The 57396-nt window shown below is 63.2% G+C and carries 54 protein-coding genes and 2 pseudogenes (1 of these 56 only partly in view); 34 read left to right on the top strand and 22 right to left on the bottom strand.

Annotated elements, in window-relative coordinates; translation table 11 throughout:
- Together JQ627_RS32525 and JQ627_RS32520 are read right to left on the bottom strand one after the other, a co-directional pair.
- Positions 1-659 carry the 5' portion of a type II secretion system F family protein gene (locus JQ627_RS32525; RefSeq protein ID WP_212488442.1) on the bottom strand. Its footprint begins 550 nt before the window's first position, so 659 of the gene's 1209 nt are visible here — the first part of the coding sequence; its start codon is at positions 657-659; the stop codon falls past the left edge of the window.
- Between the two features lie 4 nt (positions 660-663).
- On the bottom strand, positions 664-2340 hold the full coding sequence (locus tag JQ627_RS32520) for a GspE/PulE family protein (protein WP_212488441.1): 1677 nt from the start codon (positions 2338-2340) through the stop codon (positions 664-666).
- Between the two features lie 377 nt (positions 2341-2717).
- On the opposite strand from JQ627_RS32520, the gene gspD reads away from it, so the two are divergent.
- Complete coding sequence (gene gspD, locus JQ627_RS32515; RefSeq protein ID WP_409363831.1) at positions 2718-5021, top strand: type II secretion system secretin GspD; 2304 nt, start codon at positions 2718-2720, stop codon at positions 5019-5021.
- Entirely contained in the window at positions 4993-5571 is a 579-nt protein-coding gene (locus JQ627_RS32510; RefSeq protein WP_212488440.1) for a tetratricopeptide repeat protein, read from the top strand. Before gspD ends, JQ627_RS32510 begins: the two co-directional genes overlap by 29 nt.
- A 50-nt stretch (positions 5572-5621) precedes the next feature.
- On the opposite strand, the pseudogene opgC reads toward JQ627_RS32510, so the two are convergent.
- Positions 5622-5769, bottom strand: a pseudogene (gene opgC, locus JQ627_RS39845) (OpgC domain-containing protein); the annotation flags it as partial.
- A gap of 195 nt (positions 5770-5964) precedes the next feature.
- Between opgC and JQ627_RS32505 the strand changes: the two are divergent.
- The 6 genes and pseudogenes from JQ627_RS32505 to JQ627_RS32480 all read left to right on the top strand — a co-directional run.
- Positions 5965-6371 (top strand): annotated as a pseudogene (locus JQ627_RS32505) (Ku protein); the annotation flags it as partial.
- 103 nt (positions 6372-6474) lie between these two features.
- Positions 6475-6873 carry a hypothetical protein gene (locus JQ627_RS32500; RefSeq protein WP_212488439.1) on the top strand — a complete coding sequence of 133 codons (399 nt, stop codon included), beginning with the start codon at positions 6475-6477 and terminating at the stop codon, positions 6871-6873.
- 271 nt (positions 6874-7144) lie between these two features.
- Positions 7145-7459, top strand: coding sequence for a protein-S-isoprenylcysteine O-methyltransferase (locus tag JQ627_RS39290; RefSeq protein WP_312015825.1), 315 nt, complete (start codon positions 7145-7147; stop codon positions 7457-7459).
- Between the two features lie 136 nt (positions 7460-7595).
- Positions 7596-7787 (top strand): hypothetical protein, encoded by a 192-nt coding sequence (locus JQ627_RS32490; RefSeq protein WP_080586686.1) that lies wholly within the window; start codon positions 7596-7598, stop codon positions 7785-7787.
- Positions 7788-7988: 201 nt separating this feature from the next.
- Entirely contained in the window at positions 7989-8582 is a 594-nt protein-coding gene (locus JQ627_RS32485; RefSeq protein WP_249143589.1) for a hypothetical protein, read from the top strand.
- 107 nt (positions 8583-8689) lie between these two features.
- Positions 8690-8923 carry a hypothetical protein gene (locus JQ627_RS32480; RefSeq protein WP_212488437.1) on the top strand — a complete coding sequence of 78 codons (234 nt, stop codon included), beginning with the start codon at positions 8690-8692 and terminating at the stop codon, positions 8921-8923.
- A 145-nt stretch (positions 8924-9068) separates the two neighbouring features.
- On the opposite strand, the gene JQ627_RS39285 is transcribed toward JQ627_RS32480, so the two are convergent.
- Complete coding sequence (locus JQ627_RS39285) at positions 9069-9236, bottom strand: hypothetical protein (RefSeq protein ID WP_312015824.1); 168 nt, start codon at positions 9234-9236, stop codon at positions 9069-9071.
- 774 nt (positions 9237-10010) lie between these two features.
- On the opposite strand from JQ627_RS39285, the gene JQ627_RS32470 reads away from it, so the two are divergent.
- Positions 10011-10298, top strand: coding sequence for a hypothetical protein (locus tag JQ627_RS32470; RefSeq protein ID WP_212488436.1), 288 nt, complete (start codon positions 10011-10013; stop codon positions 10296-10298).
- A 1324-nt stretch (positions 10299-11622) separates the two neighbouring features.
- Here JQ627_RS32470 and JQ627_RS32465 read toward each other — a convergent pair.
- Positions 11623-11856, bottom strand: a complete 234-nt coding sequence (locus JQ627_RS32465; RefSeq protein ID WP_212488435.1) for a hypothetical protein — start codon at positions 11854-11856, stop codon at positions 11623-11625.
- Positions 11857-11974: 118 nt separating this feature from the next.
- On the opposite strand from JQ627_RS32465, the gene JQ627_RS39840 reads away from it, so the two are divergent.
- Positions 11975-12274, top strand: a complete 300-nt coding sequence (locus JQ627_RS39840) for a LuxR C-terminal-related transcriptional regulator (protein WP_409363830.1) — start codon at positions 11975-11977, stop codon at positions 12272-12274.
- A 211-nt stretch (positions 12275-12485) separates the two neighbouring features.
- Here the strand turns inward: JQ627_RS39840 and JQ627_RS32455 are convergent, their stop codons facing one another.
- The 7 genes from JQ627_RS32455 to JQ627_RS32430 form a co-directional block, all read right to left on the bottom strand.
- A complete protein-coding gene (locus JQ627_RS32455) occupies positions 12486-12677 on the bottom strand; it encodes a hypothetical protein (protein ID WP_212488433.1) in 192 nt (63 codons plus the stop codon).
- A gap of 117 nt (positions 12678-12794) precedes the next feature.
- Positions 12795-13175, bottom strand: a complete 381-nt coding sequence (locus JQ627_RS39280; protein ID WP_249143587.1) for a response regulator transcription factor — start codon at positions 13173-13175, stop codon at positions 12795-12797.
- Positions 13172-13528, bottom strand: a complete 357-nt coding sequence (locus tag JQ627_RS39275; protein ID WP_249143597.1) for a hypothetical protein — start codon at positions 13526-13528, stop codon at positions 13172-13174. Before JQ627_RS39275 ends, JQ627_RS39280 begins: the two co-directional genes overlap by 4 nt.
- 1179 nt (positions 13529-14707) lie before the next feature.
- Positions 14708-15664 carry a hypothetical protein gene (locus JQ627_RS32445; protein ID WP_212488432.1) on the bottom strand — a complete coding sequence of 319 codons (957 nt, stop codon included), beginning with the start codon at positions 15662-15664 and terminating at the stop codon, positions 14708-14710.
- 453 nt (positions 15665-16117) lie between these two features.
- Positions 16118-17110 (bottom strand): alpha/beta hydrolase, encoded by a 993-nt coding sequence (locus JQ627_RS32440; protein ID WP_212488476.1) that lies wholly within the window; start codon positions 17108-17110, stop codon positions 16118-16120.
- Positions 17111-17375: 265 nt separating this feature from the next.
- The gene (locus tag JQ627_RS32435; protein WP_212488431.1) at positions 17376-18626 is read right to left on the bottom strand and encodes a Bcr/CflA family efflux MFS transporter; all 1251 of its coding nucleotides are present in this window, start codon (positions 18624-18626) and stop codon (positions 17376-17378) included.
- 84 nt (positions 18627-18710) lie between these two features.
- Entirely contained in the window at positions 18711-20057 is a 1347-nt protein-coding gene (locus JQ627_RS32430) for a glycosyltransferase (protein WP_212488430.1), read from the bottom strand.
- 389 nt (positions 20058-20446) lie between these two features.
- Between JQ627_RS32430 and JQ627_RS32425 the strand changes: the two genes are divergently transcribed.
- From JQ627_RS32425 to JQ627_RS32400, 6 genes are all read left to right on the top strand, one after another.
- Positions 20447-21397 (top strand): c-type cytochrome, encoded by a 951-nt coding sequence (locus JQ627_RS32425; RefSeq protein WP_212488429.1) that lies wholly within the window; start codon positions 20447-20449, stop codon positions 21395-21397.
- 367 nt (positions 21398-21764) lie between these two features.
- Positions 21765-22490: a response regulator gene (locus tag JQ627_RS32420; protein WP_212488428.1), complete on the top strand. Its 726-nt coding sequence runs from the start codon at positions 21765-21767 to the stop codon at positions 22488-22490.
- Positions 22491-22644: 154 nt separating this feature from the next.
- A complete protein-coding gene (locus JQ627_RS32415; RefSeq protein ID WP_212488427.1) occupies positions 22645-23217 on the top strand; it encodes a DUF1127 domain-containing protein in 573 nt (190 codons plus the stop codon).
- A 150-nt stretch (positions 23218-23367) separates the two neighbouring features.
- Entirely contained in the window at positions 23368-24399 is a 1032-nt protein-coding gene (locus JQ627_RS32410; RefSeq protein ID WP_249143571.1) for a cytochrome-c peroxidase, read from the top strand.
- Positions 24396-26897, top strand: a complete 2502-nt coding sequence (locus JQ627_RS32405) for a two-component system VirA-like sensor kinase (RefSeq protein ID WP_212488426.1) — start codon at positions 24396-24398, stop codon at positions 26895-26897. The genes JQ627_RS32410 and JQ627_RS32405 overlap by 4 nt, the downstream gene beginning before the upstream one ends.
- Positions 26898-27035: 138 nt before the next feature.
- Positions 27036-27320, top strand: coding sequence for a hypothetical protein (locus JQ627_RS32400; RefSeq protein WP_212488425.1), 285 nt, complete (start codon positions 27036-27038; stop codon positions 27318-27320).
- Positions 27321-27374: 54 nt separating this feature from the next.
- Here the strand turns inward: JQ627_RS32400 and JQ627_RS32395 are convergent, their stop codons facing one another.
- Positions 27375-28262: a VOC family protein gene (locus JQ627_RS32395; protein WP_212488424.1), complete on the bottom strand. Its 888-nt coding sequence runs from the start codon at positions 28260-28262 to the stop codon at positions 27375-27377.
- A gap of 171 nt (positions 28263-28433) precedes the next feature.
- Between JQ627_RS32395 and JQ627_RS32390 the strand changes: the two genes are divergently transcribed.
- The 13 genes from JQ627_RS32390 to JQ627_RS32330 all read left to right on the top strand — a co-directional run bounded on the left by JQ627_RS32390 (position 28434) and on the right by JQ627_RS32330 (position 39011).
- Complete coding sequence (locus JQ627_RS32390; RefSeq protein WP_212488423.1) at positions 28434-29621, top strand: CaiB/BaiF CoA-transferase family protein; 1188 nt, start codon at positions 28434-28436, stop codon at positions 29619-29621.
- A gap of 89 nt (positions 29622-29710) precedes the next feature.
- The gene (locus tag JQ627_RS32385; RefSeq protein WP_212488422.1) at positions 29711-29899 is read left to right on the top strand and encodes a hypothetical protein; all 189 of its coding nucleotides are present in this window, start codon (positions 29711-29713) and stop codon (positions 29897-29899) included.
- Positions 29900-29933: 34 nt separating this feature from the next.
- A complete protein-coding gene (locus tag JQ627_RS32380; protein WP_212488421.1) occupies positions 29934-30101 on the top strand; it encodes a DUF2934 domain-containing protein in 168 nt (55 codons plus the stop codon).
- A gap of 197 nt (positions 30102-30298) precedes the next feature.
- The gene (locus JQ627_RS32375) at positions 30299-30601 is read left to right on the top strand and encodes a hypothetical protein (RefSeq protein ID WP_212488420.1); all 303 of its coding nucleotides are present in this window, start codon (positions 30299-30301) and stop codon (positions 30599-30601) included.
- A gap of 80 nt (positions 30602-30681) precedes the next feature.
- Positions 30682-31290: a cysteine hydrolase family protein gene (locus tag JQ627_RS32370; RefSeq protein ID WP_212488419.1), complete on the top strand. Its 609-nt coding sequence runs from the start codon at positions 30682-30684 to the stop codon at positions 31288-31290.
- Between the two features lie 86 nt (positions 31291-31376).
- Positions 31377-32453, top strand: coding sequence for a flavodoxin family protein (locus tag JQ627_RS32365; RefSeq protein ID WP_212488418.1), 1077 nt, complete (start codon positions 31377-31379; stop codon positions 32451-32453).
- A gap of 19 nt (positions 32454-32472) precedes the next feature.
- A complete protein-coding gene (locus JQ627_RS32360) occupies positions 32473-32646 on the top strand; it encodes a hypothetical protein (RefSeq protein ID WP_212488417.1) in 174 nt (57 codons plus the stop codon).
- A 28-nt stretch (positions 32647-32674) separates the two neighbouring features.
- Positions 32675-32890, top strand: coding sequence for a hypothetical protein (locus tag JQ627_RS32355; RefSeq protein ID WP_212488416.1), 216 nt, complete (start codon positions 32675-32677; stop codon positions 32888-32890).
- 161 nt (positions 32891-33051) lie between these two features.
- Positions 33052-34107, top strand: coding sequence for a LacI family DNA-binding transcriptional regulator (locus JQ627_RS32350; protein ID WP_249143570.1), 1056 nt, complete (start codon positions 33052-33054; stop codon positions 34105-34107).
- A gap of 212 nt (positions 34108-34319) precedes the next feature.
- The gene (locus tag JQ627_RS32345; protein ID WP_212488414.1) at positions 34320-35678 is read left to right on the top strand and encodes an ABC transporter substrate-binding protein; all 1359 of its coding nucleotides are present in this window, start codon (positions 34320-34322) and stop codon (positions 35676-35678) included.
- 93 nt (positions 35679-35771) lie between these two features.
- Positions 35772-36704, top strand: coding sequence for a dihydrodipicolinate synthase family protein (locus tag JQ627_RS32340; protein ID WP_212488413.1), 933 nt, complete (start codon positions 35772-35774; stop codon positions 36702-36704).
- A gap of 278 nt (positions 36705-36982) precedes the next feature.
- Entirely contained in the window at positions 36983-37345 is a 363-nt protein-coding gene (locus tag JQ627_RS32335) for a copper resistance CopC family protein (protein WP_212488412.1), read from the top strand.
- A 10-nt stretch (positions 37346-37355) separates the two neighbouring features.
- Positions 37356-39011 (top strand): copper resistance D family protein, encoded by a 1656-nt coding sequence (locus JQ627_RS32330; RefSeq protein WP_212488411.1) that lies wholly within the window; start codon positions 37356-37358, stop codon positions 39009-39011.
- A gap of 12 nt (positions 39012-39023) precedes the next feature.
- Here the strand turns inward: JQ627_RS32330 and JQ627_RS32325 are convergent, their stop codons facing one another.
- The 8 genes from JQ627_RS32325 to JQ627_RS32290 form a co-directional block, all read right to left on the bottom strand.
- The gene (locus tag JQ627_RS32325) at positions 39024-39704 is read right to left on the bottom strand and encodes an SDR family NAD(P)-dependent oxidoreductase (RefSeq protein WP_212488410.1); all 681 of its coding nucleotides are present in this window, start codon (positions 39702-39704) and stop codon (positions 39024-39026) included.
- Between the two features lie 4 nt (positions 39705-39708).
- Positions 39709-40923, bottom strand: coding sequence for an exo-alpha-sialidase (locus JQ627_RS32320; RefSeq protein ID WP_212488409.1), 1215 nt, complete (start codon positions 40921-40923; stop codon positions 39709-39711).
- Entirely contained in the window at positions 40920-42347 is a 1428-nt protein-coding gene (locus tag JQ627_RS32315) for a sodium:solute symporter family protein (protein WP_212488408.1), read from the bottom strand. Before JQ627_RS32315 ends, JQ627_RS32320 begins: the two co-directional genes overlap by 4 nt.
- 290 nt (positions 42348-42637) lie before the next feature.
- Positions 42638-43786 carry an amidohydrolase gene (locus JQ627_RS32310; RefSeq protein WP_212488407.1) on the bottom strand — a complete coding sequence of 383 codons (1149 nt, stop codon included), beginning with the start codon at positions 43784-43786 and terminating at the stop codon, positions 42638-42640.
- A 135-nt stretch (positions 43787-43921) separates the two neighbouring features.
- A complete protein-coding gene (locus tag JQ627_RS32305; RefSeq protein WP_212488406.1) occupies positions 43922-45010 on the bottom strand; it encodes a mandelate racemase/muconate lactonizing enzyme family protein in 1089 nt (362 codons plus the stop codon).
- Positions 45011-45173: 163 nt separating this feature from the next.
- Positions 45174-46013, bottom strand: coding sequence for an alpha/beta fold hydrolase (locus tag JQ627_RS32300; RefSeq protein ID WP_212488405.1), 840 nt, complete (start codon positions 46011-46013; stop codon positions 45174-45176).
- A 10-nt stretch (positions 46014-46023) separates the two neighbouring features.
- Positions 46024-47217: a M20/M25/M40 family metallo-hydrolase gene (locus tag JQ627_RS32295; RefSeq protein ID WP_212488404.1), complete on the bottom strand. Its 1194-nt coding sequence runs from the start codon at positions 47215-47217 to the stop codon at positions 46024-46026.
- Positions 47218-47283: 66 nt separating this feature from the next.
- Positions 47284-48528 (bottom strand): MFS transporter, encoded by a 1245-nt coding sequence (locus tag JQ627_RS32290; RefSeq protein WP_212488403.1) that lies wholly within the window; start codon positions 48526-48528, stop codon positions 47284-47286.
- A gap of 133 nt (positions 48529-48661) precedes the next feature.
- On the opposite strand from JQ627_RS32290, the gene JQ627_RS32285 reads away from it, so the two are divergent.
- The 3 genes from JQ627_RS32285 to JQ627_RS32275 all read left to right on the top strand — a co-directional run bounded on the left by JQ627_RS32285 (position 48662) and on the right by JQ627_RS32275 (position 53781).
- On the top strand, positions 48662-48946 hold the full coding sequence (locus tag JQ627_RS32285) for a hypothetical protein (protein ID WP_212488402.1): 285 nt from the start codon (positions 48662-48664) through the stop codon (positions 48944-48946).
- 409 nt (positions 48947-49355) lie between these two features.
- Complete coding sequence (locus JQ627_RS32280; RefSeq protein WP_212488401.1) at positions 49356-50597, top strand: efflux RND transporter periplasmic adaptor subunit; 1242 nt, start codon at positions 49356-49358, stop codon at positions 50595-50597.
- A gap of 1 nt (position 50598) precedes the next feature.
- On the top strand, positions 50599-53781 hold the full coding sequence (locus tag JQ627_RS32275; RefSeq protein ID WP_212488400.1) for an efflux RND transporter permease subunit: 3183 nt from the start codon (positions 50599-50601) through the stop codon (positions 53779-53781).
- Between the two features lie 94 nt (positions 53782-53875).
- Here JQ627_RS32275 and JQ627_RS32270 read toward each other — a convergent pair whose 3' ends face one another.
- Positions 53876-54745 (bottom strand): LysR family transcriptional regulator, encoded by an 870-nt coding sequence (locus JQ627_RS32270; protein WP_212488399.1) that lies wholly within the window; start codon positions 54743-54745, stop codon positions 53876-53878.
- Between the two features lie 107 nt (positions 54746-54852).
- Here JQ627_RS32270 and JQ627_RS32265 point away from each other — a divergent pair, with 107 nt between their 5' ends.
- Entirely contained in the window at positions 54853-55956 is a 1104-nt protein-coding gene (locus tag JQ627_RS32265) for an HlyD family secretion protein (protein ID WP_212488398.1), read from the top strand.
- 17 nt (positions 55957-55973) lie between these two features.
- Entirely contained in the window at positions 55974-57080 is a 1107-nt protein-coding gene (locus JQ627_RS32260; RefSeq protein ID WP_249143583.1) for an FUSC family protein, read from the top strand.
- Positions 57081-57396 lie beyond the last annotated feature (316 nt).

Here is a 57396-nt window from a genome sequence, read left to right as displayed (position 1 = left end):
GCACGGAGGAAATCCGACACCGCGATGAAGCTGGCGAGCGCCGTATCCGACTTGTCGCCGAAATCGCCGAGCACGCTGGAGAACTGCGGCAGCACGAACAGCAGGAAGAACAGCATCACGCCGGATGCAGCGACCAGCACGAACGCAGGGTACTGCATCGCATCGGTCAGCTTCCGCCGCATCTGTTCGGAACGGGCGCGCTCGGTCCCCAGCATCTCCAGCACGGAATCGAGCGTGCCGGAGATCTCGCCGACGCGTACCAGCGCAACGTACATCGGCTGAAACAGGATAGGGTGATTGGCGACTGCGTCGGCAAAGCTCTCGCCCGTGAGCAGGGCCGCGCGAATCTTGGCGACCACCGGGCGCATCCGCCCGACATCGGCGTCGCCGGACAGGAGCTCCAGGGCATCGTCGAGTCGCGCGCCGGCCTTGAGCAGCAGTGCCAGATCGTGCGTGAAGGTCGTGACCTCCGCAGAGCTCGGTCCGCCGAACACGCTGCGGCTCGATGCGGCAGACGTGCGCTTGTCCTCGATGGTTTCGATCGGCAGGAGCTTGAGATACTCGATTCGGCGCGCGACTTCGGCCATGGTTGGTGCGGAGATCGTGCCGTTCACGATCTCGCCGGCTTGGGTCAGAGCTCGATAGCGAAAATTTGGCACGGCGTCACCGGGCGGTCGCAACGCGGAGGATTTCGGCGGGCGAGGTCGATCCCGCGCGGCACTTGGCGATGCCGTCGTCGAGCATCGTGGTCATGCCCTCGCGGATCGCCATGGCGTCGATCTTCAGCCCGTCGGTTCGCTCTCCGATCAGTTCACGTAGTTCGTTGGACAATTCGAGCAGTTCGAAGATGCCAAGGCGGCCGCGATAGCCGGTTCCGCTGCAGCGCTCGCAACCGCATGGCTCCTGAATGGTCTCGCCGGCACGGAAACCGAGCGCGGCGAGCCTCGGATCCTCGGTGATGTCGGCCGTTGCAAGCGGTCGCGCCGCCTTGCATCGCTCGCACAATTGGCGGACCAGACGCTGCGCGATCACGCCGCGCAGCACCGAACGGAGCAGATAGCCCTCGACGCCGAGGTCGAGCAGGCGCGGCACCGCGGCAGCCGCCGTCTCGGTGTGCAGCGTCGTCAACACCAGATGCCCGGTCAGGGCCGCATGCACCGCGACATGCGCGGTCTCGGAATCGCGGATTTCGCCGACCATGATGACGTCGGGGTCCTGACGAACGAAGGACCGGAGGGCGGTGGCGAAGGTCAGGCCGATCGCCGGCTTGATCTGGGACTGGTTGACGCCGGGAATCTCGTATTCGACTGGATCCTCGATCGTAAGAATCTTGCGACTCGGCTCGTTGAGGATCGACAGGATCGTCGCGAGCGTCGTGGTCTTGCCGCTGCCGGTCGGCCCTGTGATCACGATCATGCCGTGCGGAAGCTTCAACAGCCGCCGCAGCTTGCCTTCGTCGGGCTCCGAGAAGCCGAGCTTTTCAACCACCAGCAAGCCGCGATCCTTCGGCAGGATACGGAGGACGGCGGATTCGCCGTGCTGGGTCGGCATGATCGCGACGCGGATATCGATCTCGGTACGCCCGGCCCGCAGTCGGGCTGCGCCGTCCTGCGGCAGGCGGCGCTCGGCAATATTGAGATTGGCGATGATCTTGATACGGGAGACCACGGCCTGGGGCAGGACGCCCGACAGCGCCACGACCGGCCGCAGCAGGCCGTCGATTCGCAAGCGGACCGTGAGCCCACCGGCAGACGGCTCGATATGGATGTCGCTGGCGCGAAGTTCGACCGCTTTCTCGATCAGGTCGTTGACTGCACGGACCACCGGCGCGCCGCTGGCGAGATCGCGCAGGCTTTCGATATCGTCTTCGCGCGGGAGTGCCGTGGCCGCTTCGGCGGCCTGGGCCTCTTCGGCGCTGAAGCTCTTGTTCAGAACGATGGCGACATCTTCCGATGACGCCACCTTCATCGTGATGCCGGCACCGAGCACGATCTCAGCGGCTCGCTGGGTTGCCTGGTCGGTTGGGTCGGCGACAGCGAGGGTCGTGGTTCCATCCGCTGCCCGGCACGGATAGACCATGGTCTCGCGCAGGAAGCGCGGCGAGAAGGATCCGACCAGCGTCTCAGCCGCCGTCATCTCCTGGAGGGTGATGCGATCGAGCGCGAAGAAGCGCGCGGCCGTCTCGGCAAAATCCGCCGGCGAGAGGCTGGTGACCTCCCACAGCTTCAATTGGCGATGGTCGATGCCCTGTCCGCTGCGATCGGCCGGCCCGTCGGCCGGCATAAGCTGGTTGTTCTGACGGAGATAATCCACGAACCGAGCGGACAGATCGTTGGCCATTCCGTTGTCCCGCCACTCTATCCTGGATCAGCGCGCGCTTTAGCGTTGGGCTCCCGTCAACTGCATGCTTATCGATCCGAAGTGTGACAGCTGTGCGAAGTCGCATCGTCCGTCCTGCTCAACAAACTTTGAGACGGCATCGCAGGTACGGGCGATTTCACGAGCGGTGTGATGCGAAGTGCAGGCCACGAACGGCAAGGTCGCGAACGACAATCATGTAAACAATTTATTTCTGTCATGATCGATCGCTAAGAGTCCGCCAAGGCAGGATCGATCGTCAAAAGCAATCGAACAACAGCCAGCCAGAGCGAAGGGCTTTCATGCAACGCGTAGGCACAATGGGCCGCCGCCCGATCATTCGTGGCGGCCTTGGAGCCATGTTCGTCTTGTCATCGCTTGTGTTGCTGGCGTCCTGTAACTCTGCGACAGTCGGCGATGCAGGCGTCGACGCGGCGCAGCTCGACGTCTCGGACAAAGTGCGTTCGCTGGACCTTCTGCCGCGCCAGACCCAGCCGGTGAACGCATTGGCGGCAACGACCGGCGGCCAGGGCGGCAGCAACGTTCGCGCGGCGATGTATGAGGGAAGTGAAGTCACGGCCGTGGCGGATGATCGGCTGCGGCCGACGCCGAACGGCAATGGCTTCGACCTGAATTTCGAGAACACGCCGGTGGCGACCGTCGCCAAGGTCGTGCTCGGCGATATCCTGCACGTCGGATACACGATCGACCCGCGCGTACAGGGCACGGTGAGCCTGGTATCGGTTCGCCCGGTGCCAAAATCCGACATGGTCTTCGTGCTGGAGAATGCGCTCCGCCTCAGTGGTGTCGTGCTGCTGCATGACACCACGGGCTATCGCCTGACGCCGCTCGGTGACGCGGTCGGTGGTGGCCGCGTCGACGAAGCGGCGGCCAATCCCGAGCCAGGGTTCGGGATCTCGGTCGTTCCCTTGCAATATGTCTCGGCGCAGACCCTGATGAAGCTGACCGACAGCTTTGCCACGCGGGCCGGTGCGATCCGCGCCGACACGACGCGAAATCTGCTTCTGATCCAGGGCACCGGCGCGGAACGCCGCACCGCCGTCGACACGGTGCTCAGCTTCGATGTCGACTGGATGCGTGGCCAATCCGTCGGCATCTTCCCGATCTCGAGCGGCTCTCCGGCGCCGGTTATAGCCGAGCTGGAGAAGATCGTCGATTCCGGAGAAAATGGCCTCAGCCAGAATGTCATCAAGTTCATGCCGATCACGCGCCTCAACGCGGTGATGGTGGTGACGAAGAAGCCGGAGATGCTGCGCACGGCCGCGACGTGGATCAAACGTCTCGATCGCAACGACACCGCGCGAACCACGGTTCACGTCTACCGCGTCAAGTACGGCGATGCGCGCCAGATCGCGCGGGTTCTGACCGACATGTTCCTCGGCGGATCGTCCGGCAATTTGCTCGACAGTGCAGACAGCCAGGTCGCGCCGGGGTCCGGTACCGTGGCGACCTCGAGTGTCGCCGACCGTTTGTCGCTCAACGGCAATTCGAGCTCGAACATGGGTGGCTTTGCGTCTCGCGGCAATTCGGCGACAGGCGCGACGGGGCAGGGCATTGGTGCCGCGGGGCAAGCGAACGCTGCCAATCAGGGCCAGGGCAGTAACGCCGCGCTCGACAGCGGTCGCGGCGCCGGCAATGGCCAGCCAGTGATGCAGGACGTGCGGATCACGCCCGACACCGTGAACAACAGTCTCCTGATCTATGCCGACCAAGCCAACTATCGCATCATCGAGGCGACGCTGCTCCAGGTCGACGTGCCGCAGCTCCAGGTCGCCATCGATGCGACGATCGCCGAGGTCACGCTGAACAACACGCTGTCCTATGGCGTGCAGACCTATCTCACAAGCAGGAACCTCGGACTGAAGCCGAACACCGGTTCGGTCCTCAATACGAATGCCACTACTGCTCCCGCAACCGTTACGGACGCAACGACTGGTGCCGCCTCTGTCGCAGGCTCGGTCACCAATGCCTTCATCAACCGGGCCTTTCCGGGTTTCAATTTCCTGATCGGTTCCGAAACGCAGCCGAGCCTCATCCTGGATGCGCTGCACGCCGTCACCAGCGTCAAGGTGCTTTCCAATCCTTCGCTCGTCGTGATCAACAACCAGGTCGCGACCTTGCAGGTCGGCGACGTCGTTCCGGTGTCAACCGGCAGCGCGACGGTCCTGACCACGAGCAACACGGTGGTCAACACCATCGACTATCGAAACACCGGCATCATCCTGAAGGTCTCGCCGCGCGTCAGCGTGAACGGCTCGGTGCGGCTCGACATCGAGCAGGAGATTAGCAATGTGCCCGCGACCAGCGCGAACAGTCTGACGCCGACGGTTTCGGAGCGGCGTGTCAAGAGCCAGATCTCGGTCGTCAATGGTCAGACCGTGCTGTTAGCCGGCCTGATCAGCGAGCAGCAGAGCGGCTCCCGTAACGCTATTCCGGTGCTGGACCAGATCCCGGGGCTTGGCGATGCCTTCGGGCATCAGAGCAACGCCACCCAGCGCACCGAGCTGATCATCTTCATCCGCCCGCAGATCATTCGCGACGGTTCCGACGCCCATGTCGTCGCCGAGGAACTTCGATCGAGACTGCGCGGCAGCATCGCCACGACATCGACTAATGCGCCTATTACCACCAGCTTCCACTGAGCCGGACGGGCCGGCGATCCCTGCGTTTGCGCCGCGGGCGCCGCTCTGTGTCCTGCTTGCGCTTGTGCTTCTTGCGGCGACGACGTCCATCGCAAGCGCCGATAGTGTCGCGCCTGGACCGGCCGCCTTCCATCGCGGCGACTATGCGCGCGCCGCCCGGAAGCTTTCACCGTCCGCCGAGCGCGGCAACGCGAGAGCCTTCGGCCGGCTCGGTTTCAGGTACGAGCATGGCTTCGGCGTCCCGCAGAATTATGACGCCGCCGCCGATCTCTATTGCCGCGGGGCTGAGCAGGGAGACCCGTTCGCGCAAGCCATGCTTGGCCTGATGTATGACAAGGGGCACGGCGTTCCCGAGGATTTCGTGCTCGCCTACAAATGGCTCAACCTGGCGGCTGCCCGCGCAGGCGGGCGACAGCGAGAGGCCTATCTTAGGTTCCGGGACGCGGTCGCATCAAAGCTCTCCCGCAACGAGATCGTCGCCGGCCAGAAGCTTGCATTGAGATGGGTAGCCGTGCGCTCCGTGCCGGAGCCACGCCCGACTGGCCGGTAGCGACTGCCGTGGCAATCACGTAAAACTCTCGGCCGCGGCCGCATCGCTGAACCGAAGTTCCCGCCCGTGACGAGATTCATCAGGTTATTCGGGATATGATCGAGATAGATCTCCCAATTGGCGATGCCATGAAACAGCCAGTTGCAGATCGCGTCCTTTTGGCAGTAGATAATGCAGGGTGACCACATACACCCCCATCCCACGTTTGGCTGTGATGCGTGCGTGTCGGCGATCAGAGACGCACGTGTCTTTCCCCCGTTCGGCGAAACGTGTCGTTGGCATCCCTTGCCGGCAGCCGCCGTGCTGCATTCGATATTGATGGGCCCGCCTCTGCTGTCGGAACCGCGCCCTGCCCTTCGTCTTGAATCTGTCCGAACTGGAGTTCTGCGTACCATGGCCCCGCGCGCCAACTGGAAAGGCTTCTTGCGTCTGTCGCCGGTGGCACTCTACCCGGCGACATCGGAATCCGAAAAGATCTCGTTCAATCAGCTCAATCGAGCGACCGGCCACCGGATCAAGCACGTGAAAGTCGATGCCGACACCGGCGACGAGGTGGCGAGCGAGGACATCGTCAAGGGCTACGAGTCGAAAAGGGGCAATACATCGAGGTCACCAAGGAGGAGCTCGACGAGTTGGCCCTTGAGGCGACCCGCACCATCGAGATCGATGAGTTCGTTGACAAAGCCGACATCGACCCGCGCTACCCGATCCGACCCTACTATCTCACGCCAGACGGCAAGATCGGTCACGACGCCTTCGCCGTGATCCGCGAGACTATCCGCGAAATGGACAAGGTCGCGCCCTGAGCCCGGTCGGAACCAAATTCCCGTCACGTTCTTGCGCGTTGGATCATCCATACTCAAGGTCGGCCTGCATCCGAAGGCAACACGCTTTCGCGCGACGATGGAACGCGTCGCCAAGTCGCGCGCGATCTTCTGGGGCGATTATCAGGCCCTCGTCGACCCGTTGAACTTCTACAAAAGCCGGCCAATGGCCGAAATGGGTTTGTCGACGGAAAACGAAGCGACCGTCAGGATCGTGAGATTCAGCCGAATGCCCGACGACGACATCTATCGACGCATCCGTTTCCACTTCTTCCGCTTGCACAACCAGTTCGTCAGTGGAAATGATAAGCGAACATCGTACGATTACTTCATGCTCACATGCGGACCTGTTTCAGCCAAATCCCAGACGCTCGCCCCGGATGGCGCCGTGTCGATGATCGCTGAGGAAGGAGGACTTATTGCGAGCGCGGCGCTGCCAGAAGGCGATCTGCCAGGTCGCCCGGGCGCGGCGGCCTAATTCAAATGATGCCCACGATCTCGAGAATCATTTTCGTTGCCTGGCGATCGGCTGGTATCTCATACGCTACAAGTACGCGCGGCGTTCCCGTCGTGCGAGGATTGTGCGGAGCGCGCGCGGCCCCCTGGAAACTGCGCTCTTGCTGATATCTCTTTCGGGACTTGGACTTGTCCCGCTCGCTTACGTGACGACAGGAATACCTCATTTCGCAGCTCACAGCTTTATCCCTCGCTGGCTTGGCTAGGGTCTCTTTGCGATCGCGGCTTTGGGCGTGTTCCACCTGGCGCACCGTGCACTCGGCCGGAATTGGTCGGTAAGTCTCGACGTGCGGGAGAACCATGAGCTCGTGACGGAAGGGTTTTACCGGAGAGTTCGGCACCCGATATATTCGGCATTTTGGCTGTGGGCTGTCGCCCAGGCATTGCTGCTGCCTAATTGGATTGCCGGTTTCGCGGGCTTGGCCGGGTTCGGGATCTTGATCTTTGGCCGCGTCGCAGGAGAAGGGCGAATAATGCTGCAGACGTTCGCCGACAGCTATCGCGAGTATATGGCGCGGATCGGCAGGATTTTCCCATCAATCCGTTAAAAGCGTGCCCCGTCTGCAACATTTGCCAGAAAAGAGATCGCGCGACTGCCTCATGGGCCTCTATTTGTTGCGTGGGTAGAACGTCCGGCTAGGCTCAGAATCGGTAAGGCTAGTAGGCAACTTCAGGGGAGATTTGATGCTGAAATTCGTAATTGCGGGTGCTGCGTCTTTGGCTTTGGTGGGAGCGGCAGTTGCTGCCGATCTGCCTCGTCCGCAACCCGTCGTCCAGACCGCGCCGGTTGGTAAATATCCCGTCGGCAAAACTCCAGTCGGCAAATACCCGATCGGCAAGGCTCCGGCGCCGGCTCCGTTAGTCACCAAGGGTTAAGCCTGCGGATTCAAGCGCCTTCGGCCCGTCGGGGTCGGAGGCGTTCACCTCCGATAAGCGGACTAGTTGTTGCTTGGGCTGTGTTGGGCCCAAGAGGGGGCGGACGTGGCAAGAGTGATCTGGGAATACCGCGATCTGCGATTGATTGTCGGAATCGCAATCTTTGCGGCTTCCGTGGGAAGCGCTGGTGCGCAGCAACTCATGGCGCGCGCTGATCTTCAGCAGCGACCGGACACTGCCCCCAAGGTTTCAATTAACTCCGCTACGAAAACGGCCGCGGCTGCGCCAAGCAGCCCGCCAACCACGTCGGATGCAAAGCCGGCCCGGGGATCTTCAGTTAAAGGACCCTACTACGTTGATTTTCGTGCCCGCACTGCTGCATCCTACGGACACGCATTTGTCTGGTACGGCAAGACGAGCCAAAGGGCGGTCGAAGTTGCCGGCCTGCATCCAGCAGGTGACACGGTGCCGTACGTATTGGGACATCTCATGTTTGTGCCTTCTGAAACCGGCGCGAGCTACGGTGACCTCGATGAGCAATATTTGACAGCCAGCTATCGAGTCTACTTGAATGAGGCTGACGCCAAAAAGGTATTTGCTTACATCAAGCGTCTTCAGGCGAACTCGCCGGTGTGGAACGCGGGAACAACCAACTGCACCAATTTCATCGGTCGCATAGCGAGTTTTATGGGTTTGAAGGCTCCATTCCATTTGTTGAAGCCTGAAGAATACATAAACAAACTCAGAGCGCTAAACGGTGGACGTCAAACGGTGCAATTGGCTGGCGACCGGTAGACCCGGGATACTCATTCAGGCGCTATGACTAGCCGCTCCTCGCAAACCGACGTGACCACCTCCAGTAGCGCAACGACGCGCTCCGGATGGTGCTCCGGAGCCGACCCTTGGCACTGCGCAGGGTGGCGGACCCATTGCTCGACAAGCTTGCTTGCATTCACGAGTTGATTGATCGGCTGGATGAGAAGCCCGCGCAGGTCATTGATCGTCGTGACGTGCCGCTAGAAGAGCTCAGTGACGCTGAGCTGTACCGCATCGCGTTTGGTGGCGAGTTTCATGACGAGGCGCCGAAGATGCCGCTGATCCCGCCGGCAAACGTCAGGTCGGACGATCCGAGTTAAGCCCGCCCAGGTCGTCGCCTGACAAGCGCAGGCGACTGAGCAGCCGGATCACCTGAGTGGCCTGCCATTTTCCGCCTCGCGCGGTCGCGACTCCGCGGTCATTCAGGATCACCGAAATGCGCTTGGCGGGCAGGCCGCGCAGCGGCTAGATAATCGAGCGAAAGTACTCCGCGTGCACATCAGCCTCCGCTTTGCGCGCCTCTCCAATTCCGGCATTCCCGAGCTTCTGCCCGCGGGCCTTAGCCGCAGCGAGCGCCTTTCTGGTCCGCTGAGCGATCCGCTCGTGCTCTTTCTCGGCGACCGCAGCATGAATGTGCAGTATGAAGGGTCCACGTCGGGCCCGAGCTCGGTAACGATGAAGGGGATCCGCTGGACCATCAGACCGCTGATGAAGTGTACGTCGCGGCTTAAGCAGTCCAGCTTGGCGATGATGATCGGCGCCGCGCCCGCTTTTCCACCCTTGCCGAGCTTGCGGGCGAACTTCATGGCTGCTGCGAGCTCACGACGGCGCTCCAGCGCATCCGCGCCTCGGCCAGTCTCCACCTCACGGTATTCGGCCTCTCTTCTAAAATCACCATTCAGCCGGGCGATCTTCAATAGTTCAGACGTATCAACTTCATTCGACATGGGGCTGGCTTCTGCGTTGAACCGGCACCCTATGAAGCGCTGTTTTGCCCGACCGCACAAGCTGCAATTTCGGTAAATCAAAATCTTTTGCGGTCCAGCCATATAAAAAAAAGCGAGTCCACGGGTTAGACACGACGTGAGCTGATGGCCGTCGCTTCAGTTAACGCAGTGCGGCGATATGTCAGAAGTTGGGGCTAGATCCGAATTAGCTGGCCAATCGAAAGAATTACGCGATTGCGCCTCAGCGGCAGCGGCCTTGTTGGCGAAGTCCAGCCAACGCAAATGTTAGCAGTATCGTTGGACCCCTTGATCTGTATCAAGTCTGCTCTACTGAACGTTGGCGCAAAATTGCGAATGGATACCAGTTACGGCTTCATTGCGAGACGCCAGGGGGCACGTTACGTGATTGGGCGGCTTTCCCCAAGAATCTCGTTCACCCATCGCCTTTAAGGAGATCGACATGGAGCAGATTCTAATTAATCTCGTTGCAGGCGCCGTTGGCGGCTTTGGCGCTGGCAAATCATCTCCCACATTTGATCTGGGCACGGCTGGAAACGTAATCTCAGGTCTGGTCGGAGGCGGGCTACTCGGGCAGATCGCTACCCTGTTGTTGCCTTCTGTACTGGCAGCAGCACAATCAGGCAATCTCAGTGTGAGCGGTATTGTTTCTCAAGCGGTCGCAGGCGGCGCAGGCGGCGCCATACTGACCGCGATCGTCGGTGCCATAAAGAACAAGGCGGCGGCCTGACTTTCAGCGTAACAACCGTTCCAGATGGCGCAGAAAAATTTACCTACTACGATCAGCCCGGAGCTGGGAGGCAGATCGGCGCGATCAGTTGCCATGCCCCCAGAGCTCTGGAAGGACAATGTACATGGTCGGCAAGTTGCTAAATCGGCGCGCATGATCCAAAGCAAGCTCGCGGCCAGCGTTGGCACCAGTGGTCCGACCTCACAATCCATTGGCAGGGATGGGCGAAGGCAACATGGTTTGATTGGCTTGGCCGGTCCCGGAGCGAGATGCCGCAATCGATGCCCGTAAGAGCCAAGCAACAGCAAGTAACCGCTCTGTACCTGCGCTTCGCGCGATGTTCGCTTTTAGAAAATCCTTCTCCTAAGCGCAAGCTGGATTTCGCGGAGTGAACCGCGAACCAATTGTGGCGATGGGAAATAATTCTCTACGAATGGTGGGCAGAAGCTAACTGCGCGCAGAACGTCTTGATGGCAGCCCGCTGTGCCTCCAGGTCGAGACCACTGCGGCCTTGCTTCAGTTTCAAAACGCGGACGTAGGAAACTGCAGGTCGCATGAAAGAGTTATCCTCCCGAGTAATATACCGGATGGACCCGCAATTCGGAATCCGCTTTCGGAAATGCAATTCGTCGTGCAATGACTCGCGGCTCGTCGCCGAGCACGATGACGCGTTTGCAAGCGTGGGGCTGCAAGATCAGACCAGCCCAAGATTTCTGACCAAAGGGGTGGGGGAGGGAAAAGTGTGTCACGCCTTCTCTCCATGCCGGTGCGACGCAGTTGAGACCGGTAGTCTCTGCGCAGGCGGCGATCATGGACTATGGTGGCCATCGACCTCGCCCACGTCACCAACATCGACGTGGCCCGTCTGCACCTCGTTGAGGAGGCCTGCCACGTCGGCGTCGGGCGCGGCCGACGACGAGATTGTACCAGGAGACAATTGCCTCGTCGCACGAACATCGACCTTACTAGCATTGCGTGGATGACCAGCGCCTCCGCGCCTCGATAACGGTCCCGGCCCCCAAATCTCAGCCCCCAAGTCCGGGACCGTTGTTTTGGATACTGGAATTGATCAAGTGGATTGGTAATCGCGCCTTCGGTTTTCTGCTCGCCATCTTGGCATGCTGGCGCGCGGCACTGGCCTGTCCGCGCTGCGCACGCGAAGCCTCCCGAGAAAATGCCAAGCGTGGACGATCTCTAGGATGTTCTCACTTGACCTGTGAACAATGCGGAAAGACCAGTGACATCGCAGGATGGCGGCTGCAGGGACTTTCGGCCGAAGCTTCGGAGCCGCTTATCCGATGAGTTCTGTGCGCAGCTTGCGAGGTCAGAGCGGCAATCGTCCCTGATCCTCGGACCAGTCGATGATGTCGAAGAACATTCCCCGATTGAGCATTTCGGCTTCAAGATTACCCGCGTGCTGCTTCCAATCCGCCGTCTCCCGAACCCGGAAGCGGGGAGCCTGCCCGGCCGCCTTTTGCGCGTCGTCAGATGCCAAGGCTCCGCGAACGCTCTCGTACATCATGGTGAGGCTGTCGTTTGTGAACGCGCGATAATCCATACATAGCCCGAAAGGCCTTCGCCGGGCTGAGGTCAGCGACGCCTCCCAATGTGTGAGTTTTAGGTGTCGATGCGCTGGTCGAGGTGATAATGGCGCGGAGCCCGTTAACGGGCCGTGCATGCTCCCGCGGAGCATTGCCTCCATGAACGGTCGCGGCAGAATGACTATAGTGAGGCCAACACGCGATGACTTGGCGATGTCTGAGATACTTCTGACACCTCGCGAGAAAAAATTATTGAGGCGTCTCGCTGCCGGGAAGACGGATAGAGAAATTGCTGCAAAGCTCGGCGGAACTGCCAAGCAGATCGCGGAGCAACGAGTTCGTCTCCTCGGCAAACTTCGGATAGCGTCCGAGGCTGAGATTACGGCGGCGGCCCATCGTCTGCCGGAATGGCGGACCTATCGAGGCATTACCTAATTGCTGAGGATCAGGACGGAGCAGGCGGCGACGGTGAAAACGCCCGCCGCAATAGCTGCCACCCGCACGATCAACTCGCTGCTCTCCTGCGGCCGTTCAAGGCATTCAGCTATTGAGCGGCTCTCGTAACCGCGAGCCCCGGCAGCGCCGACCAAGTAAGAATGAGTCATCAAGGCCGCTGGCAGAAAAGACTATGTGGAGCGTAGGCACCCTAGACGATTTCGACGCCCGGCTCACTGCCGGGGCCTACCCAATCCAAATTATCCTTCCTCATTCGAATGCCACGCACTATGGCACCTTCGACGATGAGCCAGACATTGGGCGACAGGCCTTCCCCGATGACGACTGTGGCATCCTGATCAGGAAGCCTTTGCAGCGTCTCCACAAGCTCTCGCACCTTCATGGCCGTCATCCAGCACGCGGAACTCTTGCTATTCTTTTTCGACTTCTGCGAGCTAGCAATTGGCCGTTGGTACAACCTCGCGACAGCCTACGGCTTCCTGCCCCCTTACACCGCCTCTCAATGAGGCTCTTCGCAGCCGGGTGGGGTGCAATGAAGCAACGTCAGCCGCGAAGAGCTACCCCGCTCTGGGTGTGGTTCGCACTCGCTCTCGTGGCTTGTGGCATCGCGGCTTATGCGACCGGCTACCTTAGTCTTCGGAAATGACGAGGGATCCGGTCGCCGTAAGGCGGGTGACAACGCCGTCAGTCCAGTCCGGTGGATGCCCATCCGCTCGGCAAGTGCCACGAGTTCGGCCAATGACTGAACCTGCGTTTTCTCCATCACCCGTGAGCGATGCGCCTTGATAGTACGTTCTGTACAGCCCAGCACGTACCCTATCTGCTTGTTGAGCTTGCCCCGAGCTACAAGTTCGAATACTTGCCGCTCTCGCGGCGTCAATGCAGCCAGACGAGCGCGATCCGCATCCAACTTGCCCTTTTTGGCACGCGTGACTTCGTAACGTGCGAACGCACCATCAATTGCGCGAAAGAGGTCGTCGGACAATGTTTGATCAGAAAGTCTTCCGCGCCCGCCTTGATGGCCTGCGCCGTGGTCTGGATGTCGAGACGGCCGGTAAGAAATATAATCGGCAACGTCGAACCGAGTTCGTCCAATCGAGCTCGCAAGGTCGCGAGATCGAGGCGCCGATCTTGGTCTCGATCGGTCGGGCTCAAAGGCAGGGTTCGTTGGAGGCCAACAGGCCAGCGTGCAGGTGGCGTGTCAGACGGGCCGCCACCGATGTTGCGCATCAACAATATACGCCCCAAGGCTGCGGTGGAGTTCCACCAGATCGGGACGGCGCTCCTCGCGGCGTTGATCGAGCGCCGGTCGGAGGTCGATCTGGAAGTCTTAGAGCGGGGCCGTGCCCTATTTGGTCGCGACGCAGGCGTCGAAGGTGCTGCGACTGACGCACCACCTGCCTTGCGCGCACTAATTTGCCAAGGCTTCCGCGCGCAGGGTTTTCGAGAAAAAATGGACGCTCACAGGACGTCGTGGGGAGCAGAGTAGGAGCCGCAGTAGGCAAAGTTTTGCCCACGCCCCCCGTTACTTCCCCCATTCTGTAACGCTTAATTACGAGAAAAGTAACGCTCAATTCCTCGAAAAGTAACGCTGAATTTGGGCGTAGTGATCTCGAAACGTTCGTTACAGAACTCGGAATTGAACGTTACATTTCGCGAATTTGGCGTTACCTCCGCTGAGTGATCTTTTTAGGTCAGTCGGTCTGCGATGTGGACGGGCGCGCTTGTCACGGTAGCGGCTGTTGCGGAGGCGTCAGTCATCCTGACGATTTGGATTAGCTTGAATTGGTTGCGCTACCCGTGCGCGACGGAAGGTGCTGCTCGTCCCTACCTTGCCCGTAAAAGAATGGGGCTACGAGATGCCTCGGAGTACCCGAGATCTAGCGTCCCCGTTTGCCTTAAGCCTCTCTCCTCATTTGCGCGGCGTGGCGCGCGTGGGGCAGGGGACCAGGTCGTGAACTGCCGTAGAACCCGGAGCCTCCTGGAGTTCTGTTCCCGCCGACGTGGAGGCGGCTGCCATACGGAGGACGATTTGAGCCGGCTCAACTGCCACGGGGATCGAGTACGCTTGGGCGTTCGTTGTTGAGGTGATCATCGCACGGGTGCTGCCAGTTTCGTTTCGGGGCAACGGCCTCAAGATCACCACGGCGGGCTCGTTTGGCGCTTCTTGATGATGCAGCACAAAGATGCTACACAATCGCCGTGTCGACCTGATTTTCTTCAGTCTTTTCAGTTGTGTAGCTGTGGTAGCCACGGGCCGAAATCTGGCTGGGTACCCTCCCGCCCCAGCCAGCTGATATTGCCCGTCAAATCGCCTTCTCCGTTGCTTGTTTGGAACTGGCGCAGTCCGCTGCCTGTTGAAGGGATATCGGGCAGCGACGGCGGCACGGTGAGGCCGCTGGCGATTGATGATCAACTCGGCGTTTGCGGCTTGCTGCTGTTTGATGATGGGACGCCTGAGGCTTGCCGTTCCTTCGCTTCGTAATATTCAGCCGAGAACTTGATGGACCATCGCGCGAAGAACGAACGCAATTCCTGAGTGGGCTTCTCGACGCCGAGATGTTCTGCGACATGGGCCTCACGCAACCACCTCACCGCCGAAGTGAGGCCGGCGGTGCGCTCGAGCCTCTCGACCGCCGCAGTCCCGGCGATCTCTGCCTGCCGATAGCGAAGGCCGACCTTTCTGATCACATGCACGCGCTTGATGATGTCGTAGCCCTTGAAGACGAGCTGAACGAGCGGGTGCTTTCTAGCCTGCGGCCAGGCTGCCGGATAGACCGGTAGCACCAGAAGCTTGCTCTTCGCGATGACCGTTGCGAGCGGATGCAGGAGTTGCATCCAGGCTGGCCAGGACGTGACCTTGGCAAACAATATCGCGTGCATCGCCGTTGCCGCCGCGAAAGAGATCGGCAGCCAAAGCACCGCGCACAGGATCACGAGCAATGCGGCGGTCGGCGTGAGATGTCGGCATGTTCTGAACACCCATGCCATGCCGCCTTCAAAGGCATCATGCACCGCTTGCTCGAACGCCCGATAGCTGATCTTCCGCCGGAACCACAACCAGTTTCGGCGAATCGACCGACCCCACTGCCGACGCTTCGCCGCGGAGAGGGGAAGGAAGCGCACCGCGCCATCGATGACAGTCACGATGACATCGCCGACAACCCTGGCCGCGAACAGTGGAAGCCAGACAATCTGCATTGCAAAAGGGAAGGCGTAGTCAAGCATCCGCATCAAGATCGAAAGAACGAAACGCAGGATCTTGTTCGTGGCGAGCGCGACGACAACGAGCGGGATGATGATCACATCGTCCAGCGCGCCGCGAAAGCGGCTTTCCTCGGTCCATGCCGGGTGACGACCATCGGTCACGGTGCAACGTCCGGGCTGAGTGCCCGCTCAAATTAGCATATTGCGAGCTCAAGAGGTGGCTTTGCTCAAGCACAGCCCAGTTCGCATGACCCGCGTTAACCCTGTCTCTGATCTTGTCCCGTAGCCGCGCCGGCCGGTTCACTTCTGCCGCCAAGCCGCCTCATTGGCTGTCTGCAATTGGTCTCCGATTACCGGGGGCTTATTTTCGGCAGGCTTTGAACGAGGCTTCTCGTTCGGAAAGCGTGAAATCAGATGAAAGCGGCTCTGATCCTCGTTGGCTTGGGTACGCTCGCGGTGATGGAGCTCGAGACATCGCCGCGCATGACAAAGCCTGTGAACGAGCCGCCCGTTCAGGCGCCCGTCGGGTTGCACGCCTCACGCGATACGTTGACGACGGCAGACCGGCTCGAAATCCCGCACATGCAATTTGAAGCGCCTCGGCAGCCCGCAGATTCACGCGGCCACGGTATCAATTGAGCGGCGTATCACCTGGCGCACCTCCGCATTCGACAGGAACAAGTCGTGGTTGATAACGCCCCAGCCTGCGTCGGAAGCATCGATCACGCGCACCCCGAGCCCTTCGATGGCGGTCTTCTCGGCAGCGCCGACCCGTGTCATCCCACCAGCGATTTGCCCCGACAGCGCCAACGCGCGGTCGTTCGTTGCGGCGATGACGGTGATCTTGCGCGAAAGCGGACCGATTCGGTTGATCGAGGACGAGAACACGTCCATGTCGATATCCGGCGCGGCGAACACCACGGCGCCGATCCTACCCGCAACGGTGTCACCATATCGCGCATAGAGCTGGCGCAGGCTTTCGAGCGTCAGCATGGTTCCCATGCTGTGCGCGACGATGTGGACGCGGCCGGCGCTCGAGGTCGTAACGACAGACCCCAGCACGCGTTCGAAGCCATCGCGGGACCACATTGCGCTGTCGCGGTCATAGGCGTAGTCGAAAAATCCAGCCTTCGAGGGCCAGGAGAACACCATCGTCTGGCCGCGGAACCTGATGCCATCGGAGAGATGCGCGGCATCGAGCGCCGCTGTCTCGAACGTCTGTTTGAAGCCGTGCACGTAGATCAGAACATCTGGTCCGCCGCCGGCCTGCGCGACAAGACTGCCGACATCGCCCGATACCGGCTCGACCCCATCAAGACGCCAATCGTCAAGTCCGGCTGCAGCGAGCGAGAAACGGCTGTCGCCAGGCGCCACAAGCTTCGCTCGTGCAACGGTCATCGTAGAAGCCCGCTCCGGCCCGAACCACGGCTTCGCCCGAGCGCCGCTCACTGGCTTGCGCGTGGTTACGACGAGCAACGTAGGGTCGACCGAGAGCGACGAAGCGTCGTAGCGTGCGCCGGTAGCACCCAGGCTGGCGCATCCGCCCAGCGCGACGACGCAGGCTGAGGACGCAAGCCCGCCAAGGAGTGCACGGCGGGACGCAATCATTTCGTGTTGTACTGAACGTTGGACGATCACGCAGAACCTTTGGGAACTGCCCCCTGGAGGAGCCCGCCCCCCTGCGCGCGTTCCTGGATGATGATGGCGGCGAGAATAAGGGCGGGTCGCGCCACGCCGCTTGTTCCAAATGCGGATTGAAATAGTTGAACAATCAAACTGATCTTGGTTCCGCAAGTCGGAGGTTCGATCCCTGCCGCCCCAGCGAGATCGCAGCCCGGCGGATGCGCCGGGCGGCCAGCGGGATAGGGCGAATTCAGGACTTCGTGGGGCTGCGGACCGCCGCACCGGGATCGATCGTCTGCGACGGTAGGCGGCGTTCGGCGGGGCGCGCGACCAGCAGATACAGAACCAGAGCGAGCAGCGACGTTGCCGCCATCACCGCGGTCATCGACAGCGCGGTCCGTCCGTCGAAGCGAAGCGCGACCAGTCCGCTCGATATTGCGCCGGCGGTCAGTTGAATGCTTCCGGCGGCGGCGCTGACGGCGCCCGCGATCTCGGGGAGACGCTGCATCGTCGCACTCATCACGTTCGGCACGCTGAGCCCGAAGCCGAGTGCGACCGCCATCAGCAGCGCAACCACGAATGACGTGGGCATCCAGCCCGCCAAGGTCATCGCGAGCAGGGCGGTGCTGGCGGCGGCCGACAGCGTCAGCCCGGTTGCGAGCATGCGGGCGGACTCTACGCCGCGTCGGCCGAGCTGGCCGTCGAGAAAGGCGCCGACCATGACGGCCCCCGAGCATGCGCTGAAGATCAGGCCATATTGCTCGGGGCGCAGTCCGACGGCGCCGACGAAGAACAGCGAGGCGCCGGTGACGTAGGCAAACACGGTCGCGCCGCCCGCGGCGCCGACCAGGATGAAAGGCAACGACACCGGATGCGTCAGCACCTGGCGGTAGCTGTCGATGACGGCCGAAAGTCCCAGGCGGCCGGAGAAGTCGGTCGTCGCAGTCTCCGCGAAGCGAAACATCACCACGACCAGCAGCATGAGGCCGACCCCAGCCTGGGCGGCATAGATCGAGCGCCAGCCGGCGATCGCCAGCAGGGCGGCGCCGGCCGTCGGCGCGATCACGGTCGCGACATTGACCGTGACCATGACGTTGGCGATCTTGCCTCGCGCGGCGTTGCCGTCGAAGAGATCGCGGATAATGGCAAAGGTCGTTGCGGTGGCGGCGGCGCCGATGCCCTGAACGAAGCGGCCCAGCAACAGAACCGACAGCGAGGACGCTTTCGCGCAGGCAAGGCTTGCGGCGACGAACAGTACGAGGCCGAATGCCAGAATCGGCTTGCGGCCCAGGCGGTCGGAGACCGGTCCGTAGATCAGCGGCGCGGTGGCGAGGCTGAGCATGAAGGCGCTCATGGTCAGCCCGACATCCGACGCGCTCGCGTCGAGCGTCGTGCCGGTCGCTGCTAGCGCCGGCAGATTGATGTCGATGCCGGAATAGGGCACGGCCGCCAGAAAACCGAGCAGCAGCGTGAAGGCGAAGGATGCGGGGTCGATTTGCATGGACGGATTTCCGGTTCCGGCTTGATCGATGTGCATGAGGTGATGGAGGCGCGGTCGCCCGCCCTCCATCGTTGCGTTCGGCGATTACGCGCGCCGCCCGGCACGCCGCCCCCGGCTTGCGGCCATCGCGTCGGTGTAGGAGGTCTCGTCGGCCACGAGCTCGCCGATGACCCGGAGGATTTCGGACCGCGTGTCGATCCCGGCGAATTCGTCCGCGATCTGCGAGGCACGCAACTGGAAGCGGGGTTGATCGAGCACCGTCCGCACCGCCTCGCGCAACGCCTCCGGTGTCGGCTCGTTGGTCGCGAGGTTGATGCCGACCCCGGACCACGCGACCCGCGCGTTGACGTCGGCCTTGTCTTCGGTCAGCCCCGCGGTAACCAACGGGATGCCGAAGCTCATGGCCTGGTTGACGCTGCCATAGCCGCCATTGGTGACGAGCACGTCGACGTTCGGCAGCAGCCATTCGAACGGCAGATAGCTGGCGATGCGCGCGTTCGACGGGATCTTGCCGGGGATGGCGTCAACCGGGCGGCCGCCTGCCGTCACGATCACCAGGATGTCCTCCTCGTCCGCGAGCGCCGCCAGCGTCGGGGCAACCAGCAGATTGAAATTGTGATTGGCCACCGTGCCCTGCGTCACCAGAACGACCTTGCGCGATCCGTCGAGCTCTTCGGCCCAGCGCGGCGGCGGGACCTGGTTGGCGATGATCGGTGGCGTGCCGACGAAATGCACTGAGGGCGGAATCTCGCGAGGAAATTCGAAGCTTGGCACCGACAATTGCAGATAGGCATCCCCGAGAGCGACCACGGAATGGAAGAGCGGCATCGCGATCGGCCCGATCCCGAGAGACTTCAACGCCCGATTCAGGCGCAGTGACACCGGTTGATCGACTGCCGCATCAAAGTCCCGCGCCATGGCCGCATAGCGATCGCGCTCCTCGTCGCTCGTTGCCGGCGGCAGACCGAGGAAGTTGGGCGCTCCGTCCTCGCGCGCCCAATGCAGAAACGAGGTCCCGCAGAGCGCGATTGGAGGCCGCTGAGAGCGCGGTCCGAGCAGCATCGGCAGTACACCGAACAGCATGTCGTCGGCGACAATGATGTCGGCGGGGAATTGTCGCAAGATTTGCAGCATCCCCTGGTGCTGGGCCGGAATGGCGTCGACGAAGATGCGCTCGCAAGCAACACGGAACCACTCCAATCCCGGCGGGATGGTCTTGAGTTCGGGGAACCGCGAGAAGACATCGTTCGGATCGAAGTCCGCGTCCTCGGGAAGGGGAAAGAATTTGACGCCGCTGGCCTCGACGCGGGCACGAAAGGCGGTGCCGGTCAGGAAAGCGATCTCGTGGCCCTCGCCACGCAGGATTTGCGTGATCGCCAGCATCGGATTGAGATGACCCTGCGCCGGTGTCGAAGCGATAAGAATCTTCATGTGAGTTGACCTCTTGATGATCGATGCACGGTCGCCCCAGGGCGTCCGGTCGAGTGAGAGGCAATTGAAGCGATCGCCGTTACGCCACGGCTTCCGGCGGCAACGTAAATGGTTACGGCGGCAACGGATCGTGGCGCTGCCAAGGCCAGGCAAAAACGCCGGTGCGAAAGCCGGTGACATCGCGCCGGGAGCCGATAGCTAGCAGAGGATTACAATTGTAACGCGGGCGACGGGCGATGAAACGGCACGGAAACACCGCGCTGCTAATCCGGCAGACCTCCGCATGGCACACCTTCGCAGATATTGGAGCGTTGGCGTCGCCCGAAAGTGATTTTTGACGATCCGGATGTCGCGCGGCCTCGTTCGCGCCCAATTCATTGAGGACCGGCATGGAAAATATTGGTGCCTTGATTGCGATGGTTGCGTTCATCGCGCTTATGGCCTGGCTGGGCGTTCGCGCCTCCCGGACGAAATCCCCTCTGGCGAAGTGGAGCGGCATGGTGCTGACAACCATGCTGGCTGTCCCAGTGCTCGGCGTCGGCGCTTTGACCGTGGTCGGTATCGTCCGGCAGCACGCCCGCTCTGCACCGGTCCCGGACGTGAGGATCGAGGCGACACCGGACCAGATTGACCGGGGCAGGGCCGTGGCCGACGGCTTTTGCGCCGGCTGTCACTCGCAGACCGGGACGCTGTCCGGCGGCGGCGACGTGGCCAAGGATCTCCCGCTTCCCATCGGCTCGTTCGTGCCAGCCAATCTCACGCCCGCCGGCGCCTTGAAGAATTGGTCCGATGGCGAGATCTTTCGTGCCATTCGCAATGGGCTCGACGCGAGAGGCCGCTGGCTGGCGATCATGTCCTTCACCAATGCCGGCCGGCTTAGCGACGACGACACCAGGGCCGTGATCGCCTACGTCCGCAGCCTGCCCGCGAGCGGTGTGCAGACCCCGGATCCTCCGGATCGTTTCAGCCTGCTGGGCATCGTGATGCTGGGCGCCGGACTGTTGCCGGACGCCAAGCCGGTCTTCACCGGCGTGATCACCGCGCCGCCGAAGGCGCCGACGGCGCTCTATGGCAAATACCTGCTGTCCTATCAGGATTGCCGCGAATGCCACGGCAGGGATCTCGGCGGCGGCGTGCCGGGACAATTGCCGCCGCTCGGACCGGACCTCGGTATCGTCAAGGACTGGAGCCTTGCGCAGTTCGTCGACACCATGCGCACAGGCGTTGATCCGAGCGGGCATCGGCTCGGCGAGCAAATGCCGTGGCGGCCGATCGGGCGGATGGATGACGACGACCTCGCCGCGATCTACCAGTACCTGATGGCTCTGCCGAGCTCCTGAGGATTCCGCGAAGCCCCGCGCAAACGATATCGCCCGGTTTGGCGGGCATCAATTTGCGCAGCCCATCGCGCTCGCTGAACGACAGCGCAGGCCGCAGGCTTCCTATCGCCCCAAAGTAGCAAGCGTTGGGATCACAATTATTCACGTATGCGACATCCGGCGGAATTGGCCGCAGAATTACCCTGTTGCGGCGTCATCACGGCATCATAAATGGACTCAGTGTGTGCCGATGGACCCGGATATCCCGTTCTATTTTGAGCGATTCGAATTCGGACGAGATCAATATCATTTCGCCACAGCCGGACGTTGACGTTCGCGATTCTCAAGTACAGCTCAGTTGGCGGACGGCGAATTTTGAGAGTATGGAATGCTTGCTGATATTGGCCACATCGTCGTCGTCGATGACGATCCGACGTTAAGGCAAATGGTGATCAAATATCTCGAGGAGCACAATGTCCCGACCAGGGCGGCCTCCAACAGATCGGAATTGAACCACTATCTCGACGGCAGCCAGCCCAGTCTGATCATCCTCGACCTTCGGCTTGGTCAGGATGACGGCCTGGACCTGTTGAGGGAAATCCGTTCGCATTCCGACGTGCCGGTCATCATCACGACGGGCCATCGCCCCGACGAGATCGATCGCATCGTCGGCCTCGAGCTCGGCGCCGACGACTACATCATCAAGCCGTTCTCCTTGAGGGAGCTGCTGGCGCGCGTCCGCGCGGTGTTGCGGCGGCAGGAGATCGGGCGGGCCGCGCGTGCCCGCGATCCCGAGCGCGGGGGCTATCGCTTCAGCGGCTGGAAGCTCGAACGCCGCAGCCGAAGGCTCACCGATCCCGATGAAGCGCCGGTGCCGTTGAGCAAGGGAGAATATGCGTTGCTGCTGGCCTTTCTCGAGGCGCCGCAGCGTCCCCTGACCCGCGAGCATCTGCTGCAGGCGACCCGTATCCATGAGGATATTTTCGATCGCAGCATCGACGTCCAGGTGCTGCGGCTGCGACGCAAGCTGGAGACCGATCCGAGCGCGCCGCGCGTCATTCAGACCGAGCGCGGCGTCGGCTATGTCTTCGCGGTGCCGGTCGATCCGTTCTAGAGAAGATTGGAAATTGCAATTGTAGCCGTTTTGCCGTTGACCGTGACCTCCGCGTAACAGCGGGCCGTCAGATTGCCTCCCACCAACATCATGTGGGAGACTTACGATGAAGAAGCATTCTCTCGGTGTGAGCCGTGTTGCCTTGCCGGGTAACATGGAACTCGACGGAGCGAACTGGGCCGCGCGGTCTGACGGTCGCGGCATGGTCCGTCTCGGTGCGGCTGCCGCGATGCCTCGCTTGCCGGAGATCGGTTCGTCTCCGGACGTGCCGCCTGCCAGGCAGGATCGGCCCGTCACCACATTCTGGCGGGCGGTCTTCGCCTCTCTGATGGAAGGCTTTGTCCTTTACGGCGCCTCATTGCATCCGACCGCGGCCGTGCCGGTTCAGGCGATGCTAGACGCTGTGCGTGAATCCCGGCCGCCTTCGGCAGATCGCACGCCGCCCGCGCCGGCGAAGAGCGTCAGCGATGGCGCCGCCAACAGTGGCAATATCGTCCGGTTCGATCGCGTCCCGCCGCGCGATGCACGACCGGCGCGCAGCTGGCTCCACTCGCTCGGTGCAGCTCTCGGGACTGTGATGGCCCTGCCGGCGCACTGGCGCCGGGAATGGGAAATCAGAAAGGCCGTCGCAGGGCTGATGGAATTCGACGATCGGACCTTGCGGGACATCGGGATCAACGGCCGATCGGAAGTCGAGCGGATGGTGAGGTACTGTCGTGATTGCTGACGCGATTTGCATGGCCCTGGTGGGGCTGGACTTCTGTCGAGCTGCGAGCCGGTCGATCATGTCGATTGGCGTCAACGCTGGCTCTTCGGATATCGAACCGCCGAGCCGACCACCACCTTCGCGAAATCATCCAGCTTCGATCAAAACTCCTTGAGCAGACGCGACAATTCCCGCTTCACCCCCACATTGCTGGGCGTGCAGCAGTTCGCCAGATTTCTCGGGGCCGGACGAGGTGCCGGCCTTCGACGTTGCGCGATCGTGATTTGCGCACTGGTGCCGTGCTCTCTCAAGGTCTCTCCCACACCGTCGCAGTCGCCGCCCGCCTTGGTGTCGGTCCGCAAGGATGAGCCCATCACGCCCATTCCGGCGCCGCCGGCAATCGACCCGCTGAAGGTCAAGCTCGGCGAACGGCTGTTCTCCGATCGCAGGCTCTCGCACGACAATTCACGCAGTTGCGCATCCTGTCACGATATCGCGACGAACGGCGCGAGCCCGAGGTCGCACGATGTCGGCCCCGACGGAGCGGAGATCGCACTCAATACGCTCACCGTCTTCAACGCGACGCTCAGCTTCCGCTTCGGCTGGGAAGGAAAATTGCGCAACATCGAATCCGATACCAAGTCGTCGCTGGAAAGCCCGCGCATCATGGCGAGCAGCTCGGTCGAGATCGCAGAGAAGCTCAATGCCGATCCCGACATGCGCGAGAAGTTCTTCGCGGCCTACGGCCGTGGCCCGGAGCACGGCGATGTCGTCGACGCGCTCGCAAGCTTCCAGCGCACGCTGGTCACGCCAGGCAGCAAGTTCGATCGCTGGCTGGCGGGTGACGCCGCGGCGCTGTCGGACGACGAGCTGGACGGCTACAAATTGTTCAAATCGCTGGGCTGCGTGTCCTGCCATCAGGGCGTCAATGTCGGCGGCAATCTGTTCCAGCGCCACGGCATATTCCACCCGCTCGCTTCGCCCGAGCCCAAAATTCTGCGCGTGCCGAGCCTGCGCAACGTCGCGACCACGCCGCCGTACTTCCATGACGGCAGCGCGCCCACGCTCGATGACGCGGTTCGCAAGATGGCCTTTGCCCAATTGAACGCGACGCTGACGGAGCAGCAGGTCAAGGCGATCGTCGCCTTTCTGAACAGCCTGACCGGCACCTATCGCGGCGCGATTGTCGGAGGCCCGCCATGAGATTTGCCCCCGCCGTGATCGGCGTAACCTGTGTGCTGGCCCTGCTGCTCTGGCTGTTGCTGAACGGGCTGAACTTCAATTCGGTGCGTTATGACCGTCAGCTCCAGGCGCTTGGCGATTTCACCCGGTTCGAACGCGGGATGACCAGGGAAGTGCTGACTGCGCGCGCCGGCCTGTCGCGCAACTATGACAAGCTGGTGCAGATGACCGATGCCTATGACGACGCCCTGACGCGGCTGCGCGAAACGCCGGGTCTCAACGCCGAAGAGACCAGGGCCATCGATGTCCTGTCGGCGCGTGCCCTCCGGCAAGAGGACCTGATCGAACGGTTCAAGAGCCGCAACGCATTGCTCCAGAACTCCTTTGCTTATTTCGGTCTGTTCAGCGACAAGCTGGCCGAGTCGGATCAGCGCTCGCTGGTTACGGCCGCATCCGCATTGGCGGCAGCCATGCTGCGCCTGACGCTCGATACGTCTGACGTCGTGGCGGGCCAGGTCCAGGATCGATTGGAAGAGCTGGCGCTCGCGCAAACGCCGCCGCAGGACATGGATTCGGTCCGCGCGTTGCTGATGCACGGGCAGATGCTGCATGACCTTCTGCCCGACATCGACACGATCCTGAAGACGCTCGTCGCCGAATCGAACAACCGCGAGCAGGATGCCGTATTGGCATTGATTACCAGGCGTCAGCTCGCCTCGCGGGCATCGGCGCGCCGGGTGCGCCTGTTGCAGTTCATGACGTCGCTGCTTTTGCTCTGCGGCGTCGTCTATTTCGGATTGCTGTTGCGCAGGCGGGCGATCGCGCTGCGCCGCCGTGCGGCGTTCGAGCACGTCATGGCCGGCATCTCGATGCGGTTCATCGATTCAAGTCGCGAGAGGATCACTGCTGATGTCGAGACCGCGCTGCAACAGCTCGCCGGATGCATCGGTGCCGATCGCGCCTATTTCGTCGGCGCGACCGAGACGACGACAAGCACCTATCGGTGGTCCCGCGACGGGATCGCATTCGAGCCGGGTTGGCCGGATCGCGCGCTGAGCCTCGCGCCACGCTTCGACGGTGGCGAAGGCGGTATCGTTTATATCCCCAAGGTCAAGGCCATCCATCCCGACGACACGATGAACCTGCTCGAGGACGCCGGCGTGGGCGGCTGGCTGTGCGTGACGGCGGCCTGGGGACATCGCGATGAAATCCTCGGCTTCGATACCGTGCCTGCCGGGGCGCTCGAATACTGGTCCGAAGTCTCGTTGTTTCGCATGGCTTTCGACGCGATCGGCAACGCGATCCGCCGGGTGCGGCTCGAAGGCGAGAAGGAGCGCTTGCAAGCGAGCCTGCAACAGGCCCGCCGCATGGAAACCCTCGGCACCTTTGCCAGCGGTATCGCCCACAACTTCAACAATATCGTCGGTGCGATCCTGGGCTATGCCGAGATCGCCGAAGCGCGGATCCGATCGGGAGGCCGGCCGGCCGGCAGCCTTGCGGAGATCCGCCGTGCCGGCGAGAGGGCGCGCGAACTGGTCGAACAGATTCTCGGCTTCGGGCGGCGCGGCGAGGGCAGGCGGGAGCGTGTCTGCGTCAGGACCCTGATCGACGAAACCAGATCGCTGCTGGCGGCTTCGTTGCCTTCGCACATCAAATTCGCGGTGAATGACACGGCCGAGCAGGCCACCGTGATGGGTGAGCCCGCGCAGTTGCAGCAGGTGATCCTGAATCTTTGCAACAATGCGGCGCAGGCGATGAGGGAGCCGGGTTTTATCGAACTCCGCATCACGGTGCGCGATCTTCAACAGCCATTGCCGATCGGACGCAACGAGGTCGGCCCCGGCCGCTTCACCATTATTTCGGTCATCGATCCGGGGGCGGGAATGGACGAGGCGACGCTGGAGCGGATCTTCGAGCCCTTCTTCACGACGCGCCCGGACGGCAACGGCATGGGGCTCGCAACGGTTCGGGAGATCGCGGAGCAATATGGCGGCGCCGTCGCCGTGCAGAGCGAGCCGGATGCGGGCACGCGCTTCGACGTCTGGCTGCCATCCGGCGAGTGCGACGAGCCGGAGCCGGTTCAGCACAGCGCCGATCTGGCGTTCCGTGGCGCGGGCGAGACGGTGCTGGTGCTTGACACCGACCGCCGCCGCCTGTTGCGCCATGAGGAAATCCTCGCGGCGCTGGGTTATGAGCCGGTTGGATTCACCAGGCTGGCGGAGGCGATCGCTGCCTGCCGCGCCGCGCAATCCCGTTTCGACGCGGCGCTGGTCTGTCACCTGCCCGGAGGCTCCTCGATCGATCTGGCGGCGGCATTGCACGATGCGGCACCTGGCTTGCCGATCATTCTGGCGAGCCCCTCGACGCGCGAGCTGGCGGTGCCGTCGCTGGAGACGTCCGGCATCACCGAGCTCGTTCATCACCCGCTGATGTCGGGGGAACTCGCCGGCGTCCTGGCGCGGAGCGTCGCTTCGTCGGCCGCGCGCCGGCGAGTAAGGCGAGCCGCCGCGGCGCGGTAGCTCCTTGGCGCACGACATTCGGCGATCGGCGGTTGCAGCGGTAACGCGATGTCGCCGCGGGCGAAATGGTCGAGTAGCCGGGACCTCCTATCCATCGCATGCGCATCGTCGCAACATCACCGCGATAGGAGAATGATGATGTCAATCAGACTTGGCGTGACCGTCGTCGCAGCTACGTTTCTGTTCGGATCGGTTTCCAGCCTCAGGGCTGCCGGAGGCGCGGGCGCGCCTGTGACCATGTCCTCGCCTGGCACTGTGGACGCAATGAAGTTCGCGGACCTGTCCCGGCAGGCTCCCATTGGTCACCGGCAGCCGCGGCGCAGCGACGTGCCTGGGGCGGCGCAAGCCTCGCCCGAAGACGCGGAGCTGCAACGGCTCGACAAGGAGATCGACCGCAGATTGATCATCTGCCGTGGCTGCTGATGGCCGGCGAAGGTCATGGATCACGCGCGCCGCAAGGCGCGCGTTCGCCGCTCCCTATCCCTCGTATTGATCCGGCCCCATCGCCCAGAGCGTCTGGTCGTGGCCGAACGCATAGTTGCGGTTATTCAGTGCCGGATTGCGATTGACCATCGGCCGCATGAACATCGGATGGGTCGCGCTGCGCACCTCGTGCTCGACCGTGAACAGATGCTTGCCGCTGTCGAGATCGACGATGTCGCAGAAACGGTACTGGTACTGGTTGTCCTCGCGCGAGATCAGGTCGCGCGCCAGAAGTTTTCGGTAGGGGCCGGAGAAGTCGGTGATGTACATCTGCACATGGTGGCCGTCGTAGTCGCCCTGGGGCCGATCGGTCTCGCGGAACAACAGATATTGATCACGGCCGGTCTTCACGGCGGCGACCTGGCCGTCGCCGTTTCGCAAGCTCGCGGGCATGCCCATGATCTCGGGGTAGAAGGCGCAAATCGCCTTTGTGGTGCCTTCGGGCACGTCGAACTCGACATAGGGGATGCCGAGCGCGATGCGCCCGAAGCGCGCAGCGTCCGGCTCGTAGCAGCGCAGACGGTTGCCCCACGGACAAATCGCCTCGACATGATCGTTGTGCTCGGCGAATGCGAACGCCGTGCCCTCGAGCTTCTTCGCAACCGACGCCAGCCGCGCCAGCAGCGCTTCGCGGCCCTCGATGACCAGCCCGGTATGGCCGCGCAGAACCTGCGGCCTGCCGCTCGGCAGGTGAAACTGGCTCCGTCCGGCATTGATCCACATGTTGGTGTCGGACACCATCAGATAGGGATCGCGGGTCAGCCCAAGCCCCGTAACGTAAAACAGGGTGGCGAGGCGCTGGTCCGGGACCTGGATGTTGACGTGCTCGAAATGGATCGCGTTGCCGAGATCTTCTGCGGATCGATCGAATTGTTGCGGCATGGATGTGCTCTGGCTGGGGGACGAACGGGGCAATACTAGAGCAGAATTTCCGCCAGCCGAAACTGTTCGCCGATCACATCTTGGGGGCAGGGGCATGATGTCCTCTGCCGCCTTGCCGTGGCGGCCAGTCCCTGTAATCTGACGAGAACATATGAATATGGGAAGGGATCGATGCAGGGAGTTCTGGAGGGCGTGCGCGTCCTCGATTTCGGGCGCTATATCGCAGGGCCCTATTGCGCGACCTTGCTGGCCGAATTCGGCGCCGAGGTCATTCGCGTTGAAAAGCGCGACGGCAGCGAGGACCGTTTCGTGGCGCCGGTCGGCGAGGGCGGCGAAGGCGCGCTGTTCCTGCAGGTCAACCGCAACAAGAAGTGTATCACACTCGATCCGATGAAGCCGGAAGGGCAGGAGGTGATGCGCCGCCTGATTGCGACCGCGGACGTCGTCGTCGCCAATCTGCCACCGCAGACCCTGCGCGCGATGAAGCTCGATTACGACTCGCTGAAGGCGATCAAGCCCGACATCATCCTGACAACCGCCACCGCATTCGGCGGGCCGGGGCCCTGGTCCGACCGCGTCGGCTTCGATGGCGTCGGCCAGGTCATGTCGGGCTCGGTGTACATGACCGGCGCCGGCGATCCGCCGTATCGGGCCGCGGTGAACTGGGTCGATTTCGGAACGGCGCTGCATTGCGCGTTCGGGACTCTCGCCGCGCTGATCGAGCGCGGCAAATCCGGACGCGGCCAGATCGTCGAGGGCGCGCTGCTCGCAACCGCGCTGTCCTTCACCAATGCCACGCTGATCGAGCAGGCCGTCATCAACGTCAACCGCGTGCCGACGGGCAATCTCGGCCAGACCGCAGCACCTGCCGACATCTACCGCACCAGGGACGGCTGGGTGCTGTGCCAGGTCACGGGACATCCGCTGTTCAAGCGCTGGGCGAAGCTGATGGGTGAGGAGGAGCAGTGGCTGAACGATCCGCGCTTTGCCGACGACATCAGCCGCGGCAACAACGGCCCCGTCATCAGCGAGCGGATGGCGCGCTGGTGCGCCGAGCGCACCACGCAGGAGGCTGTCGACACTTTGGGCAAGGCAATGATTCCGACCGGACCGGTGCTGAGCCCGCAGCAAGCGCTGGACCATCCGCACATTCGCGCCGCCGGCTTCTTGCAGGAGGTCGATTATCCCGGCCTGCCGAAACACGCACCGGTCGCCCGCGCCGCCGTCCGTCTGTCGGAAACGCCAGGCGAGATCGCATCGCGTCCGCCTACGCTCGGCGAGCATACGGATATTGTTCTGGCCGAGCTCGGTTACGACAAGGCAGCGATCGCGGCGCTTCGGCAAGGCGGCATCATCTAGGGATACGCGCCCGGCGGTCAGCGTCCTGTGTTGGGAACGCAAGCCGGCGCTCGCTGTTCCTATTGTCAGGCCGGACAGGGAGCATCGAAATGGTCGAGGAACGCTTTGCCACATTGCTGGGCCTTGCCGCCATGGACGTGTGGGGCGAGATGCCGCGGGACGTCCAGGAGGCGCTGTTCGAGACGGCGATGAAAGGCCATGCCGAGGATCGTGAAGCCCTGGCCCGGCTGCTGCACGACCGCCATCCGCGCACGGCGCACCCGGCCAGACCGAACTGAGGTGTGGACGGCAGATACCTGGGAGAGAATTCAAATGGCGAAGCCGACGGAGGCCCGCATCCAGACCCGCGCGCATCAGCTCTGGGAGCTGGCAGGTAAACCCGAAGGACGGCAGGAGGAGTTCTGGCACGAAGCGGAGCGAGAGCTTTCAGCCGATCCTGCCCTCAATACCGAAGAAGCCTCCGAGACGTTCACGGAGTAATTTTCCGGTTTGCCTGATGTGCCGCGCCTCGAAGCCCCACCGCTTTAGGAACGGTCGATCCCTTGCGCGATTAGACAGGCAATCTTTGCGAGAGGCGGCAAACGTCATTCCCCGCGGAAATGCTCGCGAGGCAACATCGCAAAATCGCGGAACCCGGCTCCGTCAGGCATTGGCCGGCCAGATCGGAAGGAGATGTCATGCTTACAAGATCAATGCTGGTTGGCGCGATGCTGGCCGTCAGCTCGACCATCGCTTTAGGCGGTCCCTGCAACACCGCCAACCGCGACGCCGGTTCGGGACCTGTTACGACCGGCCAGGCCAACGCGACCGCGGGAAGCACGTCGTCAAACGCCAAGGAGCATCCGCCGACGTCAACCATGAACAAGGCCAGCGACAACACGGCGACCTCGTCGCAGGACGCCCAGCGCCAGATGCAGGGGCAGCCGACGGCCGCCGAGCAACCGAAGTCGACGACCGCTACCGCCGACAAGGATTGCTGAGTCATCAGCGGAGCGCGAGAGGGGCAATGTCTGCTGCCTCTCGTGCTCCCGAACTTGAGAGCGCTTCAGGATAGAAGCTGATGAATGATGCAAAGTCGCCGGACAGCCAAATTCGGCGGGCAGTTCACCTCTGCATCGACATGCAGAACATCTTTGCGTCCGGCGGTCTCTGGGAAACACCTTGGATGGAGAAGGTCCTGCCGGCGATTGCCTCGATCGTCTCCCGCCATCAGGCCAGAACGATCTTCACGCGCTTCATCACACCGCAGGATCCGGAAGACCGTCCCGGCCAGTGGCAGGCCTATTTTCAACGCTGGCGTCAGGCAACGCGCAGCCATCTTCCGCCATCCGCCCTCGATCTCGTGCCGGCGCTGGCGCGCCATGTTCCTCCAGCCCGCGTCGTCGACAAGCCGGCCTATTCAGCGTTCAGCAACCCGGGTCTGGCGGGCCTGCTGGCTGATAAGAGCGTCGGCACGGTGGTGATGTCAGGCGCGGAAACCGATGTCTGCGTCCTCTCGACGGTCCTGAGCGCCGTCGATCTCGGCTTCAAGGTCGTGATCGTCGAGGACGCGCTGTGCAGCTCGTCCGATGTCGGCCACGATGCGCTCATGACGATGTACCGCACCCGTTTTCATGGTCAGGTCGATCTCGTGACCGCGGAAGAGCTGGCGGAGTTCTGGCGAGAATAGAGATCTCCTGATCCCGCCTGCGCGAGCTTAGGAACCGCGCACAGCAACTCGGGTTGGTCGTTGCACCGATTTGCAGAGGAGCCAGGATGACGGAACCGGACGTTCGCAAAGGGATGCCGCCCGTCCGGCTGTCGCGCGAGGCGTTCGAGAGCCGCTACAGAAGCCGGTTCGTCGATCCGGTCTTTACGCCGCTCAAGCCGGAGCTTGACGCCATCGTCGGCGCCGCCTGGGATGCCTACAGTCATTCGCGCAAAGCGCCGGTGACGCGGAAGGCGGGGGAAGGCTTCGCCGATCCCGATTACGACCTCGCCGTCGACTGGCTCGGCGCGCGCGCCGCGATTCTGGAGGCGCAACGGCGACACGACGACGCCGACGGGGCGCTGCGCATCCTCATCATCAACGGCTCGGCCCGCAGCGAACACACTTGTCCCGGCGAGATGTCCAAGACCTGGCGCCTGGTCAAGCTGGCCGAGCCCGTCTTCGTGGAGATGGGCTATGCCGTCGACATCCTCGATCTCTCCCGCCTGACCTCGGAGTTCGGCAAGGCAATCCATCCCTGCAAATCGTGCGTCTCCACCGCCATGCCGCTCTGCCATTGGCCGTGCAGCTGCTATCCGAACCATTCGCTGGGCCAGACCGGCGACTGGATGAACGAGATCTATCCGCTCTGGGTCGCGGCCCACGGCATCCTGATCGTGACGCCGGTGAACTGGTATCATGTCCCTGGCGGTCTCAAGGCGATGATGGACCGCCTCGTCTGCGCCGACGGCGGCAATCCCGATCCGACCTCGACGCACGGCAAGAAGGCCGATGAAGCCAAGGCGATGGAGCTGAAGGGCTGGTCCTATCCGCGCCATCTCGCCGGCCGCCATTTCGGCCTCGTCGTTCACGGCGACAGTGTCGGGGCCGAGGGCGTGCGTCGCGCCCTGTCCGATTGGCTGACCGACATGCACCTGGTCTCGGCGGGCCGCTTCGGCGAGCTCGACGGTTATGTCGGCTACATGGAGCAATATGCGACCGCTCATCGCGACCTCGACGAGGACCACGAGTTTCAGCGGGAGGTGCTGAATGTGGCACGCGCGCTCGGCAACGCTATCCGGCTGGCCCGGAGTGGGCGGCTCGACGAGCCCGGCGACGGCCTTGAAGATCCAAATCCAAAATGACAGCCTGAAAGGAGATCAGATGCTGGAAGAGAAGCTCAGGGAAGCCATCATCGGCGAACTCAAGCGTCAGGCCGCCAACCGGCCGCAAACGCTGAAGGTCGAAGGCTCTTCGGAAGCGCTGGTCGTCAATGGAAAGATCGATCTTGCCGATCTCGTCATGGTGATCGCGGGCTCCGTTGCCGGCGGCCCCTAGCTCGCCTCACAAGGACAGGAGCGGAGCAATGTATGCGCTGTTCGAAGGCAACAAGCAGATCGGTGATCCCTTTCCCACCGAGAAGGAGGTTTGGGAGGCCGCATTGATCGAGGGGCTGGTGACCGACGTTCCGGTCGCAGACGAGGAGGGCGGCCAGCTTCTTCCCCAGGGATATCACGTCGCGCGGGTGGAGGAGACCTGCGAGCCGCGACCGGACTGGAAGCTGCCGCGCGAAATCTCGTAAGTCTTTCGCACCCGCGCCGGCAACATGCTGCGCAGTCGTGGCGCGTGAACGGACGCGCGCGAGCCCAAGCCCATGCCGGGAGATTTCCGTTGAGGACTCCGGTGGTCGTCAATACCATGGCAAGGTATTGATCAAACGAGCATTCGACCGAAATGGCGGGGATGGTGGCAGGTTCAAAGAGAGCGCGTGGAGGCAGCGGCCGCGTCAAGCTCGAGGAGGTCGCCCGCAAGGCCAATGTCTCGACCGCGACCGTCTCGCGCGCCTTCAACGAACCCGACAAGGTGTCCGAAGAGGTCAGGCAGCGGGTCAAGGACGCCGCACGCGCGCTGAACTGGATTCCCAATGCTGCCGGACGGGCGCTGGCCTCGCGCCGGACGCATATCGCCGGCGCCATCATCCCGACCCTGGACGACGAGATCTTTGCCCATCAGATCAGCGGCATGCAGACCGTCTTCAGCGAACGCGGCTTCACGCTGTTCCTGGGCTGCTCGAACTATGATCCGGACGAGGGCCTGAGGCAGGCCGAAGCGATGCTGGCGCGAGGTGTGGAAGCACTCGCCGTGGTCGGTGAAAACCATCCCCCCGAGCTTTTTGACGCGCTCAACTCGCGCGGCATTCCCTATGTCGTGACATACTCCTACAACAAGCTGTCGCCGCATCCGTGCATCGGCTTTGACAATCGCGCCGCGTTCAGCCGCATGACGGAGCATCTGCTGTCGCTCGGCCATCGCCGGTTTGCCGCCATCTTCCAACCGGACACCAACAACGACCGCGTGAAGGAAAGGCTTCGCGGCATCAGCGAGACGCTCGCGGCTGCGGGTTTGGAAATTGCGGCGCAGGATCTGATGATGGGTCCCTCGACGCTGGAGTTCGGCGCCACCAGTTTTGCAGGATTGATGACGCAAGCGATCGACGTTCGGCCGACCGCGATTGTCTGCGGCAACGACAATCTGGCGCTCGGTGCGTTGATGGCCGCGCGGGAGCGCGGCCTGGACGCGCCCGGGGATTTTTCAATCACCGGCTTCGATGATCTTGCGATTTCATCGCGCTTTTCTCCCAGGCTCACGACGATGAAGGTCGACAATCAAGAGATCGGTGTCCTGGCGGCCAACGAGCTCCTCGCCGTGATCGCGCGCCGGCAAGTGCAGGCGCAGTCCCGGGAAGTCGTGCCTGTTCTGAAAATCCGCGAGAGCGCAGGTGACGCCAGGGGCGGCTGATCCCTCGGACAGGGGCCGTCTCTTCGATAGCGCGCTTGGTCCTGCCAAGAGGGCTATTGCCCTCCCAAAGGGCTGCTTGACTCCGGAGATGTAAGCGCTTACATGAGCCCGTTTTTAACGCCATGAGAGCAACCGGCGGGCCCTCGCCGGGATGGGACGGAGAGGAAACAACAATGCGCGATAGCCTTTTGCGATGGGCCAGAAACTGTTCGATGGCGGTTTCGCTGCTCTTGCCGATGATGGGAACGGCGAGCCCCGCAGCCGCCGAGGAAAAGCTCGTCGTCTGGTGGAACAAGGGCTACTACAAGGCCGAGGAAGACGCGCTGCTCGACGTCATCAAGAAGTTCGAGGCCAAGACCGGGGTCAAGGTCGAGCTGTCGCAATATGCGACGCAGGACATGATGCCGAAGCTGGTGGCGGCGCTCGATGCCGGCAGTCCGCCCGACGTCACCTATGCGGACACCTATCATTTCCAGGGCGCCGCCAAGTGGGCCTCTGAAGGCAAGCTGGTCGATCTCGGCTCCGTCCTCGCGCCGATCAAGGGCGAGTTCTCGCCGGCGTCGCTCGAAACGGTCATGCTGTACAACCACAAGACCAAGGCGAAGGCCTATTACGCCTTCCCGTTGAAGCAGGCGACGCTGCATCTGCACTATTGGAAGGACATGCTCGAAGAGGGCGGTCTCAAGGACACCGACATCCCGAAGGACTGGAAGGGCTTCTGGTCGTTCTGGTGCGACAAGGCGCAGCCGGCGGTGCGCAAGGCATCCGGCAAGCGCATCTACGGCATCGGTCATCCGATGGGCGTCGACGCCACCGACAGCTTCATCTCGTTCCTGGTGTTCATGGACGCCTACAACGTCGTGCTCGTGGACGACAACGGCAAGCTCCTGGTCGACGATCCCAAGGTGAAGGCGGGTCTCGTCGCCGCCATGAAGGACTATGTCGAGATCGCCGCGAAAGGCTGCACGCCGCAATCGGCGACGAGCTGGAAGGACCCGGACAACAACGTCGCCTTCCACAACAAGACGACGATCATGACGCACAATTCGACGGTTTCGCTCCCCGGCAAATGGCTGGACGATGCCAACAACGAGACGCTCACCGCCGAGCAGCGCGACGAGGCGAAAAAGAATTATTACGACCGCATCCGCACCATGGTCTGGCCCAACAAGCCGGATGGCACGCCGGTCCACACCCGCGCCTCCGTGGTGATCGGCCTGATCTTCGAGCAGGCCAAGAACAAGGAGCGCGCCAAGGAGTTCGTCTCGTTCCTGCTGCGCGATGAAAACCTCCAGCCCTATATCGAAGGCGCGCTCGGCCGCTGGTTCCCGGTCAAGACGGCGGCACAGAAGTCCGCCTTCTGGGACGGCGACGTCCATCGCCGCGCCGTGCGCGACCAGTTCTTCGCCGGAGTCGGCGGCTACGAGATGAGCAAGAACTACAAGTTCACCACCCTCAACAACGAGAACGTCTGGATGAAGGCCGTGAACGCCATCGTCACCAACAAGGTGCCGGTCGACAAGGCCGTCGACGACATGATCGCACGCATCAAGGAAGTGGCCGGCAACTGATCGCCAGCCGCAACAGCTACGCTCACGCGTTGCAAGACGCGTGAGCGGCAGGCTCCTGCCTGTCACCGAATTCAACGTCTTGGGAGCCGATTTGTGACTGCAACCATCAAGGGCATCATTCCGGTGATGCTGACGCCGTTCACCGAAGCCGACGCGATCGATTATGCCGGCCTCGAAAATCTCATCGAATGGTACATTGCCAATGGCGCGGATGCGCTGTTCGCCGTCGCCCAGTCGAGCGAGATGCAGTTCTTGAGCCTCGAGGAGCGCGTCGCACTGGCGCGTTTCGTCGTGCGGCAGGCAGCGGGCCGGGTGCCTGTCATCGCATCGGGCCACGTCAGTGAATCACGCGAGGATCAAGTGACCGAGCTGACCTCCATCGCCGCAACCGGCGTGGACGGGTTGGTGCTGGTGACGAACCGGTTCGATCCGAAGGGGCAGGGCGGCACGGTCTTCATGGACAATCTGCGCGGACTGCTCGATGCGCTGCCCGCCGCTCTTCCGCTCGGCCTCTACGAATGTCCCGCGCCGTTCCGCCGGCTCCTGTCCGACGACGAGCTGGCGTTCTGCGCCGAGAGCGGACGTTTCGCGATCCTCAAGGACGTATCCTGCGACCTCGAGACCGTGAAACGCCGCGTGGCGCTGACGAAAAACTCCTCGCTCGCTGTCGTCAATGCCAACGCGGCGATCGCCTTTGACGCCATGAGGTGTGGCTCCGCCGGCTTCACCGGGGTGTTCACCAACTTCCATCCCGATCTCTACAAATGGCTGTTGACCGACAGCGCGCGGCATCCGGCGCTGGCGGACGATCTCTCCGTCTATCTCGCCCTCGCGGCGATGGCCGAGCCGATGGGATATCCCAAGCTCGCCAAACTGTACCATCAGAGGCTCGGCACGTTCGCGTGCGTCCGCAGCCGTGCCGTCGACTTCGACATCCGTGAGCGCTTCTGGGCGCTCGATGCTTTGCTCGACAAGATCATGCAGGGGCAACAGATCTTCCGCGCCAGGATCGCGGCCGCGCGCTGATCGCCCGCTGCCGCTCTCGAAGTTGTGAGCGCGCTCGCCGAGCGGCGGCTGATCCGATCGGGCGCTCCGTTTTCCGGAGCAATTTCAGGCGCCTGGGAGAGGCATTCATCTGACTGAAGTTGCTCCCGCCTCAACAGACGACGCCCTTCCGTGCGCGGCGGCCGGATTCATATCTCGCGCGCCCTTGAACGAGCAATCGGTTCCCACATACGCTCGCACATCATTCACACGCCGCGAGCGGCGGGTGAGGCGAGTGTTGCCGGTTGCGAGCGAGCACCATGGGCACGTCCTTCAGAATCGCGATCTCTGTTTTTGTCCTGTCGTGTCTTGTCGGGCCGCACGCGGCCTCGGCTCACGCCATCATCGTGTCGTCCGCGCCGGCGGCGGGTGCCACCGTATCGGGCAATGCGGTGGCGATCCGCCTGCACTTCAACAGCCGGATCGATCATGCCCGCTCCAAGCTGACCTTGTTCGCGCCGAACGGTGTGTCGCAAGCGGTGACGCCGGCCGCCGATGCGCCCGTTGACGAGCTCGATGCCGATGCGGCGCATCTGTCGAGCGGTGCGTGGCGCCTGCGCTGGCAGGTATTGAGCGTCGACGGGCACATCACGCGCGGCGACATTCCGTTCAACGTTCGCTGACGCCGCTCCCTTGTATCCGCTCCTCGACATCTTCGGTTATCTGTCGGTCGTCCTGCGGGGCCTGATTCTCATCGCGCAGTCTTTCACGCTCGGCGGTCTGGCGTTCTGGATGTTGCTGTGGGCGCCGCTACGGCTGCAGCTCACGAGCGGCGGCCTGACGATCGAGCAGCAGTGCCGGGCAGTCCTCAGGATCACCGCGCTGGCATGGGCGCTCCTCACCATCGCCTCGCTGGCGCTCAATGCGGCCGCGCTGGTCGGGACGCTCCAGGTCGCGTGGAGCGAAGCGCTCGGTGCCGATTTCGGCCGGGCCGACCTCGTCATCGCAGCCTGCGCCTTCGGCATCGCTGTCCTTGCGAAGAATCCCGCGCAAGGCGTGCGTTCGATCGGCCTTGTCACATTTGCCGTGCTGGCTCTCGCGATGCAGACCCGGCTGACCCACGCGGCCAGCCGGCCGGACGTCCGCTGGCCGCTGCTGTTGTCCAATGCCGGCCACATGCTGGGCGCCAGTGTCTGGATCGGCGGACTGCCCTATTTCCTGATCGCGCTCAGCGGCTGCAAGGACGCGGGCGACTGGCGCCGCATCGCGCGGCGTTATTCGCTGATGTCGATGGCCGCGGTCGCCGCGATCCTCGCCGGCGGCCTGACGATGGCTGTGACCTATATCGGCTCGATCGAAGCAATCTACGGCACCGCCTATGGTGTCATGACGCTGGCGAAAGTCGGCCTGCTGCTGATGCTGCTGGCGCTCGGAGCAGGCAACTACTTCCTCGTTGAGCGGCTGCGGCGCGATCCCTCTACGCCGATCCTGCGGCTGAGACGCTTCGCCGAGGTCGAGATCGGGATCGGTCTCACCGTTCTGCTCGCCGCCGCGTCGCTAACCTCGCTGCCGCCGGGCGTCGATCTCGCGCAGGATCGCCTGAACTGGCACGAAATCGTCGAGCGCGCCACGCCGCAATGGCCGCCGCGCCTGACCAGCCCTGATTACGATAAGCTCACCGTCGCGCAGCTCCAGGCCAAAATCACCCTGGCGGACGCCGGGCGCGCGAATGCGCAAGCCGCCTACGTTCCCGGCGAGGGCACGATCCTGCCGCGCAATGCCGAAGACATCGCCTGGTCCGAGTACAACCACCATTGGGCCGGCATCTTCGTGGTGCTGATCGGACTGCTCGCGCTGATCGAGCATTTTCGCTGGGGGCGATGGGCGAAACACTGGCCGCTGCTATTTCTCGGCATGGCGGCTTTCCTGTTCTTTCGCGCCGACGAGCAGGCCTGGCCGCTCGGGCCGGCGGGCTTCTTCGAATCACTGCGCGATCCGGAAGTGGCGCAGCATCGCATCTTCGTGCTGCTGATCGCCGTGTTCGGCATTTTCGAGTGGCGCGTGCGCCTGCGCGGCGGCAAGGCCGGGCCGGCGGCGCTGGTATTCCCGCTGGCGACGGCGCTCGGCGGGGCGCTGCTGCTGACGCATTCCCACGCGATCGCCAACATCAAGGACCAGCTCCTCATCGAGATGAGTCACACGCCGCTGGCGCTGTGCGGCGTCACGGCAGGATGGGCGCGCTGGCTCGAATTGCGCATGGACGGCCGCGTCCGTCAGGCCGCGGCCTGGATCTGGCCCATCGCCTTCGTCCTGGTCGGGCTGATCTTGCTGGAATACCGCGAAGCCTGACGGCGCGCGGGCTCAGAGCGAGCTGCCGCCGCAGATGACGAGCTGCTGTCCGGTGATGGCCGCAGCCTCCGGCGAAAGCAGGAACGCCACTGCATGCGCGACTTCCTCCGGGCGAATGAACCGGCCGATCGGTGGAAGTTTTGGCACGACATTGGCGCGCGTCGGATCTTTCAGCATCGGCGTCTCGGTTGCCGCGGGCGCAACGACGTTGACCGTGACGCCGCGCGGCGCGAGCTCGATCGCCCACGACCGCGCGAGCGCCACCAGCGCCGCTTTGGTCGCGGCATACTGGCCGCGGCCGGCCGCGCCTGAGGCAGTGCGGCTGCCGATGAAGACGATGCGTCCTCCTTTCGGCAGGCGCGGCGCCAGTGCGTTGGCGAGACGCTCGGCGACATCGACATGCAGTCGCCACATCGCTGTGCCGTCGTCATGGTCGAGCGACCCGAGTTCGCCGACCTTGAGCATGCCGGCCGCGTGAACGAGTGCGGTTGGCGCGACGCCTGCGACGGCGTTCGCGATGCTTTCGACTTTCCCGAGGTCGAGCGAGAGCTGATCGAAGGCCGGATGGTCGAATGGCGCGGGACGGCGGCTGATGCCGGTGACGCGCCAGCCATCGCGCAGCAGGCGCTCGACAATCGCAGCGCCAACCCCTGAGCTGGCGCCCGTGACGAGCGCATGCGGCCTCTTGTCCATGGTCTCAGTCCCGGATGGCGCGGTTCACCCATGGCTCGGTCACGCGCACATATTTGATCGCGCGGCGATGGAAGGTGAAGGCCATGTGGATCGCCCCGTCGGCGGTCTCCTTGACCGAAGGGTAGGACAGCTCGCGATTGGTCTGGTCGCGTGAATTGTTGGTCATGCAATAGCCGTCACCGGTCTCGACGTTGCGCTTGCGCCACGACCGTCCGCCGTCGGCGGAGACGGCCAGCGTCATCGGCGCCCGCGGCGCGCCCCAGAACGCGGTGCGTCCGTCCGACTTGTTGCCGGCGCCGGCGAGCACGGGCGGAAGGTCGTCCTCGATCTCGTCATAGAGCGAGAGGCGGCGCCCGGTCGCATCCTTTGCGCTGGAGTCGTTGAAGACCAGCGCGAGATGACCGTTGCCGAGCCGCGTGACCTGGATCGAGGAGTTGTTGTTTGGCAGCACGCTCTGGACCGGCGCCGACCAGCTGCGGCCGTGATCGGCGGACCGGCTCTGATAGATATTGTCCGCCCAGCGGCTGCGGTAGAGGGCAATCAGCGAGCCGTCGTCGAGCCGCGCGATGCACATATGCACGCAGCCGCGGCTGCCGGGGACGTCGACGTCGCGCCATATCTTGCCGGCGTCGGACGAGATCTTCACCGCGCTGGTGTCCTCGTCGCCGTTCCATTTCCGGCCCGGCGTGCTGTGACAATAGAACACGGGCAGCAGCCAGTCGCCGTTGTCGAGCACGACGATCGGCTGCCGGATGAAGGTGCCGCGGCCGCGCTGCTCGGGAAACAGGGTTTCGATCGGGCCCCAGCTCTTGCCGTTGTCGCGGGAGAGGCGGCGGCGGATCAGGGCGGTGTCCTGGTTGCCGGCGAGCTGCGCCGTCCACATCAGCCACAGCGTGCCGTCGGGGGCGGGAAACAGCACCGGGTTCTGCTCCGAACGCGCCGTGTCGTCGGACAGCTTTTCGGCAGGAGACCATCGCGTCGCGCCGCGGGGTAGGCGCGAAAAATAGACCGAGATGTCGGACATGCCCTCCTGCGTGCCGCCGAACCAGACGCAGGCCAGATCGCCGTTCGCGAGCGGCATCAGATTGGCGGCGTGGTTCTGCACGCAAGGCGAGGGGATGAAGGCGTCGGACCGGTCGGGATCGCCGGCGGCCGGGCGAACGATGCCGTCGGCGGCGATCTCGATGTCGGTGACCACGATCTCGGTATCGATGATCATGTCGAAGTCCTTTCCATCACCGCATTTGGCTGCGGCGTTGCGGCGGCGGTCGGAGCGCGGCCCATCACCAGCCGCTCGACTGCCATCACCACCAGTGGCGTCGCGGCCGCGACATACATGTTGTCGATGCCGAAGGGGTTGCCGAGCATGTACCAGACCGTCGTCGAGATCGCGGCGCCGATCAGGCCCGCGGTGGCGCCGCGGTTGCTGGCAAACAGCGGCAGGTAGAATCCCATCATCGCGATGATGGTGATCGACAGGCGCAGCGCGCGCGTGAAGAACGACAGCTTGAGGATCTCCGGAATGAAGAAGACGAAGACCAGCGGCGCGATGCCGATCGCCACCGAAAACAGGCGGGTCATCTTCAGCTCCCGCTCCGGCGTCGGCTTCCAGTAGGGGACGTAGAAGTCGCGCACCACCAGCGAGGCGATCGCGAGCGCAACCGTGCAGACGCTGACGAAGATCGAGGCGACGAGCGAGGTCGTCACGAAAGCCGAGGCCAGCGGCGGCATCTTCTCCAAGAATACCGGCAGCGCGTAGAGGCTGTTCATGTCGGGGTAGAGGAACTTCGCCGCGACGCCGATCAGGGCGAGCAGGAATCCGAGCGGCAGGCAGAACGCTGCCGCATAGAAGGTGGCCTTGCGCGCGTCATCGGCGCTCGGCGTCGAGGAGATCGCCTGCACGATGAACTGGGTCGAGAAGATCGCGCCGACGGTACCGAAGGTCCAGGCGAAGATGGTCGCAAAGCCGATCTTGCCGTCCCAGCTGAAGTAATAGGCGGGCAGCTTGGCCTGGATCGGCGCGATGCCGCCGGTCAGCGACATCGCGACCGAGAATATGATGACGATGCCGACGACCTTGATGGCGCTGTGCAGGATCGTCACCCAGGCGACGCCCTTCAGTCCACCGAACACGTAGTAGAAGGTGCTGACCACGGCGATGATGCACATCGCAACGGGCATGCTGACATGCAGCGCGGTGGCGATCGCGGCCGCGCCGCTGACGTAGTTGCCGACGTTCACGAGCAGTAGCGCGTAGATCATAATCACCGACACCGTGAGCATGGTCGACTTGCCGTATTTCTGCGCGATCGCGGCCGAGATGGTGTATTCGCCGGAACTGTAGAGCTTCTTCACCATCAGGAGCCCGAACAGCAGGAAGCCGATCGAGGCGCCGAGCACGGCCCACCCCGCCGCCATGCCCGACTGGAACGCTTCCTGTGCGGTCCCGACCGTCGACTTGGCGCCGACGAATTCGGACATCATCAGCACGCCGACAACCACCGCCGGCATCGCGCGCGCGCCCGTCATGAACTGATCGCTGGTCCTGCTGCGCAGCTTGAGGGTGAGCCAGGACGTGAAGGCGATGTAGGCGACGATCATCGCGACGATGAGCGTGCTGTCGCCATTGAGGATGGCTTGCATCGATGACGTTTCCTCTGGTGGCGCGGATGCGGTGTTGTGAGCCCGCTTGGTCCCGCTACTATATTGTTCGGAATGCGAACAATTGTTCTCTAAATCCATTAAACCTGTCGGCACGGCGTGCGTCAAGCGCACGCGTCAGGGCGGCGCTGCGACGCGCCCGGTCGGGCAGTCATCGCCGCTGCATGTTCAAGGGGTTGCAGGCCAGAGAAAAAATGTCGGTGGGCTGTCCGGCGGGACGGTCAGCGTACGGCCGCGAGGCGCAGGGAATCCGAGGCCCTGCCGTTCCGGGGTCAGTTCGACTTCAGCGCCGCCTTGGCGACCTCGGCCATCCAGCTCGAGGCGACCGGAAAAATCGCGTCGTTGAAATCGTAGCGCGGGCCGTGCAGTTCGGCGCCGTCGCGCAATTCACCATTGCCGATCCAGGCGAAGGCGCCGGGGCACTGCTTGAGATAGAAGGCGAAATCCTCGCCGGCCATGCTCGGCGCGAGATCGCGTCGCACCTCGGTCTGCACCTTCTCCGCGGCGAGGCGCGCCAGGCCCGCCTCATCAGGTGTATTGACCACCACGCCGACGCCCATGACGATCTCGGGCGTGACCTTGACGCCGAAGGTCGTTGCAATGCCTGCGCAGATCTCTTTGATCCGCGCCAGGATGACGTCCTTCACCGCGTCGCGATGATACCGCAGCGTGCCGCCGATGGTGACGCGTCCTGCGATCTGGTTGCGCGCCGTGCCGCCTTCGAGCGTGCACAGCGAGAGCACGGCGGTGTCGAGCGGGTCGATGCTGCGCGACACGACCGATTGCAGCGCCACGATCAAATGTCCCGCCGCCATCACGGGATCGCGGGTCAGGTGCGGCATGCCGGCATGTCCGGCATGGCCGTCGATGGTGATGCTGACGCGTCCGCCGGAGGCCATCACGACGCCGTCATGGACCGCGATGGTGCCGGCAGCTAACCCCGGCCAGTTGTGGAAGCCGAAGACCCGCGTCATCGGAAAGCGGTCGAACAGGCCGTCGCCGACCATCGCGCGCGCGCCGCCAAGTCCTTCCTCGGCCGGCTGGAAGATGAAGTCGACGGTGCCGCTCCAACTCGTGTCGGCGACCAGCAGCGCGGCCGCACCAAGCAGCGAAGCGGTGTGCCCGTCATGGCCGCAGGCATGCATCACGCCGGGATTTGTCGAGGCGTAGGCAAGCCCGGTATCCTCGGTGATCGGAAGCGCGTCCATGTCGGCGCGCAGGCCGACGCGGCCCTGCGCGGATCCTCGCTTCAAGGTCGCAACGCCCCCGTGGCCGCCGATGCCTGCCTCGAAGGGAATGCCGAGCTCGGTGAGCTTTTCCTGCACGAAGGCAGCGGTCGCCTTTTCATGGAGGGACAGTTCCGGGTGGGCGTGCAAATGCCGGCGCCACGCGGTCAGTTTCTGGTGCAACTCGGGGGTCAAGATGGGTCTTTCGCAAGGAGGGCCGGCTGCAGCCACCATAGCCCATTATCGGCCCGCCGCATCAAGCGCCTTGGAATGCCTCGCGTGCAGCAATATCGTCATGGCCGGGCCAAGCTCGGGCATGACGCGCCGGTTCTACGGCGAGAGCTTCGCCAGCCCTTTCCAGTCGAAGCTGATGCCATGGCCCGGCCGGTCCGGCGCCAGCGCCTTGCCGTCCTCGAGCACCAGCGGGTGCTCGATATACTTGTCCAGGCCGAAACCATGCGCTTCCAGATACGAGCGATTCGGGCATGCCGCGAGCAGATGCACCGTGATGTCGTGCGCGCCGTGGCTGGTGACCGGGAGATTGAACGCCTCCGCCAGCCGCGCGATCTTCATGAACGCGCTCACGCCGCCGCAATTGGTGACGTCGGGCTCGGGATAGGACACCGCGCCTGCGACGATGTAGTTCTTGAACTCCCAAAGCGAGCGCAAATTCTCGCCGGCCGCGATCGGCACGCCGCCGGCCTGCATGATGCGGGCATGGCCCGCGACGTCGTCGGGGATGACAGGCTCCTCGAGCCAGGTGAGGTCGTAGGGGACGAAGGCGCGGGCGGCGCGGATCGCGTCCTCCACCGTCCATTTCATGTTGGCGTCCGCCATCAGCGGAAAGCCGTCGCCGAGATGCTGCCGCATCGCCGCGACGCGCGTGACGTCGGATTTGAGATCGGGCCGGCCGACCTTCATCTTGATGGCGCGAAAGCCCTTGGCGAGATTGCCGTCGGTCTGCTTCAGCAGCGCCTCGACGGAGAGATCGAGGTCGATGCCGCCGGCATAGCACGGCACGTGCGCATCGAAGCCGCCGAGCAGGCGGAACAGCGGCAACTTGGCGCGCCGCGCCTTCAGGTCCCATAACGCGATGTCGAGCGCGGACAGCGCCAGCACCGCCGGCCCGCCGCGGCCGCCATAGTGCAGGCCCCACCAGACGTGATGCCAGATCGCCTCGGTGTCGTCGGCCTCGCGTCCTTCGACCAGCGGCGGGATCTCGCGCTTGAGGATATCGGCGGTCGCCCCGCCATTGCGCCCCACCGTGTAGGTGTAGCCGACTCCCTCGGCGCCGTCGGCATCGCGGATGCGGCAGGTGATCAGCTCGAACGCCGCGATCTCGCCATGCGTGGAGTCCGACAGCGTGACGGGGAGGGGGATCCGGTAGAATCCGGTTTCGATCGTCGCGATGCGTGCCATGTTTCCTTCCTGCTTTTCCTTGCAGGCTAGGCCGGCAGACGCCGGCGGGCAACCGCGGGCGATGCAAGGCAGTTCTGTAGGATGGGTAGAGCGCAGCGAAACCCATCATCTGCGTGACCGCGGCGCTGGGTTTCGCTGCGCTCTACCCATCCTGAGGACGACTTCATACGAAGAAATGACGCAGTTCCGCCGCGACGCGAATCGGGTCGCCTTCGTTGTCTGCCGCGATGTGTCCGGCGCCCTTGAATTCAACGCGTGTCGCGTTCGGCAGGATCGCGGCGAGAGCATCGAGAGCGGTGGCGAGATAGCCTTGGCTTCGATCGCCGCCAAGCAGCAGCGCTTCCGTGCTCAAGCTCCTGAAGCGGTCAAGATCGCCGGCTTTCTCCGCAATCAACTCGATGTCGTAGTGGACCGTCGGGATGAGCGTGGCCAGAGGTGGCCCGTTGCCAACGGCCGCGTCGGGACGGAGCCGCATCATCATGGCGAAGAACGATTTAAGGACAGGCGCAGGGAGCCTTGTCATGATCTCGTTGTCGCCGGTGCCTTTGAGCACGGCAACAAGGGCGGCCGGCAGATCCCCCTTCGCCAGGGCCGCCTCATAGCCAGCGGCCCAGTAGCGCGGCTGGACCCCGCCGAATTCGATCGGAGGCTCGTAAAGCGCGAGGCGCGCGATCGCCGGATTGACGAGCGCGGTGTGCATGGCAACCAAGGCCCCGGCGCTCAATGCAAACACATTGCGTGCGCCCGTCTCGGCGAGAAGCCGGCCGAGATCATTGATCTCGGTCGCCATGCAGTGGTCGGGCCGGAACGGTCCGCTCAGACCACGACCCCGACGGTCCGGTATCAGGACAGTGAATCGATCGGCCAGCGCTGCGCCAAGGTCGGTAAAGCTCGCCGCACTCTGCAGCGCGCCATGGAGCAGCACCAGTCCGGGACCTGAGCCCAGTTGCCGATATCCAATGACGGTGCCGTCATTGGCGACAAATGATCTCTCCGAGCTCACGCAACGCGCCTCACCGCATCGTCGCGAGCTGCACGGCCAGCGCGCAGGCGCGGTCGTATTCGTCGAGATTGATCCACTCGTCGATCGTGTGCGCCTCGTTCTGGCCGGCGCCGAAGGTCACGGTGGGAACGCCGTGGCGGACCATCCAGTTGGCATCGAGGCCGCCATTGGCGGTGCGGACGTTCGGTGTGCCGCCGACCGCGGACACCGCCTCGACCGCGCGTTTGACGACGGGAAGATTGTCCTTCATGCGGAACGGAAAATAGTCGGTCTCGGCCTTGAACTTGACCTTGCCGGACTTGCCTTGCGCGTTCGTCACCTTCTTGGCGGCCTTCTCGAACGCGGCCTTGTAGGCCTTGGTGATCTCCTTGAAGAATTTGCCGTCGTGGCTGCGGCTTTCGCCGCGCACATGGACGTAGTCGGTGACGACGTTGGTGGCATCGCCCGCGGGGCGGCCTTCGCCACCGGTGACGGGGCCGACATTGCTGGTGCCTTGGCTCTTGCCCTTCACCACCTTGCCGAACCAGCCGCCGGCCTTCACCTCGGCGAGCGCGAGCGCCATGATCATGGTCGAGGAGATGCCGCGCTCCGGTGCAACGCCGGCATGCGAGGCGCGGCCGAAAATCTCGACGTTCCAGCGGTCCGCGCCGACGGCGCCGATGATGACGTTGGAGGCCGAGCCGCCGTCATAGTTGAAGGCCATCGCCGGCGAGCCGAGCTCGTCCAGCTTGACGTGGCGCGCGCCATAGAGCCCGCTCTCCTCGCGCACGCAGAACAAGAGCGTGATCGGGGGGTGATCGAGCTTCTGCTTGGCGAGCTCGGCGGCAAGCGTCACCAGCACGCCGCAGCCGCAGCGATTGTCGCCGCCGAGCGCGGTCTTGGCCTCGTTGACGATCTTGCGGCCGGATTTCTTCGGCTTGGCGCCGGCGCAGAGCGGCACGGTGTCCATGTGGGTCATGAACATGATGCGCGGCTGGTTGTGCAGCGCGCCGCGGCCGGGCAGGTCGACGATGAGGTTGCCGGTCTCGGTCGGCACGGGAATGCGGGTGTTGGCGTCGTCGAGCCGGATCGCCTTGGCCGGCACGCCGCTCTCCTTCAGCGCGGCGGTGAGCTCACGCCCGATCGCCGCCTCCTGTCCGGTGACGCCCTCGACGGCGAGGAAGCGCATGAGGCGATCGGTGGCGGCTTTGGTGTCGACAGGCATGAACGTCATTCCCTTGCTGCGATGTGCGCCTCAGCATCCCCTGCGGCGTGCCGTTGTGCAAGGGCCTCAGACGCTGCGCGTGTATGCGAGGAAGACGAGAGCGCCCGACAGAAGCGCCGCCGCCATGAACAGCAGCACCGCCGGCAACCCCGCGACCGCCGCGACCGCGCCTGTCATCGACTGCATCAAGGCGGCTCCGAGGAAGAAGGCGAGATTGATCGCCGCGAGCGCCTTGCCCGCGGTTTGCGCATCGACCAACTGCCGCGACATGCCGAACAGCAGCGGCTGGGCGGAGGTCGCAAGGCCGATGAGCACGAACAGCACGAGATCATATTGCGGCGGCATCACGGGCACCCCGAACAGGATCGAGACCGCATAATGCGGCGCCCCCAGCGCCATCAGCGCCAGCAGCAGCGCCCCGACCATATGCGTGCCCGCCACCAGCTCGCGGCGGCGACTGAGCCTGCGGTCGATCATGCCGATGCACAGGGGACCTGCGATCATCGCCAGCGTGAATGCGCCGAGCTGGTTGCCGGCCTCGACCCGCGTCAGTCCCTTGATCTCCATCAGCCACGGGCCGCCCCACAGGCCGCGCAGCACCAGCGAGGTCGCAAGCGACACCAGCGCCAGCGCGATCAGGCCGCGCAAGGGCCGCGAGAGTCCGAGCCGCAGCACCTCGATCATCTGCGACAGCGGCGAGGACTCGTCCTTGTGCTCGGCCGGCTGTTTCGGCACCAGCAGGAACACGGCGAGCGCGACCAGCACGCCGCCCAGCGCCGAAATCCAGAACCCGGCGCGCCAGCCGTAAGTCTCGACCACGAAGGCGAGCGGGCTCGACGACAGCAGCATGCCGATATTGCCGATCGACAGGATCGCGCCCGACCACAGCCCGAATCGCGCCGCCGACAATTGCTTGGCCGCCAGTGTCATCGGGCACATCAGCATGCCTGACGTCGCGACACCGAGCATCACCTGTCCCACCGCAAAACTCTCGGGCCCCGTCGCGAATCCCGACGCGATGGCGCCGATCACCGTTCCCATAAGCAGGCTCAGCGACACCGGCCGAACGCCGAAGCGATCCATCGCTGCACCGACCGGGATCTGCGCGGCGGCAAAGGCAAAGGGATAGACCGAGGTGAGGCTCGCCAGAGCCTGCGGCTCCATGTGGAAATCCGCGGCCATCAGATCGAGGCTGACGGCGGGAATGGTGCGCAGCAAGGTCGAGAGCATGTGCCCGCAGGCGAGCGCAAGCAGCGCAAAGATCAGCGCGCGGGTGCCATCTCCCGCTTCTTCCGTAGCAACCGCACTCATCAGCATCCCGTCCCGGCAAGGGTTATGGCCGGGTTACACGATTGGCGGGACGGTGCCAATGGGGGAGGGCCGATCCGCTGCGCGATGCCTTGGGTCTTCCGGAGCCCCGCTGATCGAGCCAGGCCCCGCGTCGATGCCGCTGAAATTGCGATTCGTCGTTACGTCGTCAGTTGATGACGAACGCTGTTCAATTCCTGCATTCCGATTTATCGAAGCAAAGGTTCGATTGCTCGAGTCTGGAAAAGTCCTCTGTTGCAATGAAAACGAGAAGCCCGAGCAGAACCATTGCCGCGATGTTGGAACGCATGCTGGGGCGGTTCTCGATAGCGGGGCGACGGTGTTCGAACTTCGAGAGGTCGAGCATGCGCAAGATGTTGTCGGACCGTGCACCATCAACCGGATCTCTGCCGTCTCCTGATCGCGCTCGAAACGGTACGACATTTCCCCGGTGGTTCGATTGATCAGCCTTCATCTCGCGCCTCGTCCGCATCAAGCAGCGCTTGCTGAATTGCAATGATAAGGCCTGACTTAGGGCGAGTGGTCCTGAAATTCGCGATCTTCGGCGCAATTCAGCGTGATGCCGCGGCGATCTCTCACGTCTCTCCACTTCGTTTCTGCTTGTTTCTGCCTGTCCTTCGTTGGACGGCTTTGATTGAACGACTGCGTTTTGCAGCGAGCGAACATGAAAATTTGTACAGATTTTCGCACGCGATCGTCATTTTGACGCTGGGATTTTGTCCGCGATACTTCCAAACCGAGGCGACGGTTTCACCTGCAATCAGTCGGCTTATCTGAAGGCAGGTACAAACAGTTAGAGGGCCATCAATTTGTCAACGCGACCGAAGCTCAGCGTTGCGCTGTTTGGAATCCTTGCAATAGCCGCGGTGGCCTATGGCGTATGGTATGAGCTCCTCGGGGGCGTCAAGCCAGCGGCAGCGGCCGCCCAAAGCGCTGCCAGTCAGGCCGCGGCGAAAATTCCAGTCACCTCGTTCGTGGTGAAGAAGGCTGACTTTCCCGTGCGCGCCTACGGTCTGGGAGTCGTCTCGCCGTTCAAGACGGTCACGGTCAAGAGCCGTGTTGACGGTCAGATCACCAAGGTGTTCTTCAAACAGGGGCAGATGGTGAAGGAGGGCGATCCGCTTCTGGAGATCGATCAACGCCCCTTTACCGCAGCTCTCGAGCAGGCGGTGGCGAAGAAAGCCCAGGACGAGGCCAATCTGAGGAACGACCGGTTGAACCTGGAGCGCTTTCAGAAGCTCGCGAAGCAGCAATTCGAGACCCAGCAAAATCTCGATAGCCAGCAGGCCCTGGTCGATCAGATGACAGCGCAGGTGAAGGGCGACCAGGCCGCCATCGACAATGCGCAGACCAATCTCGGTTACACCTCAATCAAGGCGCCGATCAGCGGACGAACGGGTTTCCGGCTGGTTGACCCCGGCAACATCGTGCATGCCGCTGATACGACCGGGATCGTCACCATCGCCCAGCTGCAGCCGATTGCCGTGCAGTTCACGGAGCCGGAAGAGCAATTGCAGGCCATCGACAAGGCCTTTTCCGCCGGCGAGGTGCCCGTCGAGGCGCTGACCTCGGACGGAACCAGGACGCTGTCGCAAGGCAGGCTCGTGGTCATGGACAATTCGGTCAACCAGGCCACCGGGACCATCAGCCTGAAAGCGCGCTTCGACAACAAGGACAACGCGCTCTGGCCCGGCCTGTCGGTCACCACGCGGATGCTGATCGATACGCGCAAGGACGTCATCGTCGTGCCGCAGGATGGCGTGCAGCACGGGCCGGCGGGTCTGTTCGCCTACGTGATCGGCGGCAATGGCAAGGTCAGCGCCAGGCCGATCAAGGTCAGCGAGAGCGGCGACGCCAATGCCGTGGTCTCCGAAGGCCTGAACGTCGGAGACAGGATCGTGGTCGCCGGACAGTCGCGCCTGTTCGATGGCGCGCTGGTCGAGGAAGCGCCTGCCGCCGCTTCGATTGCGCCGCCGACAAATGCAAGCGCCGAGGTCTCTCAGGCCAGGAGCGGAACCACGAGCGGAACCAAGACCGGATCGGCGGACTGACATGGCTGGCGGTATCTCGGCTCCCTTCATTCGCCTTCCCATCGCGACGTCGCTGCTGATGGTCGGCATCGTCTTCGTCGGGATCATCGCCTATCCGCAATTGCCGGTGGCGCCGCTGCCGGAGGTGGACTTCCCCACCATCCAGGTCTCGGCCAACCTTCCCGGCGCGGATCCGGAGACGATGGCGTCATCGGTGGCGCAGCCGCTCGAATCGCAATTTGCGCTGATTCCCGGCGTCTCGGAGATGACGTCGCAGAGCCAGACCAGCTCGACCCAGATCGTCCTGCAGTTCGATCTCTCGCGCAACATCGACGGTGCCGGCTCCGACGTGCTCGCCGCCATCAATGCGGCGAGCGGGCAATTGCCCAAGAACATGCCGACCCCGCCGACCTACAGAAAGGTCAATCCGGCCGACTCGCCCATTCTCACGCTCGGTGCCACCTCGACGACGCTGCCGATGACGCAGGTGTCCGACGAGACCTACACCAAGCTCGCGCAGGCGATCAGCCATATCAGCGGCGTCGGCCAGGTCAGCGTCGGTGGACAGCAGGCGCCGTCGATCCGTGTCCAGATCGATCCCGCCAAGCTGGTCGCCAAGGGCCTGTCGCTGGAGGACGTGCGGACCCCGCTGTCGGTGATCACCGTCAACAATCCCAAGGGAACCCTCAACGGAGACACGCGCACCTACACCGTCTATGCCAACGACCAGTTCACCAAGGCCGAGGCCTGGAACGACATCGTCATCGCCTATCGGAACGGCAGTCCCGTCCGTGTCGGCGACATCGGCCATGCCGTGAGTGCACCGCTGGACAATACCCAATACGGCTGGGTTGACGGCAAGCCCGGCGTGTTCCTGGTCATCTTCAAGCAGCCGGGCGCCAACGTCATCGACACCGTCGACAGCGTCATGAAGCAGCTGCCGCATCTGCAGGCGGGCATCTCGCCGGCCATCAAGGTCTCGGTGCTGTCGGACCGTACGCAGACGATCCGCGCGGCGGTGAAGGACGTGCAGTTCACGCTGCTGCTGACGATCGGCCTCGTCGTGATGGTGATCTTCGTCTTCCTGCGCAGCGTCTGGGCCACCATCATCCCGTCGATCACGGTTCCGCTGGCGCTGCTGGGCGCCTGCGCGCTGATGTGGATAGCCGGCTACAGCCTCGACAATCTGTCTCTGATGGCCCTCACCATCGCGGTCGGCTTCGTGGTCGACGATGCCATCGTGATGCTGGAGAACATCACCCGCTATATCGAGGAGGGCGAGACGCCGATGGCCGCCGCGCTCAAGGGCGCCAGCGAAATCGGGTTCACGATCATCTCGATCTCGATTTCGCTGATCGCTGTGCTGATCCCGCTGCTGCTCATGAGCGGCATCATCGGCCGCCTGTTCCGCGAATTTTCGGTGACGCTCGCGATGACGATCGCCGTGTCGGCCCTGGTATCGCTGACATTGACGCCGATGATGGCGTCGCGCTTCCTCAAATCGCACGACGAAGAACATCACGGCAGGCTCTACATGCTCAGCGAGCGGTTGTTCCAGGGCCTCGTGAACGGCTACGCGCGCGGCCTCGACCTCGTGCTGCGCTTCCGCTTCGCCACCTTGATGGTGTTCTTCGCGACGATCGCGCTGACGGTCTATCTGTTCGTGATCATCCCGAAGGGGTTCTTTCCGCAACAGGATACCGGGCTGATCACCGGTATCGTCGAAACATCGCAAGACGTGTCGATCGCCGATATGGCGAAGCACATGCAGGAGATCGGCGCGATCGTGCTGAAGGACCCTGCGATCGACCACATGGCGATGCGGATGGGCGGAAGCGGCAATACGCTCAACGACGGCACGATGTACATTACGTTGAAGCCGCGGGATGAACGCACCGACTCGGCCGACCAGGTCATCCGTCGCCTGCAGGCCCAGACGGCGAAGGTTCAGGGGGCACGTCTCTATCTCCAGTCGGCGCAGGACGTCCGTGTCGGCGGCCGGGCGTCGCGGACGCAATTCCAGTTCACCCTGCAGTCGACCGATATGGACCAGCTCAACACATGGGCCCCGAAGCTGCTGGCCAGAATGAAGGAGATGCCCGAACTGCGCGACGTCGCGTCCGACCAGCAGACGTCGGGCACGACGCTGACGCTGTCGATCGATCGCAATCAGGCCGCGCGTTTCGGGATCACGCCCGACGTGATCGACGCGACCCTGTATGACGCATTCGGGCAGCGGGAGATCGCGACATATTTCACCCAATTGTCGACCTACTATGTCGTCCTCGAGGTGCTGCCTTCGCTGCAGAAGAATCCGTCCACGCTAGAGCAGATCTACCTCCGCTCCCCGACGACGGGAGGCGAGGTGCCACTGTCGGCGTTCACCAAGTGGACCACGGCTCCGGTCCGGCCTCTGGCCATCAACCATCAGGGCCAGTTTCCGGCGGTGACGATCTCCTTCAACCTCGCGCCCAACGTCGCGCTCGGCCAGGCAACGCAGGCGATCGACGCGGTACAAAAGCAGATGAACGTGCCGGCCGCCATCACCTCGACTTTCGCAGGCACAGCGAAGGCATTCCAGGAGTCGCTCTCCTCCGTGCCCTTGTTGATCGTGGCGGCGCTGATCGTGGTCTATCTCATTCTCGGCATACTCTACGAGAGCTACATTCACCCTCTGACGATCCTGTCGACCTTGCCGTCCGCCGGCGTCGGGGCGCTGGCAACGCTCCTCATCTTCCACTTCGACTTCAGCCTGATCGGGCTGATCGGGCTGGTCCTGCTGATCGGCATCGTCAAGAAGAACGGCATCATGCTGGTCGACTTTGCGATCGTGGCGGAGCGGGATCAGGGCTTGTCGCCGGTCGAGGCCATTCGCCGGGCCTGCCTGCTGCGCTTCCGCCCGATCCTGATGACCACGATGGCGGCGGTGCTCGGCGGCGTGCCGCTGATGCTCGGCCACGGCACCGGCTCGGAACTGCGTCAGCCGCTCGGCTACGCCATGGTCGGCGGTCTCCTGGTCAGCCAGGTTCTGACGCTCTTCACCACGCCGGTTGTCTATCTTTATCTGGACCGTGTCTCGCAATGGTTCAGTCCGAAACCACACGCAGCAAGCGATCCTCAGGAAGAGGACGTTGTCGACGACGGCGATCTGGACGTCTTCAAAAAGCCGGACCGGAAGAAATCAAGGGTCTTTGCGGCAGAGTGACTTTTGACATCCGCGCCGCCGACGGCGAGCGCGGCGCCGCGATGGACGCAAAGGACATCGGCACGCGCAGGGCCCGTCTGACTGTCTCCCTGCTTCACGCCACCGCCTGGGCAATGAAGTTGCGGACGATCTTCGAGGTTTCGCCACGCCGGAACGCCAGAGCCAAGCGCACGATTGGAGCGTCCCCTTTGACCTCACGATAGGTGACGCCGGTGACATGAAGCTGGCGCATTGACGCCGGCACGAGCGAAAAGCCAAGCTCGGCTGCCACCAGGCTGACGACAGAGCTGATCTGCGGCGCGGACTGCCCGAGGGTCGGCTCGAAGCCCGCCCGCCGACAGGCCGCGATGACTGTGTCAACCCAGGCCGATCCGGGCGGCGTCAGAATGAGCGGATCGCCCTTCAGCCTGATAAGATCGATTTCAGTCGACTTCGCCACCGGATGGCTTGCGGGCAATACAACGAGCATCGGCTCGTTGGAGAGACGCCGAAACTGCAGATCGTCCTCGCCCTCATCGGGGCGCAGGAACACCGCATCGAGCTCTCCTTCCCGAAGGCCCGCAACGAGGCGGGATGTGCTTGCTTCCTCCAGCGTCAAATCCACATCGGGATAGGCTCGCCGAAACGATCGGATCGTAGAGGTGACAACGGGATTGAATGGTGCCGAGTTGGTAAAGCCCACCCGTAGCGAACCGATTTGACCCCGCGCAGCCCTCTGCGCGGCGCGAATGGAGCGCTCCGCCTGCACAGGAATGACCCGCACGTTCTCCAGAAAAGCGCGCCCTGCCTCGGTCAGTTCAGCTCCCTGCGGAATGCGATGGAAGAGCGCAGCCCCGACTTCGGCCTCAAGATCCTTGATCTGTTGACTCAGCGGCGGCTGCCCGATTCCAACGCGCGCAGCGGCGCGTGTGAAGTTTTTCTCCTCGGCAACCGCGAGGAAATAGCGGATGTGGCGCAGTTCCATGTCAGTGCCAAAAGCTATCGAGATCGTTCTTTCTATATATTTGACTGCGCGATTATCGAAATCAAATATCTCCTATCGGGGGCGCCGATTGACTTGGACGATCGAAATTGGACCAGAATCTGAACGTCAGTCTGAAAGACAAGTCCATCCCCGAGCCGGCGATTGGGAACATGGAACCCCGTCTCCCGGTTGCTGCACCTTCGCTTTCCGCGACACCCGAACTCGATCAATCGCGCGTTTTTTCGCACCGCCGCCGCGCCTTGCTGTTCCTCCTCGCCGTTGCAGCAACTGTCTTGGCCTGGTGGATATCGGGCTATCTGTTCGCCTACACGGACGACGCATACGTCACGTCCGATGTGGTGTCGATCACGCCGGAAGTTACGGGTCCGATCGCGGCGGTTCTTGTGAAAGACAACGAATGGGTGAAGCGGGGAACGCTCCTCTTTACCATCGATCCGGTTCCGTTCAGATTGGCCGTAGAGCAAGCGCGCGCGGAGGAGGCGCGAACTGAGGCTCAGTTGCCGGTCGACCGGGCGCAGTTGCAGGTTCTGCAGGCGCAGAAGGAAGCTGCGGGTGCTGCCGAGAGGCTCGCCGCGGCAAACCTGCGCCGTGACACGCCGCTTGCCCAGTCCGGTACGATCTCCGCGCAGGCCCTCGACACGACTCGTACCACCGAGGAGCAAGGCGCAGCCCAGCAACATGCCGCCGAAGCCGCCTTGCAGAAGGAGAACGAGACTCTCAGCCTGGATAAGGCTGCCGTCTCATCGGCCCACGCTGCCCGTCTTCTCGCCGAATGGCGCTTGGGCCGCACCAAAGTCGTGGCGCCCGTTGATGGTTTCGTGACGCATCTTGCCGTTCAAACTGGCGACATGGTTTCCACGAGCCAGGCAGCGGTTGCGATCGTCGATGGAAACGCCTGGCGCGTCGTTGCCAATTACAAGGAATATTATCTACGACACCTCCATCCTGGCGGCCTCGCCTGGATCTGGCTCGACAGCCATCCCTGGCACCTTTATCGCGCGCGCATCCAAGGTCTGGCGCACGGCATTAGTCGCCAGCAAGGAAGCGAGACACTAGTCCCTTACGTATCTCCAACGGTGAACTGGATTCGCCTGCAACGACGGGTTCCAGTTCGATTCACGCTGCTCGAATCTCCTGGGAGCGACCAACTCTTCATGGGCGTCGACGCCCGCGTCCTGGTCATCTACTGATTGGGAGAATCTTGACGATGCCGCTCCTGATATCGGCCCTGCGACCCATACCGCAAGCCCTGGTGCGTGAGCTCAAATCGCTCGAGCTTCGCGGCCCGCGCGCCAGAGACGCAGCAAAGCTCGTGATCTCGGTGCTGGTCGCTGTCGCGGCGGCAGCCATTCTCAACCTCGATGATCTCTCCTGGGCAGCGTTCAGCGGCTACATGGTGATACGTGGCCGCCTCGCCGAGACATTCCAGCGGGGGCTAATGCGAATCGTGGGCACTGCGGGCGGGGCGCTGCTGGGACTCCTGCTCGCGCCCGGCGCGGCAGACGACCCTCTGCTGTTGATCGTTTTCCTCTTCCTTGTGTCCTGGATCGGCACCTTTCAATCGCTGGCGACCAACTACAGCTACGCATGGCTGTTCTTCGGCCTTACGGCCGGGATGGTGACCACCGAGGCGCTCGCCTCACCAGACTCTGTCGTGCATTTCGCCGCCACGCGTGTGGCGGAGATTACGGTCGGAACGTGCGCATGCCTTGTTGTCGCAAGCCTGTTCCCGGATACGTCGAGCCGCAGGGAACAACATGCCTACGACATGCTCTGGTGTGGACGCCTGCGTGATGTGTTGAATGAGAGCTGGCTACGAGAGAACTGGCCGCTGCTCGAGCATTGTACGCGAGCAGCTTTGGCCGTCGCCTTGCTTCCCCTCATCTGGCGGTGGTTCGGCATTGAGGACTTCGCACAAACTACGGTCACATCGTACGTCATCATGATCGTCCCATCGGCCGCGCTGGGGAACCGCCGATACGCTACGATCTACGAGAGGATAGCCCACAGGGCGGTCGGATGCCTGCTTGGTAGCGCGGCCGCTCTTGTCTCTATTGGCCTGTTCGGTACAGGATTGCCGGTAACCGCGCTCACGCTCGCGGCCGGCGTCTGGGTCGGCTACCAAATCCAGACAGGGCGGGAGATCAACTATCTCGGAACGCAGTTCACGCTTGGGCTTCTCATCACCCTTGTTCAGGGACCAGCTCCGATCACAGATATTACCCCTGGGCTAGAGCGTTTGGTTGGCATCGCGATCGGCTCCGCCATGCTGTGTCTGACGACCGCCGCCTGGCCCTTGGATCAAGACCGGTAGCATCTCCGACGGAGGCTAACCGCCGTCTTCCCAATGTCGACCGACCAGTCTTCGTATGTCCCCTCAAGCGGCCGGACATCGCGAATGCGATCGTCGGGCCGAACCGTGCTTCAGGTCTCAGCGTGTGAGCCGACGGAGGTAAACCCGACACACCCCGCGCTTGCTCTTGATCGCTGCTTTTGACCGATTTTGTTGCAAAAGTCGGCTGTAACCGACGGATGTCTTTCGGCCATTCGGTCAGGCCGACCGGCTTTGATCCGCCGCCCCTAACGCTCTCAACGCAACTCCTACGCTACGCAATGCGCAAAGCATGAGC

Origin of the sequence: Bradyrhizobium liaoningense (assembly GCF_018130785.1) — a bacterium.
GTDB lineage: Bacteria > Pseudomonadota > Alphaproteobacteria > Rhizobiales > Xanthobacteraceae > Bradyrhizobium > Bradyrhizobium liaoningense_A.
This window is presented reverse-complemented; position numbering and strand designations above follow the sequence as displayed.

Bases quoted from the DNA above. Each gene is read 5' to 3' on its own strand.
- JQ627_RS32260 (WP_249143583.1), top strand. From the start codon at position 55,974: ATGCCGCTCCTGATATCGGCCCTGCGACCCATACCGCAAGCCCTGGTG.
- JQ627_RS32520 (WP_212488441.1), bottom strand. From the start codon at position 2,340: ATGGCCAACGATCTGTCCGCTCGGTTCGTGGATTATCTCCGTCAGAAC.
- JQ627_RS32440 (WP_212488476.1), bottom strand. From the start codon at position 17,110: ATGATTGCGTCCCGCCGTGCACTCCTTGGCGGGCTTGCGTCCTCAGCC.
- JQ627_RS32320 (WP_212488409.1), bottom strand. From the start codon at position 40,923: ATGATCATCGATACCGAGATCGTGGTCACCGACATCGAGATCGCCGCC.
- JQ627_RS32365 (WP_212488418.1), top strand. From the start codon at position 31,377: ATGACGGAACCGGACGTTCGCAAAGGGATGCCGCCCGTCCGGCTGTCG.
- JQ627_RS32455 (WP_212488433.1), bottom strand. From the start codon at position 12,677: ATGAAGGTGCGAGAGCTTGTGGAGACGCTGCAAAGGCTTCCTGATCAG.
- JQ627_RS32315 (WP_212488408.1), bottom strand. From the start codon at position 42,347: ATGCAAGCCATCCTCAATGGCGACAGCACGCTCATCGTCGCGATGATC.
- JQ627_RS32275 (WP_212488400.1), top strand. From the start codon at position 50,599: ATGGCTGGCGGTATCTCGGCTCCCTTCATTCGCCTTCCCATCGCGACG.
- JQ627_RS32420 (WP_212488428.1), top strand. From the start codon at position 21,765: ATGCTTGCTGATATTGGCCACATCGTCGTCGTCGATGACGATCCGACG.
- JQ627_RS32335 (WP_212488412.1), top strand. From the start codon at position 36,983: ATGGGCACGTCCTTCAGAATCGCGATCTCTGTTTTTGTCCTGTCGTGT.
- JQ627_RS32385 (WP_212488422.1), top strand. From the start codon at position 29,711: ATGGTCGAGGAACGCTTTGCCACATTGCTGGGCCTTGCCGCCATGGAC.
- JQ627_RS32295 (WP_212488404.1), bottom strand. From the start codon at position 47,217: ATGCCTGTCGACACCAAAGCCGCCACCGATCGCCTCATGCGCTTCCTC.
- JQ627_RS32290 (WP_212488403.1), bottom strand. From the start codon at position 48,528: ATGAGTGCGGTTGCTACGGAAGAAGCGGGAGATGGCACCCGCGCGCTG.
- JQ627_RS32305 (WP_212488406.1), bottom strand. From the start codon at position 45,010: ATGGCACGCATCGCGACGATCGAAACCGGATTCTACCGGATCCCCCTC.
- JQ627_RS32415 (WP_212488427.1), top strand. From the start codon at position 22,645: ATGGAACTCGACGGAGCGAACTGGGCCGCGCGGTCTGACGGTCGCGGC.
- JQ627_RS32510 (WP_212488440.1), top strand. From the start codon at position 4,993: ATGCGCCTATTACCACCAGCTTCCACTGAGCCGGACGGGCCGGCGATC.
- JQ627_RS32380 (WP_212488421.1), top strand. From the start codon at position 29,934: ATGGCGAAGCCGACGGAGGCCCGCATCCAGACCCGCGCGCATCAGCTC.
- JQ627_RS32485 (WP_249143589.1), top strand. From the start codon at position 7,989: ATGGCGCGCGCTGATCTTCAGCAGCGACCGGACACTGCCCCCAAGGTT.
- JQ627_RS32355 (WP_212488416.1), top strand. From the start codon at position 32,675: ATGTATGCGCTGTTCGAAGGCAACAAGCAGATCGGTGATCCCTTTCCC.
- JQ627_RS32430 (WP_212488430.1), bottom strand. From the start codon at position 20,057: ATGAAGATTCTTATCGCTTCGACACCGGCGCAGGGTCATCTCAATCCG.
- JQ627_RS32425 (WP_212488429.1), top strand. From the start codon at position 20,447: ATGGAAAATATTGGTGCCTTGATTGCGATGGTTGCGTTCATCGCGCTT.
- JQ627_RS32345 (WP_212488414.1), top strand. From the start codon at position 34,320: ATGGCGGTTTCGCTGCTCTTGCCGATGATGGGAACGGCGAGCCCCGCA.
- JQ627_RS32405 (WP_212488426.1), top strand. From the start codon at position 24,396: ATGAGATTTGCCCCCGCCGTGATCGGCGTAACCTGTGTGCTGGCCCTG.
- JQ627_RS32500 (WP_212488439.1), top strand. From the start codon at position 6,475: ATGGAACGCGTCGCCAAGTCGCGCGCGATCTTCTGGGGCGATTATCAG.
- JQ627_RS32435 (WP_212488431.1), bottom strand. From the start codon at position 18,626: ATGCAAATCGACCCCGCATCCTTCGCCTTCACGCTGCTGCTCGGTTTT.
- JQ627_RS39840 (WP_409363830.1), top strand. From the start codon at position 11,975: ATGCTCCCGCGGAGCATTGCCTCCATGAACGGTCGCGGCAGAATGACT.
- JQ627_RS32375 (WP_212488420.1), top strand. From the start codon at position 30,299: ATGCTTACAAGATCAATGCTGGTTGGCGCGATGCTGGCCGTCAGCTCG.
- gspD (WP_409363831.1), top strand. From the start codon at position 2,718: ATGTTCGTCTTGTCATCGCTTGTGTTGCTGGCGTCCTGTAACTCTGCG.
- JQ627_RS32400 (WP_212488425.1), top strand. From the start codon at position 27,036: ATGTCAATCAGACTTGGCGTGACCGTCGTCGCAGCTACGTTTCTGTTC.
- JQ627_RS32325 (WP_212488410.1), bottom strand. From the start codon at position 39,704: ATGGACAAGAGGCCGCATGCGCTCGTCACGGGCGCCAGCTCAGGGGTT.
- JQ627_RS32285 (WP_212488402.1), top strand. From the start codon at position 48,662: ATGCCGCTGAAATTGCGATTCGTCGTTACGTCGTCAGTTGATGACGAA.
- JQ627_RS32270 (WP_212488399.1), bottom strand. From the start codon at position 54,745: ATGGAACTGCGCCACATCCGCTATTTCCTCGCGGTTGCCGAGGAGAAA.
- JQ627_RS32465 (WP_212488435.1), bottom strand. From the start codon at position 11,856: ATGGATTATCGCGCGTTCACAAACGACAGCCTCACCATGATGTACGAG.
- JQ627_RS32390 (WP_212488423.1), top strand. From the start codon at position 28,434: ATGCAGGGAGTTCTGGAGGGCGTGCGCGTCCTCGATTTCGGGCGCTAT.
- JQ627_RS32370 (WP_212488419.1), top strand. From the start codon at position 30,682: ATGAATGATGCAAAGTCGCCGGACAGCCAAATTCGGCGGGCAGTTCAC.
- JQ627_RS32360 (WP_212488417.1), top strand. From the start codon at position 32,473: ATGCTGGAAGAGAAGCTCAGGGAAGCCATCATCGGCGAACTCAAGCGT.
- JQ627_RS32470 (WP_212488436.1), top strand. From the start codon at position 10,011: ATGGAGCAGATTCTAATTAATCTCGTTGCAGGCGCCGTTGGCGGCTTT.
- JQ627_RS32395 (WP_212488424.1), bottom strand. From the start codon at position 28,262: ATGCCGCAACAATTCGATCGATCCGCAGAAGATCTCGGCAACGCGATC.
- JQ627_RS32490 (WP_080586686.1), top strand. From the start codon at position 7,596: ATGCTGAAATTCGTAATTGCGGGTGCTGCGTCTTTGGCTTTGGTGGGA.
- JQ627_RS32350 (WP_249143570.1), top strand. From the start codon at position 33,052: ATGGTGGCAGGTTCAAAGAGAGCGCGTGGAGGCAGCGGCCGCGTCAAG.